The organism is Nonomuraea sp. NPDC004580, assembly GCF_040609855.1.
GTDB lineage: Bacteria > Actinomycetota > Actinomycetes > Streptosporangiales > Streptosporangiaceae > Nonomuraea > Nonomuraea salmonea.
The window spans coordinates 1-50893 of the sequence record NZ_JBEXLH010000014.1; the positions used below are offsets into that span (position 1 = coordinate 1).

General features: G+C 69.5%; 80 protein-coding genes, 1 tRNA gene and 1 pseudogene (1 of these 82 cut by a window edge). 67 read left to right on the plus strand and 15 right to left on the minus strand.

Annotated features, from left to right (window positions below; translation table 11 throughout):
• Positions 1–308: pseudogene (locus tag ABZW11_RS16900) on the plus strand (hypothetical protein); the annotation flags it as partial.
• Positions 309–406: 98 nt separating this feature from the next.
• Here ABZW11_RS16900 and ABZW11_RS16905 read toward each other — a convergent pair.
• Together ABZW11_RS16905 and ABZW11_RS16910 are read right to left on the minus strand one after the other, a co-directional pair.
• A complete protein-coding gene (locus ABZW11_RS16905; protein ID WP_355417717.1) occupies positions 407–643 on the minus strand; it encodes a hypothetical protein in 237 nt (78 codons plus the stop codon).
• Entirely contained in the window at positions 640–867 is a 228-nt protein-coding gene (locus ABZW11_RS16910; protein ID WP_345400556.1) for a DUF6158 family protein, read from the minus strand. The genes ABZW11_RS16905 and ABZW11_RS16910 overlap by 4 nt, the downstream gene beginning before the upstream one ends.
• Before the next feature lie 96 nt (positions 868–963).
• Here ABZW11_RS16910 and ABZW11_RS16915 point away from each other — a divergent pair, with 96 nt between their 5' ends.
• Both ABZW11_RS16915 and ABZW11_RS16920 read left to right on the plus strand, forming a co-directional pair.
• Positions 964–1896 (plus strand): LysR family transcriptional regulator, encoded by a 933-nt coding sequence (locus ABZW11_RS16915; protein ID WP_355417720.1) that lies wholly within the window; start codon positions 964–966, stop codon positions 1894–1896.
• A gap of 285 nt (positions 1897–2181) precedes the next feature.
• Positions 2182–2258 (plus strand) — tRNA-Ile (locus ABZW11_RS16920).
• A gap of 28 nt (positions 2259–2286) precedes the next feature.
• Here the strand turns inward: ABZW11_RS16920 and ABZW11_RS16925 are convergent.
• The 3 genes from ABZW11_RS16925 to ABZW11_RS16935 all read right to left on the minus strand — a co-directional run bounded on the left by ABZW11_RS16925 (position 2287) and on the right by ABZW11_RS16935 (position 5015).
• Positions 2287–3897 carry a site-specific integrase gene (locus tag ABZW11_RS16925; protein ID WP_355417723.1) on the minus strand — a complete coding sequence of 537 codons (1611 nt, stop codon included), beginning with the start codon at positions 3895–3897 and terminating at the stop codon, positions 2287–2289.
• A gap of 78 nt (positions 3898–3975) precedes the next feature.
• A complete protein-coding gene (locus ABZW11_RS16930) occupies positions 3976–4299 on the minus strand; it encodes a hypothetical protein (RefSeq protein ID WP_355417726.1) in 324 nt (107 codons plus the stop codon).
• A 179-nt stretch (positions 4300–4478) separates the two neighbouring features.
• The gene (locus ABZW11_RS16935; RefSeq protein ID WP_355417729.1) at positions 4479–5015 is read right to left on the minus strand and encodes a hypothetical protein; all 537 of its coding nucleotides are present in this window, start codon (positions 5013–5015) and stop codon (positions 4479–4481) included.
• Positions 5016–5219: 204 nt separating this feature from the next.
• On the opposite strand from ABZW11_RS16935, the gene ABZW11_RS16940 reads away from it, so the two are divergent.
• The 63 genes from ABZW11_RS16940 (at position 5220) to ABZW11_RS17250 (ending at position 47943) form a co-directional block, all read left to right on the plus strand.
• Complete coding sequence (locus tag ABZW11_RS16940) at positions 5220–5477, plus strand: helix-turn-helix domain-containing protein (RefSeq protein ID WP_355417732.1); 258 nt, start codon at positions 5220–5222, stop codon at positions 5475–5477.
• 12 nt (positions 5478–5489) lie between these two features.
• Positions 5490–5759, plus strand: a complete 270-nt coding sequence (locus ABZW11_RS16945; RefSeq protein WP_355417735.1) for a hypothetical protein — start codon at positions 5490–5492, stop codon at positions 5757–5759.
• A gap of 83 nt (positions 5760–5842) precedes the next feature.
• Entirely contained in the window at positions 5843–6457 is a 615-nt protein-coding gene (locus ABZW11_RS16950) for a hypothetical protein (RefSeq protein WP_355417738.1), read from the plus strand.
• Complete coding sequence (locus ABZW11_RS16955; RefSeq protein ID WP_355417741.1) at positions 6457–6921, plus strand: hypothetical protein; 465 nt, start codon at positions 6457–6459, stop codon at positions 6919–6921. Before ABZW11_RS16950 ends, ABZW11_RS16955 begins: the two co-directional genes overlap by 1 nt.
• Entirely contained in the window at positions 6918–7187 is a 270-nt protein-coding gene (locus ABZW11_RS16960; RefSeq protein ID WP_355417744.1) for a hypothetical protein, read from the plus strand. Before ABZW11_RS16955 ends, ABZW11_RS16960 begins: the two co-directional genes overlap by 4 nt.
• Positions 7184–7579 (plus strand): hypothetical protein, encoded by a 396-nt coding sequence (locus tag ABZW11_RS16965; protein ID WP_355417747.1) that lies wholly within the window; start codon positions 7184–7186, stop codon positions 7577–7579. The genes ABZW11_RS16960 and ABZW11_RS16965 overlap by 4 nt, the downstream gene beginning before the upstream one ends.
• A gap of 181 nt (positions 7580–7760) precedes the next feature.
• Complete coding sequence (locus ABZW11_RS16970) at positions 7761–8180, plus strand: hypothetical protein (RefSeq protein ID WP_355417750.1); 420 nt, start codon at positions 7761–7763, stop codon at positions 8178–8180.
• Entirely contained in the window at positions 8177–9043 is an 867-nt protein-coding gene (locus ABZW11_RS16975) for a PD-(D/E)XK nuclease-like domain-containing protein (protein WP_355417753.1), read from the plus strand. The genes ABZW11_RS16970 and ABZW11_RS16975 overlap by 4 nt, the downstream gene beginning before the upstream one ends.
• Positions 9040–9951: a hypothetical protein gene (locus tag ABZW11_RS16980; RefSeq protein ID WP_355417756.1), complete on the plus strand. Its 912-nt coding sequence runs from the start codon at positions 9040–9042 to the stop codon at positions 9949–9951. The genes ABZW11_RS16975 and ABZW11_RS16980 overlap by 4 nt, the downstream gene beginning before the upstream one ends.
• On the plus strand, positions 9951–10412 hold the full coding sequence (locus ABZW11_RS16985; RefSeq protein WP_355417759.1) for a hypothetical protein: 462 nt from the start codon (positions 9951–9953) through the stop codon (positions 10410–10412). The genes ABZW11_RS16980 and ABZW11_RS16985 overlap by 1 nt, the downstream gene beginning before the upstream one ends.
• Complete coding sequence (locus tag ABZW11_RS16990; protein WP_355417762.1) at positions 10409–11245, plus strand: exonuclease domain-containing protein; 837 nt, start codon at positions 10409–10411, stop codon at positions 11243–11245. Before ABZW11_RS16985 ends, ABZW11_RS16990 begins: the two co-directional genes overlap by 4 nt.
• A complete protein-coding gene (locus tag ABZW11_RS16995) occupies positions 11242–11580 on the plus strand; it encodes a hypothetical protein (protein WP_355417765.1) in 339 nt (112 codons plus the stop codon). Before ABZW11_RS16990 ends, ABZW11_RS16995 begins: the two co-directional genes overlap by 4 nt.
• Positions 11577–11795, plus strand: a complete 219-nt coding sequence (locus ABZW11_RS17000) for a hypothetical protein (RefSeq protein ID WP_355417768.1) — start codon at positions 11577–11579, stop codon at positions 11793–11795. The genes ABZW11_RS16995 and ABZW11_RS17000 overlap by 4 nt, the downstream gene beginning before the upstream one ends.
• Positions 11792–12139, plus strand: a complete 348-nt coding sequence (locus ABZW11_RS17005; protein ID WP_355417771.1) for a VVA0879 family protein — start codon at positions 11792–11794, stop codon at positions 12137–12139. The genes ABZW11_RS17000 and ABZW11_RS17005 overlap by 4 nt, the downstream gene beginning before the upstream one ends.
• A complete protein-coding gene (locus tag ABZW11_RS17010; protein WP_355417774.1) occupies positions 12132–12509 on the plus strand; it encodes a hypothetical protein in 378 nt (125 codons plus the stop codon). The genes ABZW11_RS17005 and ABZW11_RS17010 overlap by 8 nt, the downstream gene beginning before the upstream one ends.
• Complete coding sequence (locus ABZW11_RS17015) at positions 12502–12687, plus strand: hypothetical protein (RefSeq protein ID WP_355417777.1); 186 nt, start codon at positions 12502–12504, stop codon at positions 12685–12687. The genes ABZW11_RS17010 and ABZW11_RS17015 overlap by 8 nt, the downstream gene beginning before the upstream one ends.
• Entirely contained in the window at positions 12687–13028 is a 342-nt protein-coding gene (locus tag ABZW11_RS17020) for a hypothetical protein (protein WP_355417780.1), read from the plus strand. The genes ABZW11_RS17015 and ABZW11_RS17020 overlap by 1 nt, the downstream gene beginning before the upstream one ends.
• On the plus strand, positions 13025–13606 hold the full coding sequence (locus ABZW11_RS17025) for a hypothetical protein (RefSeq protein ID WP_355417783.1): 582 nt from the start codon (positions 13025–13027) through the stop codon (positions 13604–13606). Before ABZW11_RS17020 ends, ABZW11_RS17025 begins: the two co-directional genes overlap by 4 nt.
• Positions 13603–14700, plus strand: a complete 1098-nt coding sequence (locus ABZW11_RS17030; protein ID WP_355417786.1) for a DNA cytosine methyltransferase — start codon at positions 13603–13605, stop codon at positions 14698–14700. Before ABZW11_RS17025 ends, ABZW11_RS17030 begins: the two co-directional genes overlap by 4 nt.
• The gene (locus ABZW11_RS17035; protein WP_355417789.1) at positions 14697–15113 is read left to right on the plus strand and encodes a WhiB family transcriptional regulator; all 417 of its coding nucleotides are present in this window, start codon (positions 14697–14699) and stop codon (positions 15111–15113) included. Before ABZW11_RS17030 ends, ABZW11_RS17035 begins: the two co-directional genes overlap by 4 nt.
• Positions 15110–15427 carry a hypothetical protein gene (locus tag ABZW11_RS17040; protein WP_355417792.1) on the plus strand — a complete coding sequence of 106 codons (318 nt, stop codon included), beginning with the start codon at positions 15110–15112 and terminating at the stop codon, positions 15425–15427. Before ABZW11_RS17035 ends, ABZW11_RS17040 begins: the two co-directional genes overlap by 4 nt.
• Before the next feature lies 1 nt (position 15428).
• Positions 15429–15779, plus strand: coding sequence for a hypothetical protein (locus tag ABZW11_RS17045; RefSeq protein ID WP_355417795.1), 351 nt, complete (start codon positions 15429–15431; stop codon positions 15777–15779).
• Positions 15776–16867, plus strand: coding sequence for a DNA polymerase III subunit beta (dnaN, locus tag ABZW11_RS17050; protein WP_355417797.1), 1092 nt, complete (start codon positions 15776–15778; stop codon positions 16865–16867). Before ABZW11_RS17045 ends, dnaN begins: the two co-directional genes overlap by 4 nt.
• A complete protein-coding gene (locus ABZW11_RS17055) occupies positions 16864–17070 on the plus strand; it encodes a hypothetical protein (RefSeq protein WP_355417800.1) in 207 nt (68 codons plus the stop codon). Before dnaN ends, ABZW11_RS17055 begins: the two co-directional genes overlap by 4 nt.
• The gene (locus ABZW11_RS17060; RefSeq protein WP_355417803.1) at positions 17067–19571 is read left to right on the plus strand and encodes a DNA methyltransferase; all 2505 of its coding nucleotides are present in this window, start codon (positions 17067–17069) and stop codon (positions 19569–19571) included. The genes ABZW11_RS17055 and ABZW11_RS17060 overlap by 4 nt, the downstream gene beginning before the upstream one ends.
• Entirely contained in the window at positions 19568–19873 is a 306-nt protein-coding gene (locus ABZW11_RS17065; protein WP_355417806.1) for a MerR family transcriptional regulator, read from the plus strand. Before ABZW11_RS17060 ends, ABZW11_RS17065 begins: the two co-directional genes overlap by 4 nt.
• 274 nt (positions 19874–20147) lie before the next feature.
• Positions 20148–21647 (plus strand): AAA family ATPase, encoded by a 1500-nt coding sequence (locus ABZW11_RS17070; RefSeq protein ID WP_355417809.1) that lies wholly within the window; start codon positions 20148–20150, stop codon positions 21645–21647.
• Between the two features lie 277 nt (positions 21648–21924).
• A complete protein-coding gene (locus ABZW11_RS17075) occupies positions 21925–22362 on the plus strand; it encodes a hypothetical protein (RefSeq protein ID WP_355417812.1) in 438 nt (145 codons plus the stop codon).
• 54 nt (positions 22363–22416) lie between these two features.
• Positions 22417–22617: a helix-turn-helix domain-containing protein gene (locus tag ABZW11_RS17080; protein ID WP_355417815.1), complete on the plus strand. Its 201-nt coding sequence runs from the start codon at positions 22417–22419 to the stop codon at positions 22615–22617.
• Positions 22614–22769, plus strand: a complete 156-nt coding sequence (locus tag ABZW11_RS17085) for a hypothetical protein (protein WP_355417818.1) — start codon at positions 22614–22616, stop codon at positions 22767–22769. Before ABZW11_RS17080 ends, ABZW11_RS17085 begins: the two co-directional genes overlap by 4 nt.
• A complete protein-coding gene (locus tag ABZW11_RS17090) occupies positions 22766–23311 on the plus strand; it encodes a 3'-5' exoribonuclease (protein ID WP_355417821.1) in 546 nt (181 codons plus the stop codon). The genes ABZW11_RS17085 and ABZW11_RS17090 overlap by 4 nt, the downstream gene beginning before the upstream one ends.
• Positions 23308–23826 carry a hypothetical protein gene (locus tag ABZW11_RS17095; protein WP_355417824.1) on the plus strand — a complete coding sequence of 173 codons (519 nt, stop codon included), beginning with the start codon at positions 23308–23310 and terminating at the stop codon, positions 23824–23826. Before ABZW11_RS17090 ends, ABZW11_RS17095 begins: the two co-directional genes overlap by 4 nt.
• A 142-nt stretch (positions 23827–23968) precedes the next feature.
• Positions 23969–24430 (plus strand): hypothetical protein, encoded by a 462-nt coding sequence (locus tag ABZW11_RS17100; RefSeq protein WP_355417827.1) that lies wholly within the window; start codon positions 23969–23971, stop codon positions 24428–24430.
• A 7-nt stretch (positions 24431–24437) separates the two neighbouring features.
• Positions 24438–24620, plus strand: a complete 183-nt coding sequence (locus ABZW11_RS17105) for a hypothetical protein (RefSeq protein WP_355417830.1) — start codon at positions 24438–24440, stop codon at positions 24618–24620.
• The gene (locus ABZW11_RS17110; protein WP_355417833.1) at positions 24617–25939 is read left to right on the plus strand and encodes a phage terminase large subunit; all 1323 of its coding nucleotides are present in this window, start codon (positions 24617–24619) and stop codon (positions 25937–25939) included. The genes ABZW11_RS17105 and ABZW11_RS17110 overlap by 4 nt, the downstream gene beginning before the upstream one ends.
• A gap of 205 nt (positions 25940–26144) precedes the next feature.
• Positions 26145–26531 (plus strand): hypothetical protein, encoded by a 387-nt coding sequence (locus tag ABZW11_RS17115; RefSeq protein WP_355417836.1) that lies wholly within the window; start codon positions 26145–26147, stop codon positions 26529–26531.
• Positions 26532–26622: 91 nt separating this feature from the next.
• A complete protein-coding gene (locus ABZW11_RS17120) occupies positions 26623–26898 on the plus strand; it encodes a hypothetical protein (RefSeq protein ID WP_355417838.1) in 276 nt (91 codons plus the stop codon).
• Between the two features lie 122 nt (positions 26899–27020).
• The gene (locus tag ABZW11_RS17125; RefSeq protein WP_355417841.1) at positions 27021–28904 is read left to right on the plus strand and encodes a phage portal protein; all 1884 of its coding nucleotides are present in this window, start codon (positions 27021–27023) and stop codon (positions 28902–28904) included.
• The gene (locus tag ABZW11_RS17130) at positions 28901–30124 is read left to right on the plus strand and encodes a head maturation protease, ClpP-related (protein WP_355417844.1); all 1224 of its coding nucleotides are present in this window, start codon (positions 28901–28903) and stop codon (positions 30122–30124) included. The genes ABZW11_RS17125 and ABZW11_RS17130 overlap by 4 nt, the downstream gene beginning before the upstream one ends.
• Positions 30121–31584 (plus strand): phage major capsid protein, encoded by a 1464-nt coding sequence (locus tag ABZW11_RS17135; protein ID WP_355417847.1) that lies wholly within the window; start codon positions 30121–30123, stop codon positions 31582–31584. The genes ABZW11_RS17130 and ABZW11_RS17135 overlap by 4 nt, the downstream gene beginning before the upstream one ends.
• Before the next feature lie 78 nt (positions 31585–31662).
• The gene (locus ABZW11_RS17140) at positions 31663–32088 is read left to right on the plus strand and encodes a hypothetical protein (protein WP_355417850.1); all 426 of its coding nucleotides are present in this window, start codon (positions 31663–31665) and stop codon (positions 32086–32088) included.
• Positions 32089–32102: 14 nt separating this feature from the next.
• Complete coding sequence (locus ABZW11_RS17145; RefSeq protein ID WP_355417853.1) at positions 32103–32564, plus strand: hypothetical protein; 462 nt, start codon at positions 32103–32105, stop codon at positions 32562–32564.
• A 1-nt stretch (position 32565) separates the two neighbouring features.
• Positions 32566–32838: a hypothetical protein gene (locus ABZW11_RS17150; RefSeq protein WP_355417856.1), complete on the plus strand. Its 273-nt coding sequence runs from the start codon at positions 32566–32568 to the stop codon at positions 32836–32838.
• 89 nt (positions 32839–32927) lie between these two features.
• On the plus strand, positions 32928–33368 hold the full coding sequence (locus ABZW11_RS17155) for a hypothetical protein (RefSeq protein ID WP_355417859.1): 441 nt from the start codon (positions 32928–32930) through the stop codon (positions 33366–33368).
• A 93-nt stretch (positions 33369–33461) separates the two neighbouring features.
• Positions 33462–34535 (plus strand): hypothetical protein, encoded by a 1074-nt coding sequence (locus ABZW11_RS17160; protein ID WP_355417862.1) that lies wholly within the window; start codon positions 33462–33464, stop codon positions 34533–34535.
• 189 nt (positions 34536–34724) lie between these two features.
• Positions 34725–35117 carry a hypothetical protein gene (locus tag ABZW11_RS17165; protein ID WP_355417865.1) on the plus strand — a complete coding sequence of 131 codons (393 nt, stop codon included), beginning with the start codon at positions 34725–34727 and terminating at the stop codon, positions 35115–35117.
• Positions 35114–35572, plus strand: coding sequence for a hypothetical protein (locus tag ABZW11_RS17170; protein ID WP_355417867.1), 459 nt, complete (start codon positions 35114–35116; stop codon positions 35570–35572). Before ABZW11_RS17165 ends, ABZW11_RS17170 begins: the two co-directional genes overlap by 4 nt.
• Positions 35572–36327: a hypothetical protein gene (locus ABZW11_RS17175; RefSeq protein ID WP_355417870.1), complete on the plus strand. Its 756-nt coding sequence runs from the start codon at positions 35572–35574 to the stop codon at positions 36325–36327. The genes ABZW11_RS17170 and ABZW11_RS17175 overlap by 1 nt, the downstream gene beginning before the upstream one ends.
• Complete coding sequence (locus tag ABZW11_RS17180; RefSeq protein WP_355417873.1) at positions 36327–36647, plus strand: hypothetical protein; 321 nt, start codon at positions 36327–36329, stop codon at positions 36645–36647. The genes ABZW11_RS17175 and ABZW11_RS17180 overlap by 1 nt, the downstream gene beginning before the upstream one ends.
• A complete protein-coding gene (locus ABZW11_RS17185) occupies positions 36644–37075 on the plus strand; it encodes a hypothetical protein (RefSeq protein WP_355417876.1) in 432 nt (143 codons plus the stop codon). Before ABZW11_RS17180 ends, ABZW11_RS17185 begins: the two co-directional genes overlap by 4 nt.
• A 3-nt stretch (positions 37076–37078) precedes the next feature.
• On the plus strand, positions 37079–37504 hold the full coding sequence (locus tag ABZW11_RS17190; RefSeq protein ID WP_355417879.1) for a hypothetical protein: 426 nt from the start codon (positions 37079–37081) through the stop codon (positions 37502–37504).
• Positions 37489–37920, plus strand: a complete 432-nt coding sequence (locus ABZW11_RS17195; RefSeq protein WP_355417882.1) for a hypothetical protein — start codon at positions 37489–37491, stop codon at positions 37918–37920. Before ABZW11_RS17190 ends, ABZW11_RS17195 begins: the two co-directional genes overlap by 16 nt.
• Before the next feature lie 186 nt (positions 37921–38106).
• Positions 38107–38256: an Arc family DNA-binding protein gene (locus ABZW11_RS17200; RefSeq protein ID WP_355417885.1), complete on the plus strand. Its 150-nt coding sequence runs from the start codon at positions 38107–38109 to the stop codon at positions 38254–38256.
• Positions 38257–38368: 112 nt separating this feature from the next.
• The gene (locus ABZW11_RS17205) at positions 38369–38686 is read left to right on the plus strand and encodes an endonuclease VII domain-containing protein (RefSeq protein ID WP_355417888.1); all 318 of its coding nucleotides are present in this window, start codon (positions 38369–38371) and stop codon (positions 38684–38686) included.
• Complete coding sequence (locus tag ABZW11_RS17210) at positions 38683–39129, plus strand: endonuclease VII domain-containing protein (RefSeq protein ID WP_355417891.1); 447 nt, start codon at positions 38683–38685, stop codon at positions 39127–39129. Before ABZW11_RS17205 ends, ABZW11_RS17210 begins: the two co-directional genes overlap by 4 nt.
• Positions 39126–41645: a hypothetical protein gene (locus ABZW11_RS17215; protein ID WP_355417894.1), complete on the plus strand. Its 2520-nt coding sequence runs from the start codon at positions 39126–39128 to the stop codon at positions 41643–41645. Before ABZW11_RS17210 ends, ABZW11_RS17215 begins: the two co-directional genes overlap by 4 nt.
• Entirely contained in the window at positions 41645–44380 is a 2736-nt protein-coding gene (locus ABZW11_RS17220) for a hypothetical protein (protein WP_355417897.1), read from the plus strand. Before ABZW11_RS17215 ends, ABZW11_RS17220 begins: the two co-directional genes overlap by 1 nt.
• A 12-nt stretch (positions 44381–44392) precedes the next feature.
• The gene (locus tag ABZW11_RS17225) at positions 44393–45322 is read left to right on the plus strand and encodes a hypothetical protein (protein WP_355417900.1); all 930 of its coding nucleotides are present in this window, start codon (positions 44393–44395) and stop codon (positions 45320–45322) included.
• Positions 45319–45768, plus strand: coding sequence for a hypothetical protein (locus ABZW11_RS17230; RefSeq protein WP_355417903.1), 450 nt, complete (start codon positions 45319–45321; stop codon positions 45766–45768). Before ABZW11_RS17225 ends, ABZW11_RS17230 begins: the two co-directional genes overlap by 4 nt.
• Positions 45765–46091 carry a hypothetical protein gene (locus ABZW11_RS17235; protein ID WP_355417906.1) on the plus strand — a complete coding sequence of 109 codons (327 nt, stop codon included), beginning with the start codon at positions 45765–45767 and terminating at the stop codon, positions 46089–46091. Before ABZW11_RS17230 ends, ABZW11_RS17235 begins: the two co-directional genes overlap by 4 nt.
• Entirely contained in the window at positions 46091–46879 is a 789-nt protein-coding gene (locus ABZW11_RS17240) for a peptidoglycan recognition family protein (RefSeq protein ID WP_355417909.1), read from the plus strand. Before ABZW11_RS17235 ends, ABZW11_RS17240 begins: the two co-directional genes overlap by 1 nt.
• A 56-nt stretch (positions 46880–46935) precedes the next feature.
• Entirely contained in the window at positions 46936–47496 is a 561-nt protein-coding gene (locus tag ABZW11_RS17245; protein ID WP_355417912.1) for a hypothetical protein, read from the plus strand.
• A gap of 72 nt (positions 47497–47568) precedes the next feature.
• Positions 47569–47943, plus strand: a complete 375-nt coding sequence (locus tag ABZW11_RS17250; protein WP_355417915.1) for a hypothetical protein — start codon at positions 47569–47571, stop codon at positions 47941–47943.
• An 88-nt stretch (positions 47944–48031) separates the two neighbouring features.
• Here the strand turns inward: ABZW11_RS17250 and ABZW11_RS17255 are convergent, their stop codons facing one another.
• Together ABZW11_RS17255 and ABZW11_RS17260 are read right to left on the minus strand one after the other, a co-directional pair.
• Complete coding sequence (locus ABZW11_RS17255; protein ID WP_355417918.1) at positions 48032–48460, minus strand: hypothetical protein; 429 nt, start codon at positions 48458–48460, stop codon at positions 48032–48034.
• A 72-nt stretch (positions 48461–48532) separates the two neighbouring features.
• Complete coding sequence (locus tag ABZW11_RS17260; protein ID WP_355417921.1) at positions 48533–48688, minus strand: hypothetical protein; 156 nt, start codon at positions 48686–48688, stop codon at positions 48533–48535.
• A 120-nt stretch (positions 48689–48808) separates the two neighbouring features.
• Here ABZW11_RS17260 and ABZW11_RS17265 point away from each other — a divergent pair, with 120 nt between their 5' ends.
• Positions 48809–49048: a hypothetical protein gene (locus ABZW11_RS17265; RefSeq protein WP_355417924.1), complete on the plus strand. Its 240-nt coding sequence runs from the start codon at positions 48809–48811 to the stop codon at positions 49046–49048.
• Between the two features lie 85 nt (positions 49049–49133).
• Here ABZW11_RS17265 and ABZW11_RS17270 read toward each other — a convergent pair whose 3' ends face one another.
• The 8 genes from ABZW11_RS17270 to ABZW11_RS17305 all read right to left on the minus strand — a co-directional run.
• Entirely contained in the window at positions 49134–49373 is a 240-nt protein-coding gene (locus ABZW11_RS17270) for a hypothetical protein (protein ID WP_355417928.1), read from the minus strand.
• The gene (locus tag ABZW11_RS17275; RefSeq protein ID WP_355417930.1) at positions 49370–49513 is read right to left on the minus strand and encodes a hypothetical protein; all 144 of its coding nucleotides are present in this window, start codon (positions 49511–49513) and stop codon (positions 49370–49372) included. Before ABZW11_RS17275 ends, ABZW11_RS17270 begins: the two co-directional genes overlap by 4 nt.
• Before the next feature lies 1 nt (position 49514).
• Complete coding sequence (locus ABZW11_RS17280; RefSeq protein WP_355417932.1) at positions 49515–49685, minus strand: hypothetical protein; 171 nt, start codon at positions 49683–49685, stop codon at positions 49515–49517.
• On the minus strand, positions 49682–49879 hold the full coding sequence (locus tag ABZW11_RS17285; protein ID WP_355417935.1) for a hypothetical protein: 198 nt from the start codon (positions 49877–49879) through the stop codon (positions 49682–49684). Before ABZW11_RS17285 ends, ABZW11_RS17280 begins: the two co-directional genes overlap by 4 nt.
• Before the next feature lie 5 nt (positions 49880–49884).
• Positions 49885–50046, minus strand: coding sequence for a hypothetical protein (locus ABZW11_RS17290; protein WP_355417938.1), 162 nt, complete (start codon positions 50044–50046; stop codon positions 49885–49887).
• A gap of 81 nt (positions 50047–50127) precedes the next feature.
• Positions 50128–50313: a hypothetical protein gene (locus ABZW11_RS17295; protein ID WP_355417941.1), complete on the minus strand. Its 186-nt coding sequence runs from the start codon at positions 50311–50313 to the stop codon at positions 50128–50130.
• A gap of 78 nt (positions 50314–50391) precedes the next feature.
• Positions 50392–50664: an HU family DNA-binding protein gene (locus ABZW11_RS17300; protein ID WP_355417944.1), complete on the minus strand. Its 273-nt coding sequence runs from the start codon at positions 50662–50664 to the stop codon at positions 50392–50394.
• A gap of 84 nt (positions 50665–50748) precedes the next feature.
• Positions 50749–50893, minus strand: the 3' portion of a protein-coding gene (locus tag ABZW11_RS17305; RefSeq protein WP_355417947.1) for a hypothetical protein. It continues 29 nt past the right edge of the window; 145 of the gene's 174 nt are visible here — the last part of the coding sequence; the start codon falls outside the window, past its right edge; it ends in the stop codon at positions 50749–50751.

Below are 50893 nucleotides of genomic sequence, written 5' to 3' on the forward strand. Positions count from 1 at the left end.
GCTGGGACGGCGACGAGGCCCTGGAGTGGGCGCGGCGGCGGGTGGATCAGGGGGACGCGCGGCTGTTCCGGGCGCTCGGCTTCGCCGCCGCCGAGGCCGCCGCGCTCGGCCGTCCCGCCCTGGAGGTCATGGCGGCCTGGTGGGGCGCGGTGCCCCTGGCCGAGGTGGCCGCCTGGTGCGCGGCCGGGCTCACGCCGGAGGAGGCGTCCGCCCAGCGGGCGGCGGGCGTCACGGCGGAGCAAGCGGGCGTGCTCAGGGCACTGGCCTCATTCGGCGCGGAAGGGGCACTCCCGCCGCCCGGCACATGAGGGGCGCTGCCATCGCCCGGCACCAACCCGCCTTGTACCAGGGCGCCGTCACCGCTTGAAGCCCGCCGCCGCCGTCTGGGGCATCCAGCCGAGCCCCGTCAGTACTCGACCTCGAACGTGTGCGGCCCCAGCCCGTACCCGTCGCCGTGCGGCACCACGTACCCGTGCTCGATCAGCGTGGAGAGGCTCTCCCGCACCTCCTCCTCGCCCAGCCCGCACGCGCGCGTCAGCCCGTCGAGCCGGGCGGCGCCGGACGTGACGGCCTGGGCGGCGACGGCCTCGTAAACGTGGAAGTCCACGTCCGACAGGGCCTGCACATCGTGGCCTTCAGTCATGACCGCTGCCTCGCTCCCTCCCTCAGCCTGGCGGGGTCGACCTCGCGATCGGGGAAGCGGCGCAGGTACTCGGCCTCCAGCTCGCTGGTGCGGGAGGTGTGGTGGGCGAGGGCGTCGTCCGATCCGTGGAAGAACGTGTCGCTTCTGGTGGCGTGCAGCTGGCGCAGCTCGCGTACGACGTCTTCGTCGCTGAGCTGGGCGGGGTCTATTCCCATGGTCGTCATGCGCTCCCCCTACCCCAGGAACCCTCGACCAATATCTGTCACAATTCCTGACATAGAGGCATTGTCTGTAAGAGACCGCCGCTTTACCTTCCCGTTATGGACCTCGAGCTACGGCACCTCAGGATCGTCCGCGCGGTCGCGGACGCGGGAAGTGTGAGCAAAGCCGCGTCCCTGCTCGGGCTGGCACAACCGGCCCTGACCGCGCAGCTCAAGCGCATCGAGAGGGTGCTCGGCGGCGCCCTCTTCGAGCGTGACCGCCACGGCGCCAGGCCCACCCGCCTCGGCGAACTCGTGCTCGCCCGCGCGCGTGTGCTTCTCCCCGCAGCCAAAGAACTGCAGGACGAAGCCGTACGTTTCGCCCAGGCCCCCTCCCCCGGTTTCCGCATCGGCGCCACCAACGGGCCGATACTGGGCGGGCTGGTCGACCGGCTCGCCGCCGAGCGGAAGGTCAGCACGTACACGTCGTGGTCGACGTACGAGCTGAACAGCATGGTCGAGCTCGGCCGCCTCGACTACGTGCTCACCGGCGCCTGCGGCGACTCCGGCACCCCCACCGGCACGCTCGTCTGGGAGACCATCAGCCTCGACCCCGTCTTCTGCCTGGTCTCCGCCGATCACCCGGTCGCGCGGGAGAAGGAGGTGCAGCTGGCCGACCTCGCCGAGGAACAGTGGGCGGTCACGCCGGGCGACGGCTGCTTCGCCGACTGCTTCGCGATGGCATGCGCGCGGGCCGGGTTCACGCCGGGAACGATCTACGAGACCGACGTACCGACCTGCACCCACCTCGCCCAGGTCGGCCGGGCCGTCGTCCTGTGCCAGGCCACCCACCAGCCCGCCCAGGGGCTCGTCATGGTGCCGCTGGCCGGCGCGCCGCTGCGCTGGCGGCAACTCCTCGGCCGCCACCCCACCGCCCCAGAAGCCGCCTGGGTGATCGCGCAGGCCAAACAGGCCCATCTGGACGCCGTACGCCGCAGCCCGGTCTACTCGGACTGGCTGGTCCGCAACCCCGGCTACGGCACCGCCCCCTAACCCCGCCCACGTCAGGGAGCCGCGCCCCCTGACCACTCAGAACCCCAGCCCTCCAGAACTCCCACCCGCCCCCTCCCGACCGGCCCCGCCCGGCAGTACGCCGACGGAGAATATGATCGTTCCGCACTCCACCAATCCCGGCAGACATGGAATGATGTCGGGGGAATCCGTTCTCCCCGCCTGGCCCGGCACCACGACCGGATCCGATGCTCTAGCCTTGGTTAACGCCTAGGCCACGGCAAGATCCTTCCGGTCGCCGCGCCAGACACGACACAACTTCATCCAGGGGCGGTAGCTCAGCCGGTCAGAGCATCGGACTCATAATCCGTGGGTCGTGGGTTCAAGTCCCACCCGCCCTACCACGCCGACCAGCGGCGGAACCCACCGCCGCTACTCGGCAGGAGGCACCGGACGCAGCCCGGGACCCGAACGGGAACCCGGATTCCCGGACCCCTCACCAGCGGGAACCGCGCGGCGCGGCACCAACGCCACGCTCGCCTCCGCAGCCTCCCGCGCCAACTCCGGCAGCACGGCCGTGTAAATGTCGCTCGTGATCGACAACGACGAATGCCGCAGCATCGCCGACACATACTTCATGTCTGTCCCCGCCGCCAGGGACAGCGTCGCCGCGCCGTGCCGCAGATCATGGAACCGGATCGGCGGCAGACCGGCCGCGAACGCGAGCCGCTCGAAGTGCTCGCTCACCCAGTCCGGAGTCAGCTCGCCCCCATCCTCCCGCGTGAAAATCCGCCCCGTGTCCTTCCACGCCCCAGACCACGCCAGACGCTCCTCACGCTGCCGCTGACGGTGCGCACGCAGCACCGCCACCGTGCCCGCGTCCAGAGCCACCTGAGCCTTGCTGGCGCGCGTCTTCGGCGCCCCCTCCCGCACCTGCCGACCGACGTACGACAGCTGCTTCGCCGTCGCCAACGTCCCCTCCTCCAAATCCCCATCCACCCACCGCGCGCCACACGCCTCACCACGGCGCAAACCACGGAACGCGACCAGGTGGAACAGCGCGTACAGCCTGTCCGTGAGCGCGTGGTCGAGGAACGCGCCCAGCTGCGCCGGCGTCCACACCATCACCGGCGACGGCCGCGGCGTCGCCATCCAGACCCTGAACTTCTCCAACGGCTTCCTCGGCTGCACCGGCGCCTCACGCTCCGCCTTCAGCCTCGCCTCGTACGCCGCCGTGAACGCCTCCACCCGCGGCTTCGTCCACACCAGGCCTTCCGGCCGCTCACCCGCATCCAGCTTCACCAACGCCGCCGCGTTGAAACCCACCAAGCGCTCCCGCTCCGCGTCCGCGAGCACCGTACGGATCGTCGCCCGGATCCGCTGCTTCGTCACCGGACCCGTCGGCCGCCTCCCCCGTACGGACGCCCGCACCTTCGGATCCTCGGACTCACGCGCCGCGAGCAGCTGCGCGTTCTTCTCGTCGATCCTGGTGAAGACAGCCTCGACGGTCGGCACCATCAGCCGGTCAAGCCGCACCGGATCGAGCACCTCCCCGAAGTGCGTGTCGTGGTGCGAGATGTAGGACAGCAACGTGCTCTCCCGGATGTCCTTCAACCGGCGGCGGCGCGCCACCCACGACGCCCAATACTCCCCGAACAGCATGCTCTGGAGCGGCTGGCCGGCCCGGTACTTGCGGTGCAACTCCTCGAACTCCGGCCACGCCGCCCGCCCCCGATGCGCCGCCTTCACCATGGCCACGATCTCCATCCGCGCCGCGTGCCCCTCCGGCCCAGGTTCGGGGATGTCGAGCAGCCGGCCGATCGCCTCATAACGCGCGACGACGTCGGCCTCCGACGCGAAGCCGCCCAGCTTCAGACTTGCCCGCTTACCGTCGGGCCCGGCCGGTAGCTCCTCCTTGCCGTACCAGACGCCGTGCCTGGGATTCCACGCCCCATCCTTCCGCCGCAGCTTCGGGCATTTCGCGCCGAGATCTTTACCGTCCTGATCAACACAACGGCACCGCTTATAGGGATTCCCGATCACGACCATTCCCTCAATTCACCGCGAGACGAAAGAAAAGGGGGCGGCGCAGACGCCACCCCCCATTCTTGATCGGACGCCTCAACGGCGCCACATATACGGCGGCGTATCCTGCCGCCCCGCCGGTTCGCCCGCCAGCGGATGCCGGGCCTGACCGCCGGGAGCGTTCCAGCGCTGCAACGCCGCCTCCATGCGGCCCATCTCCCTACCGACGTCGATGCCCAGCTTGTACGTCGTCTCCGCCGCCACCGGGATCGACGGACGCTTCGCCCGATCGATCAGCCACGCGATGCTGAGCACCGTCGCCGCCAGCGCGAACAGCGCGAACACCCTGTGCACCAGGAACGGATACTCCTCCGCCCACTCGACGAAAGGGGCGGCGACCGTCACCGCGGCCGCCGCCACCCAACCACCACCCGCTCCGAACGCTATGAATGTCCGCTTAATCCTAGTCAATGTCCCCTCCGACCAGGTTGACGCCGTTGTCCCCCGAGTGTCTTGCCACACTACGGCCGAAAATGGCAGATGAACAGTGGGAAAACCCCGGGTAAGCGGGACATAACGCGCCTGATACGTGAAGACCTCTACCTGCTTCTTTCTCCCAGAATTTCCAGAGCGGTACGAATCTGGACAATCTGACCGCCCACAGAGGACACAACCGCCTCCATAAGGGACCTCTCCAGAGAGGATTTCTGACCCGCAGTCAAACCAGGTGCGGCCCGAATATCGTCGATCCCCTTCAGGATCATCCGCAGCACCTGCTCCGGCGTCGACTCCACATCCAACGACGACGCCGCCACCGCAGGCTCAGCAGCCGCCCGCTGACGCAGATGCGACTCCAGCAGCCGCGCCGCCCGCGCCGCGTTCTCGCGACCCTCACGCTCGCCCAGCTCGGCGAGCTCCTCAGCGGAGATACCCACCACCTGGGCCATGATGGCCAGCTTGTCGGGCGGGCCGTCATAGCGGCCGTTCTCGATACTCCGCCACCCTTCGGCGCTCATCTTGACGCCGGCAGCGGTAGCAGCCGCCGCAGCGGCAGCGGCCCCCATCGGGGGCAGGCGATCCCTACGCCGCGCCTTGATCAGCGCAGCCTCCGGCGGAACGACCGGTTCGGTAGCCACGGATCTACCTCTCCCACGTGTCCGAGATGCACTTTTCTGCACACCTACGCACACACCCTATCCCACCCGTGCACACCTAACAACGAGTCAAACCCCCATGTAACGAAGTGGCGTCACCCCATCACCCAGCGCTCAAGTAAAAAGTGTGCACGGGTGTGCGTATCTGTCTTGCGCTGTGCACAGGTGTGCGTACATGATTGCGGCATGGCAACCACCACCGCCCCACCCACACACTGCGTGTGCGGAGGCTGCATCTGCGGCGGAGACCCAGACGACCCCGCACTGTTCTACGACCTATCCGAGGTCATGAACATGCTCGGCGTCAGCCGCAGCAGCGCCTACAAGCTCATCCGCACCGGCCGGCTCAAGTCCAAGCTGATCCTCGGCCAGCGCAAGGTCTACCGCAGCAGCTTCCGCCGCTACGTCACCGAGCTCGACGAACTGACCCCCACCGAGAACTGACGGGGGGACAGCATGACCGACACCGCGAAGCGCCGCCCCCACATGAGCGAGGACGAACTCCGCGCCCTGCCGGTGGGCATCCCGCTCGTCGAAGCCGCCAGAGCCTTCGGAATGGGCCGCACCAAAGCCCACGAACTCGTACGCAAAGGCGCCTTCCCCACCGAGGAAGCCCCCTGCCGGGTCCTGCGCTGCGGCGGCGCCTGGATCGTCCCCAAGCCCGCGCTCCTCGAAGCGCTCGGCTACCCGACCCCCGAAATCCCGCTCGACCCCGCCACGCCCTAACCAGGCGGCGGCGCGGGACCCGCACCGACGCAACCGGCCGGGCCCCGCTCGACCATCAATCCCACTCTCGAAAGGACGAGGTCGTGACACCGATTCTCGCACCCGCCACCACCACGAACACCAGCACCGCCGACCAGATCATCGAGGCGCTCGCCAGCTACCACGACGAGCACGCCATGGCGCTCGGCGGCGACCACCAGCGCACCATGCTCCTCGCCGCCCTCATCGTCCGCCTCTTCGACACCCCCGCCAGCCAGGCCATCGACCTCGCCCGCAACGACGCCTTCGACGACCGCGTCCGCGCCGCAAGCGACGCCCTCACCGAAGCCCTCGACCGCGCCAGGCGCACGCGCCTGGCGTTGGAGAGCTGGACGCCTCGGGTGGGCGACCGCGTCACCCACACCGGCACCGACGGCACCTGGATCATCACCGCCTTCGAGGACGACGACACCGCCTGGATCGCCCGCCCCGACGCACCCACCAGCCCCACCATCGGCCGCGCCACCGACGGCCTCACCAACCTCACCGGCTGGGACACCCGTCCCGACCACGAGCTGCTCGCCGTCGTCGACCAACTCCGCCCCGCCCAGTCGGAGCAGACCAGCGAGGGCGAGAGCCCCGCCGCCCACTACGCCAGGACCGGGCACCTCCCGGGCTTCGGCTGCTGCATCACCATCGCGCCGGAGGTGACGGTCTGATGACCACCACCACCATCGCCACCCACACCGTCGGCATCGAGCCCATCACAAACGACACCCGCCCGCACGTCCCCACCACCGCGACCCGCGCGGTCGTCGAACGCTACGACGGACGGCTCGTCAAGGTCGTGGCCACTGACGCCGACCAGCTCCACGGCACCCTGCACGAGTACGCGCAGGCCGCCGCCCACGCGTACGGCGCCAACCTGGCCGGCACCCGCCACGACGGCAGCTCGGACGAGGTGCTGCGCCGGATGGCCCGCCTCGTCCACGGCCCCTACAACGCCAGCCTGCCCGAGGCGCTCCACCTCGCCACCCGCAACCCGGCGACCGCCCGGCAAGCCGTCCAGCGGCTCGCCGACACCCTCGGACGCCACCCCCGCGACCTGCCCCTGTGGGGCGTCACCCGGCCACGCGCCCAGGTCGCCGCCGCCCTCCGCATCGCCGCAGGAGCGACCCGATGAGCGACTTCGACACCATCCCCGTCCCCGGCGACCGGCTCCGCGCAGGAGACCGCGGCCACCTCATCGCCATCGACGGCATGACCGCCACCATCACCAGCCGCATCAAGCTGGACAACGGCGAACACGTCATCCGCTGGCAGCAGATCGACCACACCGACGGCCAGCAGCCCGCCACCGGCATCATCTACCTGCCCGACGGCGCCACCGTCGAGTGCGTACGCCGCGCCGACTGGCTGAACCGCCGGGACAGCGAGGCCGCCGCATGACCACCTACCGCCTCGACACCAGCGGCCCGCACAGCGACGACTACACCCGGCACGTCGCCAGCGTCTTCGCCGGCACCGTGCGGATCCTCAACCACGCCACCCGCGACCAGGACGGCGTCACCGAACCCGCCACCGTGCACGCCATCCTCGGCGAGCTGCACGACGGCATCGCCCGCCTCGACCAGCTCCTGCAGCAGCTCGACCAGCGGCTCGTCAGGTTCGCTCAGGCGGGGCAGCTCGCTGACTCCAACGGCGACGCCTTCACCAACGTCAACACGGCGCTCCGCCAGCTCACCGGCCTGCGCACGGACGCGGCCGTCATGTCGGAACGACTCGCCCGAGCGTTCCGAGCCACCTCCGGCCTCTACCTGCGCGACGAAAGCGAGTCGTGATGCGACCCGAGAACACCCGCGTCTGGCGCAAAACCCAGCGCGCCGAACAGAAGGGCGTCCCGACCGGCCGCCGCGCCACCCACAAGGCCGAGACGCAGAAGCCCGCACGCCCCTTCGAAGCATGGCGGAACCGCCGCGCCGGACTCCCACTCTGGCCCGTCAACACCACGGACGGTGCCTGATGACCGGCCCCGAGCACTACCGCGACGCCGAAGAACTGCTCGACACGGCGGTGGAAACTCACGACGGCCAGGCGGCCGACACGAACATCGCAAGCGCGCAGGTACACGCGACGCTCGCCTTGGCCGCCGCCACTGCACTCCAGGCCGCGCTGCCGCTGATCGGCGACGACCAGCAGGTCACCGAGTGGGGGCATGCGATCGGCGCCACCGGCGACACCAACCAGGGCGCACGCATCTCCAGCGCCCTCGAACTCGTCGATGTCCTGCTGCAGCAGTCCCTCATGGTCCCGGCGGCAGCCGACCAACTGCGGGCGGTGCTCACCGGGCACCGGCCCGCCCAGTCCAGCGTCAGCGTGCGCGGCGGCGACCCCATCGGCACCGAAGCCGAAGCCCTCTACCGCGAGGAGAAGCGGACGTGACCGACCTCCTCGACGCACCCGTCATCGACGGGCCCGGCGTCTACGACATCCCCGAAGACGCCTACCACGCCGACCCCGTCCCCGGCGGCAGCCTCTCCAGCAGTGGCGCACGCCGCCTGCTGCCGCCGTCCTGCCCCGCCATCTTCCGCCACGAACAACTCAACCCGCCCGGCCCCAAGAAGGCGTTCGACCTCGGCAGCGCCGCGCACAGGCTGGTGCTCGGGTCTGGCCCGGAGCTCGTACGGATCGACGCCGACGAGTGGCGCACCAAGGAAGTCAAAGAGCAGGTCGCCGCAGTACGGGCGGGTGGCGGCATCCCGCTCAAGCCCGCCGAGTACCGGCAGGTGCACGACATGGCCGCCGCCCTCCGGCGGCACCCCGTCGCCGCCGCACTCTTCGACCCCGCCCACGGCCAACCCGAACAAACCCTCATCTGGCAGGACGACGACACCGGCATCTCGTGCCGCGCCCGCCTCGACTGGCAGCCCGATGCCAAGCCCGGCCGCCGGCTCATCGTCCCCGACTACAAAACCTGCCGCTCCGCCAGCCCGCGCGCCATCGCCAAAGCCGTCCACGAGCACGGCTACCACCAGCAAACCGAATGGTACCTACGCGGCGCCCAAGCCCTCGACCTGGCCGACGGCGACGCCGCGTTCGTCTTCGTCTTCCAAGAGAAAGACCCCCCGTATCTGGTCACCGTCGTCCAGCTCGACGACGAAGCCCTCCACGTGGCCCGCGAACGCAACCGCCGCGCCATGGAGACCTACGCCGCCTGCGTCGAAGCCGACCACTGGCCCGGCTACAGCGACGACATCGAACTCATCACCCTGCCCGCCTGGGCCACCCGCGAGGAGAACCTGTGACCGAGATCGCCATCCCCAACGGGCAGCACGCCGACGTCGTCCCCACCGGTGCGCAGACGAGCGCCCTCGTCCTGTGGGCGTACGAGGCACGCCAGGCAGAGCAGATCGCCACCTCGCTCGCCCGCACGAGCTTCGTGCCCGCCAGCCTGCGAGGCAAGCCCGACGACCTCACCGCCGCCATCCTCGCCGGGCAGGAACTCGGCCTGCAGCCCATGGCGACGCTGCGCAGCATCGACGTCATCCAGGGCACGCCCGCCCTCCGCGCGCACGCCATGCGCGGCCTCGTCCAATCCCACGGCCACTCCGTGCAGGTGGTCGAGTCCACGCCCGACCGGTGCGTGATGCGCGGCCGCCGCGCCGGCGAGAAGGACTGGCAGCAGGTCGAGTGGACGATCGAACGGGCCGCCCAGCTCGGGCTTACTGGCAAAGACCAGTGGAAGAAGCAGCCGCAAACCATGCTGGTGGCCCGCGCGACGGGCGAGATCTGCCGCCTCATCGCCGCCGACGTCCTCTACGCCATGCCGTACGCGGCTGAGGAGCTCGACGGCGAATCGCCCGGCGGTGGCGGCGGTCCTGCGCGGGTCACCGTCGAGGAAATCGTCACCGCCCGGCAAGGGCCCGCCGAGCAGCCCACGCCCCCGGCCGCGCCGGAACCCGAGCAGCCGCGCATGATCACGGCCGCCCAGATGAAGAAGATGGCGGCGGGCATGCGCACCGCAGGACTCACCGACCGCGACACCGCGCTCGCGTTCGTCAACGAGATCCTGCAGCGACCCGCCGACAACCCGGTCGCCTCCCGCAACGAACTCACCCTCGACGAAGCCTCGCGAGTCATCGACGCGCTGGAGCGCGAAGCCGCCCAAGCCGAAGACCCCGTGGACGCCGACGTCATCGAGGACGGCGAGTGATGCGGGCACGAGACATCCCAGCCCGCGACCGGCTGCTCGCCAAACTCGTACCGCAGCCGAACGGCTGCTGGCACTGGACAGGCTTCGTTGAGCGGAACGGCTACGGGCGAGTCGGGTACAAGGGGCGTCGCGGCACCCCACTCCATCAGGCCGTCTACGACTGCTTCATCGGCCCCGTCCCTGAAGGCATGGAGATAGACCACGCCTGCCACTCCCGCTCGAAGGACTGCCGCGGCGGGCCCACCTGCCTGCACCGCCGCTGCGGCAATCCGGACCACCTGGAAGCCGTGACCCAGGCGGAGAACGCGAGACGGGCTGCTGCTCTGGTCACCCACTGCCCCCGCGGACACGAGTACACCGCCGAGAACACGTACGTCCGCGGCGGGCGCCGGTTCTGTCGGCGCTGCAATCTGGCTGCAACCAGGGCGCTCAAGGCCCGCAAGAAGGCGGGGCGATCATGAGCTGGCATCTCGCGAGGCTGTGTGCCCTCGACACGGAAACCACATCACCCAACCCCGAAGATGCCCGGATCGTCGAGGCGTACTGCGGATACGTCGGTGGTGGGGAACCGCCTCTCGACCGGCCGCCGCTTCTGATCAACCCAGGCGTGGAGATCCCCGCTGAGGCGACCGCCATCCACGGATACGACACCGCCTACGTGCGCGAACACGGCGTGCCCGCCAAGGACGGCGTACAGCGCGTCGTCGCCGCCGTGGTCGAGGCATGGCAGGCCGGAATTCCCGTGGTCGGACACAATGTCCGGTTTGACCTTACGGTGATCGACCGCGAGGCCATCCGCCACGGCTTCGGCAGCCTGCTCGACCTGTGCGGCGGCTCGTACGGCCCGGTCGTCGACACGTTCGTGATCTCCAAGCACCTCGACAAGTGGCGCCGCCGGGTGAGCGCCGAGCAGGGCGCCCACGTCCTCAAAACCTGCGCCGCCGTCTTCGGCATCCCGTGGAACGACGAGGACGCGCACGGCGCCCGCTACGACGCGTTGATCGCCGACCGCGTCGCCTGGCGCATGGGAGCCATCGCCGCCATGCCGCGCGACGCCCGGCCGCGCATCCAATCCGGCCGCGGCGACGACCGGGCGCTCTTCGACGCCCTCGCCGTCGACCTGCCCACCCTCTTCGCCAACCAGAAGCGGTGGGCCGCCGAACAGGCCGCCTCCTACCAGGAGTGGCTCCGCAGCCCGAAGGCCGGCGACAAGCAGGACGCGAAGGCCGTCATCAGCGGGGCGTGGCCGGTCGAACCCGCGCCCGCCAAACAGCCCGAAGGAGCGCTGACGTGACCGACACGACCACCGACCAGCAGCACGACCTCCCGGCCGCACCCACCGGCGACCCCGTCATCATCAACATCCTGCGCGACCTGCACGCCGGGGCGATGGCCGACGCCGACCGGCTCGCCGGAATCGGCGGCCACGAGCGGGAGAAGGCCGCCGAGCATCTGCGGGCCGCCGACGCCGCCGACCAAGCCGCCATGGCCGCCCGCGCCTACGCCGAAAGGTGGCGGCGCCACCTCGACATGGAGCTCGCCGGACGGCCCGACCTGGCCGGCGTCGTCGAGCCGCCGACCGAGCCGACCGTGCCGGTGCGGCGCGCACCGTACGGGCCGATGTCGTGAACTGGCCGGCCGTCGTCGCGCTCCTCGCGGTGGCCCTGACCGCCGAATACGTGTGGCTGCGCCCGACGGCCAGAGCCGCCCTCCACCGGGCCCTCTACCAGCCGCTGAGGCGGCGGGCACGCTCCGCCAGCCGCACCCTGGCCGCCCTCCACCGGGCGGCCTCCTTCCGGCCCTACAGAGGCCACCACACGCCACCACGAAGGACACAACCATGACCGTCATGACCAACGCCGACTGGCGCGCAGAAGGCACCCGCCGCTTCGGCGACGACATCCAGCAGTGGCAGTTCGAGTGCGCATCCTGCGGCAACATCGCCACTCCCGCCGACTTCAAGACCCTCGGAGCCGACGGACGCCGCGCACCCTTCGACTGCATCGGCCGAGTCCTCAAGGAAATCGAGCCCGAGCGGAAGATCGACGGCAACAGCCAGCCGTGCAACTGGACGACCGGCGGGCTCTTCCGCCTCTCCAGCCTTTGGGAGGTCGAGGCCAAGAACGGCCAGCCGTCCCTGGTGTTCCCGTTCGCCGACGCCCCGGTGGCGGTGACTTGGCATGCGTGAGTCAACCGCCGACCCTGCCATCCCGGCCGTCCTCGACCGCGCCGCCGACGTGATCGAACACAACGGCATCGCCCGCAACGACTACTACACCGAGCATCCCCACAAGAACCCGCGCACCTGCCCCGTCTGCGCGCTCGGCGCCATCGCCATCGCAGCCGGCTTCGACCCCTCCGCATGGGAAATGGCCGACTACCAGGGCGGCGAGTTCGCCCCCGCCGTGGCAGCAGCAGACGCCCTGATCGACTTTCTCGGCCTCGACCCCGACAAGGACTACGACGAGACGATCGGCTTCTGGTCCGACTCGCTCCCGCCCGAGACCGTCGTATCGGAGCTGCGCGCCGCCGCACGAGTAGTGGCCAGCCGTGGCTGACGTCTACGCCGCCGCCCGCCGCGGCGACCCATGGCTCATCGCCCTCATCGCCGGCATCGCCCTCGCCGTCCTGACCGCCGCCATCACCGTGTCGGCCGCCATCCGGCCCATCCCGGCCGACCACCCCACACCCGCGCCACAACCACAGCCCGCACCGACCGCACCACAGGAGACGTGATGGACACCGCCACCCAGACCAACACCACGACGCCCGCCGGCGAACTGAAGACCGCCGCCATCCGGCTCCGCTGCGACCACCGCTTCCCCGTCCAGCCGCCGCACGGCAGCCTCGCCCGCCCCGGGTCGTGCAGCCACTGCGGCATGCCGTGGGCAAACGCCGCGGCACTACCCCCGGACGCCCTCCGCGAGCCCCTCGCCGCCCTCCTCGAAGAGATCGCCGACCAGTACGACGCCCCACCCTGCGACGACCAGGCCGGGGCCTGCAACGGGTGTGAACGGCGCGACGACTTCGTTGCCGCCCAGCTCGTCGCCCAGGTCATCAACGGTGGCACCCAATGACCGCCACCGCCACCACCGCCCCCACCACGGGGGCGGCGGCCCCGCCCCGCGTGGTCGGCCTCGACATCAGCCTCACCGGCACCGGCATCGCCTGCTCCGCCGGCTGGTGCGACGCCATCGGCCTGCCCGGCATCACCAGCCTGCCTCTCGCCCGCCGAGACGCCGCCCTCGACCAGCTCGCCTACGACATCACCCAGCACATCGGACCCACCACCGGCCTCGTCGTCATCGAAGCGCCCGCCTACTCCCGCAGCGGCGGCGGAGCCCACGAACGCTCCGGACTCTGGTGGCGCGTCGTCCACCGCCTCCTGCGCTGGGACATCCCCGTCGTCGAAGTCAACCCCGGCCACCGCAGCACCTACGCCACCGGCAAAGGCAACGCCTCCAAGACCGCCGTCGTGGACGCCGTCGCCCGACGCTGGCCCGCCTGGCAAACCCACGGCGACGACAACGCCGCCGACGCCGTCGTCCTCATGGCCATGGGCCTCGACGCCCTCGGCCACCCGCTCGTCGACCTGCCCAAGGCACAGCGCGACGCCCTCACCAAGATCACATGGCCTGAGGTGGTGACGCGTTGATCCTCAACCTCTTCGCCGGCCCCGGCGGGCTCGACATGGGCGCCCGCATCCTCAACATCACCACGCCCACCCGCGGCTACGACCTCGACCACGACGCATGCGCCACCGCAACCGCCGCCGGATTCCACCGAACCCAAGCCAGCGTCACCGACCTCAACCCCGAACACTTCCCCACCACCACCGGCGTCCTCCCCACCCCGCCCTGCCCGCCATTCAGCCGCGGCGGACTCGGCAAAGGCATCAACGACATGCCCACCATCCGACACGCACTGACCCTGCTCGGCGACAACGTCGCAGGCATGGTGCCCGATCACGCCTACCAGGAGGCGCTGGCCGACCTACACGACCCACGCTCAGCGCTGCTAATCGAGACGTTGCGCTTCGCGTTCCGCCTCCCTCATGTGCAGTGGATGGTCGCCGAACAAGTGCCCGCAGTAGCGCCCATCTGGCAAGAGATCGGCGCCGAACTCGCCATGACCACCGACTGGACACACCTAGCAGTGCTCACCGTGGCCGCCCAAGACCTCGGCGTGGCCAGCGGACGAACCCGCACCTTCCTGATCGCAACCCGCCACCACCAGCCAGACCTGACCGGCCTACCAATGCGCAGCCTGTGGACCACCGGCCGGTTCGCGGCACCCCGCCACGAGCTTCCGCCAACACCCGCCCACTTCCCGACCACCACCATGGCCGCCGCACTCGGCTGGCCCGCCGGCGAACGGGTCAACACCCGCGGCAACCGGCGCACGTCCGGCGGCAACGAGTTCTCCGCCGACGCCACCGCATGGTGCCTCACCAGCAAGGCCCGGTCGTGGAAACGGGTCTCCGACGGAGTGCATCTCACCGCCGCCCAGGCGGGGCTCCTGACCGGTTTCCCGGCCGACTACCCATGGCAGGGCTCCCGCACGAAGCAGTTCCTTCAAGCCGCTGACGTCGTCTCGCCGCCCGTCGCCGCCGCGGTGCTCGGCGCCACGCTCGGCATCGACTGGCAGCAGCCCGTACGCGACTACCTCGCCAGCATCTACCCGGCCAACGCCAACCAGGCACCGGCAATGTCGCAGCCGACTCTGTTCGAACTGGAACGCACCGCATGAGCCCCACCCCGCGCACCGTCGAACGCGCCCGAACCGTCGCCCGCCTCCAACGCGCCGGCTACACGCAAGACGTCATCGCCTACCACCTCGGCGTCACCTCCCGCACAGTGGCCCGCCTCCACATCACCTCCAAAACCCTGCCACCCGAGGAGGAGCCGATGGCCAGCATCCGCACCTGGAGCGACCGCGCCGCCTGCCGCACCGCCGACCCCGAACTGTTCTTCCCCCTCACCTACAACGACGCCAAACAGATCAAACGCGCCAAGAGCTTCTGCCACGCCTGCCCCGCACTCCAGGACTGCCTCAACTACGCCCTCGACAACCCCGACCGAACCACCGACGGCATCTGGGGCGGCACCACCCCCGAAGAACGCCGCCGCATCCGACTCGCCGAAAGGACCACCGCCGCATGAACGACACCACCACCAGCGCGTTCGAGGAGTGGGTCATCCTCGAAATCCTCGGCCACCGCCGACTCGCCGGCCGCCTCACCGAAGCGTCCATCGCGGGCGGCAGCTTCCTGCGCATCGACATCCCCGCCGCCGACGGCCAGCCCGCCATCACCCAGTACTACGCGCCGTCCTCGGTGTACGCGATCACGCCGACCACCGAAGCCATCGCCCGCCGCGCCGCCGCCCTCTCCCGGCCCGCACCCGTCTCCCGCTGGGAACTCGCCGCCGCCGACACGCCGTCCACGCCCGAGCTGTACGACGACGAGGAGCTCTGACATGACCACCAGCACGATCAACGACTGGATCCGGCCCTGGTACCCCGCCGGACTCGTCGGCCACGCCGACATCAACTGCCCACGCCTCCGCGACCAGATCCCCAACCCCGTCGAAGGACCCGGCTGGCTCGACCCCTACGCCGAACCCCGCCAAGGCACCCGCGTCTGCCTCGAATGCGTGCCCGGCTGGAAAGCCGAGTGCGCCGTCTGCGACGCCTCCATGACCGACGAATGGGGCGACGACGCCGACGGCCCCTTCAACGAAGCCCACGCCCAGCAGTGGAAACAGCAGCACCGCTGCGAACCCATCGTCCGCGTCACCCCGCCCACCACCCGGAAGGCCACCCGATGAAGCTCACCATCGACCCCAAGCTCCTCGCCGACACCGTCGCCTGGACCGCCCGCGCCCTCCCCGCACGCCCCATCGTCCCCGTCCTGTCCGGGCTCCTCCTCCAAGCCGACAACGACCAGCTCGTGGTGAGCGCCTTCGACTACGACACCAGCGCCGTCGCCCGCATCACCTGCGACGTCGCCGAACCCGGCCGCATCGTCATCCCCGGCCGCCTCCTCGCCGAAGTCGCGAAGGCCCTGCCGGACAGGCTCCTCGTAGACCTCACCGCCACCGACACCGAAGCCACCATCAGGTCCGGGCGCAGCGACTTCACGCTCAGGCTGCTGCCCGCCGACGACTACCCCAAGCTGCCCGAACCGCCCGCCCCCGCCGGACAGATCGACGCCGCCGCCCTCGCCGCCGCCGTCAACCAAGTCGCACCCGCCACCAGCAACGACGACACCCTCCCCATGCTCACCGGCATCCGCCTCGACACCAACGCCGACCAGCTCACCCTCGCCGCCACCGACCGCTACCGCATCGCCGTCACCGACACCACCTGGCAGCCAGACAGCGACAACATCAGCGCCCTCATCCCCGGCAAGCACCTCGCCGACATCGTCAAAGGCCTCGACCACGGCCCCGTCACCATCGGCCTCGACCCCGGCATGGCCAGCCTCTCCACCGCCGACCGCACCACCACCATCCGGCTCATCGACGAACAGTTCATCGACTACCGCGCCCGCGTCGCCATGGACACCACCATCACCGCCACCATCGACGCCCAAGCGCTCGCCGCCGCAGTCAAACGCGTCGCGCTCGTCGCCGACCGCAAGACCGGCACCGCCGTACGCCTCGCGTTCACCAACAGCGAGGTCACCGTCCGGGCCGGCGGAGACGACATCGGCCGCGGCAACGAAGCCCTCGACTGCGAGCTGGCTGGCGAACCCATCGAGATCGCATTCCAATCCAGCTTCCTGCTCGACGCGCTCGGCGCCATCCCCGGCACCGCCACCATCGGCATGACCAAGCCCACCATGCCCGCCCTCTTCAGCTCCGAGGACAGCAGCCACCGGCAGGTCGTCATGGCGCTCCGGCTCACCACATGACCCGCACCTACCAGCTGCGCGGCGAACCGGTCGAACTCATCTGCCTGTTCGCGCTCCCCTCCAAGCGCAACCCGCCCACACCCTGCCCGCCCTGGCTCACCTGGGCGGCCCCGCCGCCCGGGGCGCCCCGCAACGCCGCCATCCGCCACCCCGACGGCACCGTCACCGTCCGCCCATTCCGAGGACTCCGGAGGACCGCATGACCAGCTACACCGACTTCCTCGCCGCCAAAGCCACCCTCGCCACCAACACCGGCCTCGACTGCGACCCCTCCGAAGTCCACCCCCTCCTCAAACCCCACCAGCGCGACACCGTCGTCTGGGCCGTCCGCGGCGGCCGGCGCGCCGTCTTCGCCTCCTTCGGCCTCGGCAAGACCCTCATCCAGCTCGAAATCGTCCGCCTCGTGCTCGCCAAACTCGGCCGCGGCCGCGCCCTCATCGTCTGCCCCCTCGGCGTCCGCCAAGAATTCACCCGAGACGCCGCCCTCATCGGACTCGCGCCCACGTTCATCCGCCGCGAAAGCGAGGCCCCGGCCGACGGCATCTACCTCACCAACTACGAGACCATCCGCGACGGCAAACTCGACCCGCGGCAGTTCGACGTCGTCAGCCTCGACGAAGCCGCCATCCTGCGCGGCTTCGGCGGCACCAAGACGTTCCGCGAATTCATGCGCCTGTACGAAGGCAGCGACAACTACCGGTTCGTCGCCACCGCCACCCCCAGCCCCAACGAGTACATCGAGCTGCTCTCCTACGCCGCGTTCCTCGACGTCATGGACGTTGGGCAGGCCAAGACCCGCTTCTTCAAGCGCAACAGCGAGAAAGCCGACAAGCTCACCCTCCTCCCCCACATGGAACGCCAGTTCTGGCTGTGGGTCGCCTCATGGGCGATGTTCCTGCAGAAGCCCTCCGACCTCGGCCACCCCGACGACGGCTACCAGCTGCCGCCGCTCGACATCCGCTGGCAGGAGATCCCCTCCGAGACGCCGGCCGAAGGCGTCATCGACCGCAGCGGCCGCGCCGCCCTCTTCGCCAACGCCGCCATCGGCGTCCAAGACGCCGCCCGCGAGAAGCGCAACAGCCTCGACGCCCGCGTCGCCAAAATGCGCGACCTGGTGCACGAGGCGCCCGACGACCACTTCCTGCTGTGGCACGACCTCGAGGCCGAACGGCACGCCATCACCGCCGCCCTGCCCGACGCGACCGCCGTGTGGGGATCCCAGGACCTCGAGGAGCGCGAACGCCGCATCCTCGCCTTCTCCGACGGCGACATCCGGCTGCTCGCCACCAAACCCGTCATCGCCGGGTCCGGCTGCAACTTCCAGCGGCACTGCCACCGCGCCGTCTTCCTCGGCATCGGCTTCAAATTCGCCGACTTCATCCAGGCCGTCCACCGCATCCACCGGTTCCTGCAGAACGAGCCCGTCCGCATCGACCTCATCTACACCGAAGCCGAACGCGACATCCGCAAGCAGCTCGAACGCAAGTGGGCCCAGCACGACGAGCTCGTCGCCAACATGGGCCGGATCATCCGCGAGTACGGCCTCTCCCACGAAGCCATGTCGAACAGCCTGCGCCGCTCCATCGGAGTCGAACGCCGCGAAGTCGCCGGCGAACGATACAAGGTCGTCAACAACGACACCGTGCTCGAAACCCAGCAGATCGAAGCCGACAGCGTCGGCCTGATCGTCACATCCATCCCGTTCGCCACCCAATACGAGTACACGCCCTCCTACAACGACTTCGGCCACACCGAGGACAACGAGCACTTCTGGCAGCAGATGGACTACCTCACCCCCGAACTGCTGCGAGTCCTGCAGCCCGGCCGGGTCGCCGCCATCCACGTCAAAGACCGCGTCGTGCCCGGCGGCATGACCGGGCTCGGCTTCCAAACCGTCCAGCCGTTCCACGCCGAAGCCATCACCCACTACACCCGGCACGGCTTCGCCTTCCTCGGCATGAAAACGATCGTCACCGACGTCGTACGCGAGAACAACCAGACCTACCGGCTCGGCTGGACCGAACAATGCAAGGACGGCACCAAGATGGGCGCCGGCCTGCCCGAATACCTGCTGCTGTTCCGCAAGCCGCCCACCGACGCCTCCAACGGCTACGCCGACACGCCCGTCGTCAAAGACAAGGCCACCTACACGCGGGCCCGCTGGCAGATCGACGCCCACGGGTTCACCCGCTCCAACGGCAACCGGCCCCTCACCCCCGCCGACTTCGCGGGCCTCGCCGCCGACGAAGTGTTCAAGCTGTTCCGCGACCACAACCTCACCAACGTCTACGACTACGAGCAGCACGTCGCCATCGGCGAAGCGCTCGAGGCTCAGCGGCGGCTGCCCAGCGGCTTCATGCTGCTACAGCCGCCGTCCTGGCACCCCGACGTGTGGACCGACGTCGCCCGGATGCGGACCCTCAACATGATGCAGGAGCGCAAGGGCCAGCAGTACCACCTGTGCCCGCTCCAGTTCGACATCGTCGACCGGCTCATCGTCCAGTTCTCGATGGAGGACGAGACCGTTTTCGACCCGTTCGGCGGGCTCATGACGGTCCCGTACTGCGCGGTGAAGCTGCGCCGGCGAGGCCTCGCGGTGGAGCTGAACCCCGACTACTTCCGCGACGGCGTCGCCTACGTGCAGGCGGCGGAGCAGGAGATGGCGATGCCGACGCTGTTCGACCTGATCGAGGTGGCGTCGTGATGCTCACCCTGCAGCAGGTGCTCGACCGCGGCCTCGACGTACGCACCCTGGAGTACTGGATCGCCCGGCGGCTCCTCCGGCCCGTCGCCTACGGCCACGGCGTACCCCGCCAATGGCCCCCAGACGAACTCCACGTCGCCGACCTCATGCGGCGACTCACAGCCGCCGGCTTCACCGCCGAAGCCGCCGCCCGCGTGGCCCGCAACCACCTCGAAGGGCGCCCGCTCGTGCCGCTCGGCGACGGGCTCGCGCTCGCCATCGACACCGACCTGCCCGCCGAGACAGGTGAGCGATGTGGATAAGCCGCTGCTCCACCTGCCGCCGGCCAGCCACATTGATCATCACCGGCCGCATTCCCGGACGGACCTGCTACAGCGCCCTCACCTGCGACACCTGCGCGCCACGACACCGGCAGAAAGCCTACGAGACCGGCGGCCCCATCACCGAAGAACCCCACCGGCAGCGCACCCAAGACCAGCTCTTCTAAGCCGCACACGCACCCGCTGGCGACCACCAGCCCCACCCCACACCTGACCACCAACCCGAGCACCACCAGCGCCACCGAGGGGGACCCGGTTGAACGCCACCCAGCAGGACCCTCACGACACCCTGTGGGACCTCGAAGCCGAGCAGGCGATCCTCGGCACCTGCATGACCACGCTCTACATCGTCCCGCGCATCCGCGAGACCATCCCCGAACCGCGGGCGTTCTACCGGGCCCAACACCAGGTCATCTACGCCGCCATCCTCGACCTAGCCGACCAAGACGCCCCCACCGACCCCGTAGCCGTCAAGGACTACCTCACCCGCAACAAAACCATCGGCCAAGCCGGCGGACCCCTTTACCTGCACGACCTCATGCAAAGAGGCCTCTACGCAGGCGACCCCGCCTACCACGCCAGCATCATCATGCGGCACTGGCGCAACCGCACCGGCATCGCCGACCTCCACCGCGCCATCCGCGAAATCCAAACCCAAGACCCCGACGACAGCCCCGACCGGCTCCGCGCCCTCGGCGAACAACTCATCAAATCCGCCGACGAACTCGCCCTCGGCGCCAGCCCGGACGGCGAGCAGCAAGACCGGTTCCCCGCCGTCGACTGGCTCGACGCGTTCACCACCGACTTCACCGACATCGACTGGCTGCCCGGCCGGTTCCTCGAACGCGGCCAGCAGGCCGCCATCGTCGGCGACGGCAAAGTCGGAAAATCCATCTTCACCCTGCACTGGATCTGGCGGGCCATCACCGGCTCCAGCGTCCTCGGCGACATCCGCCGCGAACCCGTCAACGTCCTCTACTTCGACCGCGAGAACTCGCTGCGCGACATCGTCACCCGGTTGACCGCGTTCGGCGCCACCGCCGAAGACCTCGAAGTGCTGCACGAACGGCTCGACTACCGGCTGTTCCCCCGCTTCTCCGGCGCGCTCAACGCGTCCGAGACGGCGGCGGCCGAGATGCTCGCCATCGTGGACGAGCGGCCGCGCGACGTCGTCATCCTCGACACCGTCTCCCGATACATCACCGGCAAGGAGAACGACTCCGACACGTGGCTCGACCTGTACCGGCGCGTCCACGAGCCGCTCAAGGCGCGCGGCATCGCGTCGATCCGGTTGGACCACTTCGGCAAGGACATCGAGAAGGGCTCCCGCGGCTCCAGCGCGAAGACGCAGGACGTCGACCACGTGTGGGAGCTGACCGCCTACGACGAGACGCGCACGTTCACCGAGAACACCGAGACGGTGATCACCCGGTTGAAGATGTTGCGCACCCACACGCGGACCGGGTTGGGCGACGACGTGTTCCACATCACGCGGCGGGGCGAGAAGGAGCGGGGCGGCGGCTGGCTGCCGGGCCGGACCAGGCATGAGCTGACGGACGCGACGGTGGCCGACGCGCACCGGTCGAAGATCCAAAGCTATGTGGATGAGCTGGTGTTCCGGGGTGTTCCGTCGGGGCTCGGCCGGGATCAGCTGAAGAAGTGGGCGGAGCAGAACGGTGTTCCGTTGCCGGGTAAGACGGCGGCTCTGGCGGAGGTTGTGGCGGCTCTCAAGGTGGCGTTGAAGGGGGTCAGATGACCACCCCGAACCCTGTCCGGTTTTACCGGGTTTGCCCTGTTCCCTCCCTCCGACCCCTCAACCTGTTCCCCCAACTGTTCCCAACTGTTCCCGTCAACCACAAAACCCCAGGTCAGAGCTGTTCCCTCGACTGTTCCTTTTGTTCCCAGGCTGACCTGTTCCCTGTTCCCTCCCCTTATAGGGAGGGAACAGGGAACAGCCCCGGGAACAGACGGCCCCAAACGATCACCCCCACACCCCCCACCCCAAGATCCAAAACCCTGCCCGGGAGCACCCCATGACCAGCCGCCACCGCACCACCGTCCTCGACACCCAACCCGCCCTCTTCGACGACACCCCGCCCAAGACCCTCCCCACCCCCTCGAAGCCCGCCCAGCCCGCCCCCAAGAAGAAGCGCACCCGCAACCACCAACTCGCCCTCACCCGCCCCTGGACAGCCCCGATGCCGTGCGCCGCCCTCTGCCTCGTCTGCCGCCGCCCCGAAGAAATCGGCGCCTGCCCCGAAGGCTGCTCCATCGTCTGCGGCCCGCCCGACCGCCGCGGCCCCGTCGAAGTCTGCGTGCTCACCCTCACCCTCCCGGCCCGCCTCATCGCCGGCCGCGCCGCCGTCGCCTGCCCCCACTGCGACGCCACCCACTGGCACGCTCCAACACCCGGCCGCGCCTACCGGATCGGCCCGTGCGGCCAGCCGTACATCGTCGACACCCCGCCCTGACCTGCTGTTCCCCGCCTGTTCCCGACCTGTTCCCCTGTTCCCGAGGAGGATCCCGTGAACGAACCGACCACCCCCGACCGCTACTGGACGATCGCCGAAGTCGCCGACCACCTGCGCGTCTCCCGCATGACCGTCTACCGGCTCGCCGACTCGGGGGCGTTCCCCGGCACGATCCGGGTCGGCCGCGCCTACCGGATCCCCGGCAGCGGACTGCAGGCGTACCTCGCCGCCAGCACCATCGAGGCCACCCCGTGACCGTCGCCCCGCCGTCCGGCTGCGCCCACTGCGGCATCGAGCAGCGCCACCACTTCCAGCGCTGGACCGACGCGGCCGGCTGGCACAGCTACACGCCGCCCACCCAGCAGCAGATCAAAGACCGCATGCGAGCCCGAAGGAGCACCACGTGAAGATCTTCTACGACACCGAGTTCATCGAAGACGGCAAGACGATCGACCTGATCAGCATCGGCATGGTCGCCGAAGACGGCCGCGAGCTCTACGCGGTGTCCTGCGAATTCTCGTTCTCCGCTCTCCAGCGCAACGACTGGCTGATGGCGAATGTCGCCCCGTCCCTGCCCATCAAGCCTGCGCTCGACGGCGGCCCCTGGGATCGCGAGCACCCCGACTACCGGCACGTCCACCCCCGCGCAGAGATCGCCCGCAAGGTGGAGCGCTTCATCCGCGCCACCCCCGACCCCGAGCTGTGGGCGTGGTATGCCGCCTACGACCACGTCGCCCTCTGCCAGCTCTTCGGCCGGATGATCGACCTGCCCGACGGGGTTCCGATGTGGACCAACGACCTCAAGCAGGAAGCCGAACGCCTCGGCAACCCGCGGATGCCTCGGCAGGCTGAAGGCGAGCACAACGCGCTCGCCGACGCCCGCCACAACCAGCTCATGCACGACTTTCTGATCGTCGAGCGGCGCCGCGCCGATGGGGGCGCCCGATGAGCCCGACCCCTGATCAGCGAGGCGACTTCGCGCCCTCCGAGATCCCCGCCGACGTCGTCATCCAGGACGCATTGGCCCCGTACTTCGGCGGGTTCGAGCAGGCCGAGCCTGCCGCCAAGGCCGTCTACGCCGCCCTGACCGTCACCTACCGGCGTGCCGTCGTGGACGCTGAACAGCTCGCCGGGGATGAGGACGAGCTGCGGCAACTGCGCGCCGAAGTGGCCTGGCTGCGCGCCGGCGAAGCCTCTGAGCCGCCCGCGCCCCACGTCACGCTCACCCCGGCCGAGTGGCTGTGGAAGCTTCATGACGCCACGCCGGAGAAGCGGCTCCACGTGATCGAAGTCCTTCTCGGTGAGGTGGATCGTGGTTCCCGGTGCTTCCGGATGAACCATGAGGGCGTCATTGAGGACCTGCGCGCCGAGTTGGCCCGCGCCCAAAGAAATCGACGCCCTGAAATCGACGGAGAGCCACGAATGCACCCCGCCCTATCCCAGGACACCCGAGACGCACCCTAAGGCGCTCCACGGCCCGCACAGCGCCGCGCACAGCCAAGCCAGCCGCCTACCTGCGCGTAGGTACGCACACCTGAGCGCACAATCGAAGGAGACAGCGTGATCTCCCAGCGCCCTGACACCGTTGACTCAAGAGGAGATTGACATGGGCCGCTCACCCGAACAGCAGGAAGCCAGCGCACGCCAGGCCGCCGAGGTCATGCGCCTGCGCCGTCAGGGTGTGACCTTCGAGGCCATCGGCAGGCAGCTCGGTGTGAGCCGGCAGCGCGCCCACAAGATCTACACGGATGCGCTGAAAGCCATCCCCGCCCAGGAGGTGAACGAGTATCGGGCGGAGCAGGCGGAACGCCTGGACGAGATGCTGCGGCGGGCGTACGAGGTGTTGGAGCGGAAGCACATCACTGTGTCGAACGGGAAGGTGATCTATCTGGACGACGAGCCGATGGAGGATGACGCTCCGACGCTGATGGCGATCAAGACCGTGTTGGCGATCGAGGAGCGGCGGGCGAAGCTGCTCGGGCTGGACACGCCGGTGAAGCAGCAGATCGGCGGCGAGGTGCAGGTGACGTACTCGTTCGAGGGCGTGAACATGGACGGTCTGCGGTGAACGAGCGGTGAACGAGCGGTGGGTGTGGGTTTCGATGCCGCACGCGACGTTCGCAGTGGTCGTCCGGGACGGCAGGGTCTCGGACGCTGCGCCGATCGCGCGGTGGGCGGTCGGGAAACCTGAGCGGCAGGTGGCCGACTATTTCCGCAGGAAGGGCGCCACGTTCGCGCCGTTGGGTGGCGTCACGTGACCAGCGTGCTGCGCCACCACTACCGTCCGCGTGGCGCGGCGGCGGAGGTGTTCGCGTGCCGCGCGCCGGAGGTGCTGCTGTCCGGCCCGGCCGGCACCGGTAAGTCGCGGGCGGCGTTGGAGAAGCTGCACGCGATGATGCTGGCCAATCCTGGCGCGCGGGGGCTGATCGTGCGCAAGACGCTCGTCTCGCTGGGCAGCACGGGCCTGGTGACGTGGCGGGAGAAGGTCGTCCCCGAGTCGATCGCCGCCGGGCATGTCACCTGGTATGGCGGCAGCCAGCAGGAGGCGGCGGCCTACCGGTACAGCAACGGCTCGACGGTGGTTGTGGGCGGCCTGGACAAGCCGCAGAAGGTGATGAGCTCAGAGTATGACGTGATCTTCGTGCAGGAGGCTATCGAGCTGACCGTCGACGACTGGGAGGCGCTCACCACCCGGCTCCGGAACGGGCGGATCTCGTTCCAGCAGTTGATCGCTGACTGCAATCCGTGGACGCCGTCTCACTGGCTGAAGCAGCGCGCGGACCGCGGCGACACGCTGATGCTCCACTCGCGGCACGAGGACAATCCGGTCCTGTTCAACCCGGACGGCACGCTGACCGAGGTCGGCGCTGACTACATCGGCAAGCTGGACCGGCTCACGGGTGTCCGGCACGCCCGGTTGCGGCACGGCAAGTGGGTGGCGGCGGAGGGTCTGATCTACGAGGAGTGGGATCCGGCCGTCCACATGGTGGACCGGTTCCCGATCCCTGAGTCGTGGTCGCGGTGGTGGGCGGTGGACTTCGGGTTCACGAACCCGTTCGTGTGGCAGGACTGGGCGGAGGATCCGGACGGCCGGCTGTACCTCGTACGCGAGATCTACCGGACGCGGACGCTGGTCGAGGATCACGCGAAGCACATCCTGTGCCTCGTCGCCCCGGGCGGGAAGTGGACGGAGCCGCGGCCGCGCGCCATCATCTGCGATCACGACGCGGAGGACCGGGCCACCCTCGAAAGGCATCTGGGCTTGTCAACGAAGGCGGCGGCGAAGACGGTGTCCGACGGCATCCAGGCGGTGCAGGCGCGGCTTCGGCCCGCGGGTGACGGGAAGCCGCGGCTGTTCGTGTTGCGGGATGCGTTGGTGGGGCGGGATGCCGAGTTGGAGGACGCGAAGAAGCCGTGTTCGACGGTGGAGGAGGTCACCGGGTACGTGTGGGATTCGTCGCCTGGGAAGCCGCCGAAGGAGACGCCGGTCAAGCAGGACGATCATGGCATGGATGCGCTCAGGTACATGGTGGCGCAGCGTGATCTTGGGGCGATGCCGCGTATTAGGATCTTGTGAGTGTGACGTTGGGTGGCTGCATGGTCATGCATGACGCCTGCATAACCGGCCCGTTGCGTCCCGTCTTGTCCGTTTCGGCGGCGGCTTCCGATGCTGCGATCACAGCGAAAACGCTCTGACCTGCGGAAACGCAAAACCGTATACCCAACAGTGCATACATTCTGTCTGGTTACCAGCCGGTAGCAAATGAGAGGGATCGCACACAGTGACCACCGACATCGCACTCGACCACGCCCACCAGCTCTTCTACGGCGACCTCGCCATGTGCGGCTGCGGCACCCCCGAAGCTGCCTATGAGTTGGTGCGCGACCTCCTGGCTCTCATCGCCGACCACGAGCGCGACTGGGCGCCGCTCGCCAAGACGCTGATCGGCAACCCAGGCGCCTACCACCTCACCATGTCCGCCCTTGACGAGGCCGGCCTGCTTGAGCACGGGTCGAGCATCGACAGCGCGTGGCTCACCGATAAGGGCCGCTGGTACGCCTCTGCGCTGCGCACGATTGAGTCATGGGACGGCCTGGAGGGCTACGGATACCCCCATGGCATGGAAAGCTGCACGGAAGCCTGCTGGCAGATTGCCACTGATCTGTAAATATTCCCGCCAATGGGCATCGCTGGCGTAAATCTTCCCGCTGCCCTTACCATCCGGAACATGGGACACCGGATCACCCCAGGCTCCGCCCGTGACTAGCGTCGCGGAAGTCTTCCGCGCCGAGCGCACCAACGCCCGTGCTGCTCGTGCTGCTCGCGCGCCCCGGGTCCCCTACACCGTGCGTGCCGCCCTCTGGCTGGCCCGTCGCCTCCCCTCCTGGGCCGCGATCCGCACCCTCCTGCTCTCCGTCGCCGGCTTCGGGCTTCTGACCGCCGCCGCCTGGACACTCCACATGGCCGCAGGCCTGGCCGTTGGCGGCATCTCGCTGCTCGTGCTCGAAGCCCTGTCCGGTGGCGAGCGCCGGTGAGAAGCCCGCTCGGCGCGCTCGCAGCCGTCGTCAACAAGGCGCCCGTCTCGTACGCGCCGCGCAGCAGCCGCCTGAGCATCCCGTTCCTTCACCGCAGCGGCGCGGAAGAGCAGATGCGGGCGATGGGCAGCGTCGGCACCCTGTTCGCGATCGTGCACCGCACCAGCAACGCGACATCGCAGGTGGACTGGAAGCTCTACCGCACCGCTGCGTCCGGCCTCGACGAGGACCGGCAGGAGGTCACCCGGCACGCCGCCCTCGACATCTGGAACCGCCCGAACCCGTGGATGCCGCGGCAGGAGTTCGTCGAGGTCGAGCAGCAGCACGTCGACCTGACCGGTGAGGGCTGGTGGGTGGTCGCCCGCAACCCGCGCATGCGCAGCATCCCTCTGGAGTTGTGGCCGGTGCGTCCGGACCGGATCTTCCCGGTGCCGGACCCGCAGGAGTTTATTCGCGGTTACATCTACCTGGGGCCGGACGGCGAGCAGGTGCCGTTGCGTGTGGACGAGGTCATCCAGTTGCGGATGCCGAACCCGTTGGATCCGTACCGAGGGATGGGCCCGGTCCAGTCGATCCTCACCGAGCTCGATTCGACGAAGTACAGCGCGGAGTGGAACCGGAATTTCTTCCGTAACAGCGCGCTGCCCAGCGGCATCATCGAGGCGCCGAACAACCTGTCCGACCCCGAGTTCGACGACCTCCGAGACCGGTGGGAGGAGCAGCACCGGGGCGTTGCTGCTGCGCATCGGGTCGCCATCCTCGAAGGCGGCTTGAAGTGGGTGGACAGGCGCTACAGCCAGAAGGACATGCAGTTCGTCGAGATGCGCGAGGTCAGCCGGGAGACGATCCGGGAGGCGTTCGGCTTCCCTAAGGCGATGCTCGGCGCGACCGACGACGTGAACAGGGCGAACGCTGAGGCGGCTGAGGTGATGTTCGCCCGCTACCTGGTCGTGCCGCGCCTGGAGCGGATCAAGGCGGCGCTCAACAACGACTTCCTGCCGCTGTTCGGCGAGGCCGGGAAGGGCCTGGAGTTCGACTACTGCAATCCGGTGCCCGACGACCGCGAAGCCGACAACGCCGAGCGCGTGAGCAAGGCGGACGCGGCGTCGAAGCTCACCACCGCAGGGTTCGAGCCGGCCGGTGTGCTGGCCGCGGTCGGCCTGCCTGAGATTCCGTTCGTGGGACCGCAGGCCACCCCACCGGCCGCGGTTCCCGCCGTGGTGCCCGCCGCCCGTGTTCGGCCCCCCAGCGCGGCGCGGCGGGCCCACATCCTCAACCAGGACGAGGCGCCTCGCGAGGATTGGCAGGAGCGGCTGGAGCAGCTCCTCGCCGACTGGGAGGGCGTCTCCGCGGACCAGCGCGCTGAGCTCTTGGAGCAGATCGAGGCGGCCGTTGTCGGGGCGGCTCCCGTAGATCTTGCCGCGCTGTCGGCCTCCAGCGGTGTTGCTGCGGGACTGCTGGAGGCCGCTCTGTTCGCCCAGGCGGCGGCTGCGGGCGAGCGGGTGGTGGAGGCCGCGGCCGAGCAGGGCGTGACGATCGAGCCGGCGGCGGTGGCGGGTGTGCTTGCCGCTGACCTTGCTGCTGCCGCTGTGGTGACGGCTGCGGGCCTGGCTGCTGGCCTTGCGGTGGCTGCGGGGCGTGAGGCGCTCAGGGTGTGGGCGCCGGGCATGTCAGCCGCCGAGGTGGTGGAGCGGGTGCGCTCGTTCCTGGAAGGCCTGTCGGATGCGTCGCTGCGTACGGAGCTGGGTGGCGCGTTGTGGGCTGCTGAGGGTGAGGGCAAGTTCGCCACCCTGGAGCAGGCCGAAGAGGACGGCAACGGGGCGACGTACTACGTGGCGACGGAGGAGCGGGACCGCAACACGTGCGTGCAGTGCGCGGACGTGGATGGCGAGCGCTTCGACACGTTGCGGGATGCTCGCGAGTCCTACCCGCACGGCGGCTACTTCGCGTGCTTGGGGACGATCCGGTGTCGCGGCACCGTGGAACCTGTTTGGGGTGAGTCATGACTGATCGGCGGAAGCTGCGGGCGCGGGTGCGGCAGGGCACCACCTGGTACAAGATCACCAATCAGGCCGGGGTTGATGGCCCTGCAGATGTGGCCATATACGACGAGATCGGCTACTGGGGTATCACGGCGTCGGATTTCCTCGCCGAGCTGAAGGAGATCACTGCGAGCGAGATCAACCTGCGGCTCAACTCCCCCGGCGGCGAGATCTTCGACGGCATCGCGATCTACAACACGCTGCGCGCGCACGCCGCCCGGGTGACGGTGCACGTCGACTCGCTCGCCGCGAGCATCGCCAGCGTGATCGCGATGGCCGGGGACCGGATCGTGATGCTGTCCCACTCCCAGATGATGATCCACGACGCGATGACGGTGGCGGTCGGCAACGCGGCCGAGCTGCGCGAGATGGCCGACATGCTGGACCGCCAGTCCGACAACATCGCCGGGATTTATGCAGAGCGTGCGGGCGGGACGGTGAAGCAGTGGCGGGCCCGGATGACGGCGGAGACCTGGTATTCGGCTGCGGAGGCGGTGGAGGCTGGGCTGGCGGACGAGCTGGTGAAGCCTGCCCGGCAGGAGGAGCAGGATCTCGCGGCGCGCTGGGATTTGAGCGTGTTCGCGTACGCGGGCCGTGAGCATGCGCCTGCCCCGGATCTGGGCCGCGCGCCCGAGCCTGCTCCCCAAGCTCCCCCGGCGCCTGAGTCTGCCGTGGAGCCCGCCCCTGGGCCGGTCGCGTTCGCTGACTCGGAGCCCGCCGCCGCGCCTGCCCCTGCGGTGGTGGGCCGGTTCGAGTGGGACGCCGACCACTTCAAGGCGGCCATGAGCGCGCTGGCCGGTGACGCGGCCCCGGTGCCCGTCCCCGAACCGGAGCCCGACCCTGAGCCGGTCGCGGAGCTGGACGCCGAGCCGGAGCCTGAACCGGAGCCTGGCCCTGGCGATGTGCTGCGCGAGGTGGTGGCCACCCTGTCGGCCGACGCCCCCGCTGTGCCTGCCCCGGCCGCAGTCGAGCCCGAGCCGGAGCCTGCCCCCGAGCCGCTGCCTGCGCCTGAGCCTGCCCCGGATCCGTGGGCGGGTTTCGCGGAGGTGTTCCGGGCCGGCGTCGAGCTGGCCGCGACGGACGCGCCCGCCCCCACTGTTCCTGCCCCGGCGGTCGAGCCGGAGCCTGACCCGTACGACCCGTGTGTTGTGTCACGCGCTCTCAAGGAGGCGATCAAGCAGTGAGAAGGACTCCTACCTGGGGGCAGCGTCAGCGGCTCCAGGTCCTCGGGTTCACCCCCGCCGATGTCGGCAAGATGTTCAACCGGTCTGCTCCTCCGCAGCCGGTGCCGCCGAAGACGATCGAGATTCCGAAGACGGCGGCTGAGCTGGAGGTGATGCTCGGCGACGCCGACAAGATGAAGAACGTTTTCGCGGATAAGGCGGCGTTCGGCGAGTTCATCTCGAACTACGCCAAGACCGTGCTCGACCGCGACCAGAGCATCGCCACGCAGGTGCGTGAGGAAACCCAGCGGGTGCTCGCGGACTATCTGCGGGAGAATCAGCCGGATCTGATCGGGCGGGTGAATCTGGACCCTGGCCTGGGGGTGCCGTCGATCGCGAAGCAGAAGAACGCGATCCACAACAGCAAGGCGATGGGCGCGAAGATCGACAAGGAGTTCGCGAACAGCGCCGAGTACTTCCAGGCGATCTGGCACAACGCGCAGCGGGACGCCAACCTGCAGGCGAAGTTGGGCCGTATCCGGAACGCCTTCTCCTCCACGGTCCCGTCGGAGGGCGGTTTCCTGATCCCGGAGACGCTGCGTTCGGAGCTGCTGTCCGTGAGCCTGGAGACGGCGATCGTCCGGCCGCGCGCCCGCGTCATCCCGATGGAGTCGCTGCGGGTGCCGTTCCCGGCGATCGACTCCACCAGCAACGTCAGCTCTGTCTTCGGCGGCGTGGTCGCCTACTGGACGGAGGAGGGCGCGGCGCTGCGCGAGTCGGAGGCGGCGTTCGGCCGGATCGTGCTCGACGCGAAGAAGCTGACCGCGTACACCGAGGCGCCGAACGAGATGATCTCCGATTCGGTGATCTCGTTCCAGGCGTTCATCGACACCATCTTCCCCGAGGCGCTCGGCTGGTACGAGGACGACGCGTTCATGAACGGCTCCGGCGTCGGGATGCCGCTCGGCGTGCTCAACGCCGGGAACACGGCCGCCGTGTCGGTGGCGAAGGAGTCGGGCCAGCCGGCTGACAGCATCGTGTGGGAGAACATCGTCAAGATGTACGCCCGCATGCTGCCCTCCAGCCTGGGCCGGGCGGTGTGGATTGCCAGCATCGACACGTTCCCCGAGCTCGCGACGATGGCCCTGTCCGTCGGCACGGGCGGTTCGGCGATCTGGCTGAACAACGGCGTCGAGGGCCCGCCCATGACGATCCTCGGCAGGCCCGTCATCTTCACGGAGAAGGCGCCGAAGCTCGGGGATCTGGGCGACATCAACTTCGTCGACTTCGGCATGTACCTGATCGGCGACCGGCAGGTCATGTCGGCGATGTCCAGCCCGCACTACAAGTTCGGCAATGACATGACCGCCTACAGGATCATCGAACGCGTGGACGGCAGGCCGTGGCTCCAGAGCGCGATCACGCCGAAGAACAACGGCGCCACCCTGTCCCCGTTCGTGAAGCTCGCCGAGCGCGCGTAACCAGCCACCCTGGGCCGGGCATTCACACCCCCGGCCCGGGGTCCGGATCGGCATTCAACCCCCGAAAGGAAGGCAATCATGGAAGCGCTTGGACGAGTGCTCAACGCCATCGCCGTCGGCGACAACGTCTATGTGCCGTTGAAGGACGCGGGCGGGGTCACGTTCCTCTGCTACCTGGCTGGCGCGGCCGGCGACACCTACACGCTCACCGAGGCGACCAGCGCGGCCGGCGGCGGCGCGCAGGTGCTCGCGACGATCACCCGCTACTGGACGAGCAACGGGGTCGGCGGCGCGTGGACGCTGCACACGCAGGCGGCCGGTAGCACGGTCGTCACCGCTGCGGCGACCAACGAGAACGGGATGGTCGTCGAGGTGGACGTGGAGGAGCTGTCGGACGGCTACACGCACGTCAAGCTCGCGTCGACCGGTTCCGGGCTGGTGACGCCGATCCTTCGGGATCTGAAGGTGCAGCGCAGCCCGGCCAACCTGCCCGCGCTGGTGTAAGGGAAGGCTCCGAGATGACGACGATGATTCAGGGCGACCAGCTGCGGGCGATCGCGCTCGGGCGGGGCCCGGTCAGCAAGGCAGTGCCGACGCTGTCGGCGACGACGTTCCAGCTGTTCACCGTCTCGGGCGGGCAGGTGCTGATCACGGCCCTGTGGGGTGTGGTGACCACGGCCATCGCGGCGACGGGCGGCACGCTGGCGTTGCAGGTGGATCCGACGACGGGCGACACCGCGACGGTGGTGACGGCGACCGACCTCGGCACCAACGATGCGGCGGCCGGCACGGTGATCGGGGTGCGGGATCAGGGCGACGGGACGACGGACTTCGCCGAGTCGGGGTTCGCGCTGCGGGACCTGGTGGTGCCGATCGGCGACGTCGAGCTGGTCGGCGCGTCCGGCGTGGATGGCGGCATCACCATCTACTGCACGTGGATCCCGTTGACGGACGGCGCGACGTTGGTGGCGGCGGCCTGACATGACGCTGCTGGTGTGCTCCGACTGCTCCACCCGGTATGCGGTGGGGCTGGAGTGCTGCCCGCATTGCGGCAGTGCCTGCCGAGCCGAGGACGGCGAGTACGGGCTGGTGCCGTTCCTGGACGTCGCGTGCGGCGCCCCGGAGTGTGAGGCGTTCGGGCGGGTGCGGCGGGTGTATCTGCGTCGTCCGGTGCCGGGCGTGGTGGAGATGCCGGGCCCGCTGGTGTGCGAGCCGTGCGGGTCGGCGATGAGCGCGCTGGACGGGGGCGTGTAGCCGTGTGGTGGGAGTGTCCGACGTGCCGGACCGCGTACCGGCTGCGGTTGTTCCGCTGTCCCCGCTGCCACAGGAGTGAGGAGGAGATCATGCCGAAGATCACTCGTTGGGGTGGGGCGAGTAGCGCGCCGGTGGTGCCTGAGCAGGCCGCGGGCGGCGTCGTCCAGCACGCGCCGCTGGTCGGCGAGGATGGCCCGCCGCCAGCGTTCCTGCCCGAGCGTGAGCACCCGGGCACGGGCGTGCCAATGGAGGGCATCGAGGTGCCGGCGGACGGCGCCTGGTCGCCCGAACTCGTCGGCGACGGGACGGGCGAGCCCCTGCCGCTCGCCGACGAGAGTCAGGGAGAGGAGGAGCCATCTCCTGGGAGCAGCTCCGAGACATCGCCCGAGAAGCCGCCGACCTCGCCGCAGACGAGCGAGACCGCGCCCCGGAAGCCTGCCCGAACGACGGGGAGCCGCTCGAAGCGGGCCCGCGGGGCGAGCTCCACTGCCGGTTCGACGGATGGATCTGGCGGGGCTGACGCCACATAGAGACTCCCCGGGCGTCCTGTCCACGGAAACCGGGGCGCCCGGGGCCACAAATGGCCGTGGAGGCTGCGAGCGGGTGAGGGGAGGTGGAGGTTGGTGGAGCCCTGGTACGCGTCGAGGGAGACGGTGAAGGCCGCCCTGGACGCGAAGGAGACCGCGCGTAGTAACGCGCAGGTGGATCGCGCCCTTGAGGCGGCGTCGCGGGAGATTGAGGGCTGTCTGCACCGCGTCTTCTACCCGGTGCTCGCTACCCGATCCTTCGACTGGCCCTCCCCCAATCGGTCGCGGTCGTGGCGGCTTTGGTTGGACGGCAACGAGGTCGCCGAGCTGGTCGAGCTGGTCGCGGGCGGCGTCACGATCCCGTCCGGCCACCTGCTGCTGTATCCGAGCAGCGGCCCGCCGTACAGCCGGATCGAAGTGAGCCTCGACACCAGCTCGACGTTCTCCAGCGGCGACTCGCATCAGCAGGCGATCGAGTTGACCGCCGTCTACGCCGGCTGCGCGCTGCGTGAAGCGGACGCCGGTGTGCTCGCGGGCGCGGTGGCCACGGTTGGCGCGACGACGGTGGACGTGTCGGATGGTGCCGCGGTCGGGGTCGGGGATCTGATCCGGGTCGGCGATGAGCGGATGGTGGTGGTCGGCCGGCAGATGCTCGACACCGGCCAGGATCTGGCTGCTGACCTGGCGGCGTCGGCGGGCGCGGTGAGCGTGGCCGTGGCCGACGGCAGCGGTTTCAGCGTGGACGAGGTGATCCTGGTCGGCGCAGAGCGGATGCTGGTCGTGGATGTCGCCGGCAACACGCTCGTCGTGAAGCGGGCGTGGGACGGCAGTGTGCTGGCCTCGCACTCCTCGGGCGCCGACATCTACGCGCCGCGCAGGCTGGTGGTGGAGCGGGGCGCGGCGGGCACGACTGCGGCCACCCACCTGTCGGGTGCTGCGGTTGCCCGTCATGTGCCGCCGGGCCCGGTGTCGGCGTTGTGCGTCGGTTTGGCGTTGGCTCAGGTGCTGGGTGAGCAGTCCGGCTATGCCCGGCCGGAGGGTCGGAGCGGCGGCTCAAGCACGGTGTCGGAGGGCAGGCGGCGGACGCAGGAGTTCGGGGTTGGTCTGGCCGCGTTGTGGGATGCGGTGTACGCGTCGTGCGGGCGGAAGGGCCGGGTGAGGGCGGTATGAGCGAGTGCACGAGCTGGCGCCTCGCGGCCGAGTTGCGGGAGTTGCCGCCGGCCCCGGAAGGTTGGCGGCGGGTCGCGACAACGGGCGTGGTGTCGTTCTCGTGCTCGTGCGGCGTGGACGCGCGCGGTCCTCGGGCCAGGGTTGCTGAGTTGGCTGGGCCTCATCTGACGCGGGCGGGGGGTGTGTCTCGTGCTTGAAGTGCACGCCACCATCAACGTGGATGGCCCGGTGCTCGACGGGCGGGCGCCCCGCATCCTCGACGACATCACCGAGGCTGTGGTGGACGATGTGGCCGCGCAAGGGTTCGCTGACATCGGGTTCACCCTGATCCGGGTGTTGAAGCATCCGACTGGCTACTACCAGTCGCAGATCCGGAACCGTTCGCTGGGTGCGCACACGCGGGTGCTGTACGACAACCGGGTGATCTACGGCAACTGGTTGGAGGGCACCGGCAGCCGGAACACGCCCGTGACCAGGTTCGAGGGGTATTTCACGTTCCGGCGGGTGACGTTTGCGCTGCGTAGGAAGGCGAAGCCCATCGCCGAGATGACGCTCAAGCGGTATCTGGGGAGGCTTCAGTGAGCCTCGATACGGGCGCGGTACTCGACGCCATCGCCAGCCACGCTATGACCTTGGGGCTGTTCGAGACGGTCAACATGCACGAGGTGGTGTCCGCTCCGGGGCACGGCTTGCACGCCGAGATCTGGGCGGCGTCGATCTCGCCGGTGCCGGTGGCGTCGGGCCTGCAGCGTACGAGCGCGGTGGTGGTGTGGACGGTCCGCATCCGGGGCAGCGCCGACGCCCAGCCGAGAGACATGATCGACCCGCACATGATGGCCGCCGTAGACGCCCTGATCGGCGCCTACAGCGGCGACTTCGACTTGGGCGGGCTGGTGCGGAACGTCGACCTGCTCGGGCAGGCCAGCACCGGTCTGGGGGCGCGGGCGGGCTATCTGGAGCAGGACCGCAAGACGTTCCGGATCTACGACATCACCCTCCCGATGGTGATCAACGACGTGTGGGAGCAGGTGCCGTGATGGCCAAGCAAGCAGGCATGGGCGACGCGTTCTGGCTGGACGGCTACGACCTGTCCGGCGATGTCGGCGCGCTGGGCCGCATCGGCGGCGGCCTGGCCGGCACGCAGGACGTGACCGGCATCAACAAGTACGGGATGGAGCGGCGGGGCCTGGCGCGTGATGGCGCGCTGGAGTGGACCAGCTTCTTTAACCCTGGCACCGCCGCTGCGCACGAGGTGCTGTCCACGCTGCCGCTCACCAACCGGATCGCCACCTACGGGCGCGGCACCTCGCTCGGGTCGCCGGCCGCGTGCCTCGTCGGCAAGCAGATCAACTACGACCCGAGCAGGGCGGCTGATGGGTCGCTGACCATCTCAGTGCAGGCGCTCGCCGACGGTTACGGGCTGGAGTGGGGCCGTCAGCTCACCGCCGGAGTGCGCACAGACACCGAGGCCGCCGACGGCGACTCCGTGGACTTCGGCGCGGCCGGGGCGTTCGGGCTGCAGGCGTGGCTGCACGTGACAGAGTTCGACGGGACCGACGTCACGATCGGGCTGGAGCAGTCGAGCGACGACGGCGACGCCGACAGCTTCGCGGCCGTGACGGGCGGCGAGTTCACGGAGGTGACGGCGGGCCCGGTCTCGGAGCGCATCCAGACCGCGCGAGACCAGGCCGTCGAGCAGTACCTGCGGGTGGCCACCTCAACGACGGGCGGGTTCACCAGCGTCAGCTTCGTTGTAGTCGTCACCGTCAATCCGATCTCGGTGGTGTTCTGATGGCGACCTTCACGGGGTGCACGACCAGCACGGTCGCCCTCTATATGGCCGGCGACGACGAGACCGTCGTCGCCGTCCCCGTCGAGGCGTGGGACGAGCAGGGCTCCGCGTACGTGGCCGGCGTCAAGGGGCTGATCCTCGCGGACACGAGGCCGGGTTTCCTCCGGCTGGAGCAGGCGTCAGCGCCGCTCCCGGCGCCGGGCCGGCCGGTGAAGGAGCCGGTCAAGGTGGGGCCGCCGCCTGAGAAGCCTCGCGGCCCGCGTGACCCTGCGGACCCTCGCGGGCCGCGCCCGACCCCGCCGAGAGGGAGGCAGCAGTGAGACCGCTGAACAGGATCACCCCGTCCGCGCCGGTGACGGCGTTCCAGACATACCGGATCATCTCGCCGCCCGATCGGAGCGTGCGTAGCGCGTGCGAGGAGGTCGGCTGCGCCGCCTGGCTGCACGGCTGGGAAACGAAGGTGGACGAGCACACGCCGCTCGGGCAGGCGCAGGCCGCCTACATCCGGCAGCAGTCGGGCCGGACGTTCCGCGAACTCCGGGCCGTCGAGGGGCTGACAGTGTTCCGCTTCACCAGCAGGCAGCGGTGTTTCGCCGAGCACCGCACCCGCCCAGAGATCTACAGCGTGCGCGGCGGCGACTGGCGGCAAGACCTCGGCGTGCTCCGCCACCACCAGCGCGGCGCGGACTGGGTCGAGGACTTCGCCACCCATCAGGATCGGCTCGCCGACCAGCAGAGAAAGGGATAAGTCGTGGCAAAAGAGACAGGTCTCGCGTGGTCCGCGCTGTCGATCGACGACAGCGGCGGCACGCTGAGGGACATCAGGAACGACGTCACCAACTTCGAGTTCGCGACGCCGCGCGCCGTGCAGGACGTGACCGGCGTGGACAAGTCGGCGATGGAGCGGCTGCTGCTGCTCGCGGACATGTCGCTGTCCCTCAACGGGGTGTTCAACGACGCCAGCAACGCCTCGCACGACGTGTTCAAGACCGTTCCCAGCAGCAGCGTGGCCAGGCAGGTCACGCTGACTGTGTCCGGGCAGACGCTCGGCACGACGCCGCAGGTGGAGTTGCTGTTCACCGACTACGCCTTGACCAGGGCGGCTGATGGAAGCCTTACGTTCCAGGCACCCGGTGTGCTCGCCAACGGCGTCGTCCCCACATGGACGTCCGCGTGACCGGGTACGTGCGCCCGCGCACGCTCAAGCTCACATGGGCCGACGGCGAGTTCGCCGGCCTGGAAGTACGCGCCAAGCGGTGCAGCCTGGAGATGTTCCTCAAGCTCGCCCCGGTCATAGAGGGCGGAATCGACACGTCCACGGAGGAGGGCCGCGCCGAGTTCGTAGAGCGATTCCGCGAGTTCGGCGGCTACCTCGTGAGCTGGAACGTCGAGGACGAGGACGGCCAGGCGGTGCCGTGCACGCCGGACGAGTTCGTGGCCATGGACCCGGCGTTCGCTCGGGAAATTCTCGACCAGTGGGCTGAGGCGATCGCTGGGGTCGCCGCCCCTTTGGAGCAGCCATCGCCCGCTGGCGAGCCGTCCCTGGTGGCCTCACTGCCGATGGAACCCCTGTCGTCGAGCCTCGCGAGCTGAGCGAGGCGCGCTGGCTGCTGGCCCAGTGCGAACGCTTCGGCTGCCTGCCGTCGGCGCTGCTGGCGGAGGATGCGGGGCTGCTGCGGTTGCTGCGGTTGGAGGAGATGGCCGGACCCGGCCCGGGAGAGGGGGTGTGACCTTGGGAAACGCCAGACAGTGGTGTCGTGGCGACACTAAAATGGTGTCATGGTTCGATTCACGCTGCGCATCCCCGACGACCTGTATGAACAGGTCGCAGAATCCGCCGCCACGTCCCGCCGCTCCCTCAATGCACAGGTGCTCTGGCTCCTGGAGCAGGCACTCCAGCCCGCCCAGGAGGCCGAGCGTGGTGAGTGAGAAGACCTGCACTCTGTGCGGCAAGGCGAAGCCGCTCACCGCGTTCAGTCCGCACACGGGAGGGCGACACGGTGTGCATAGTCGCTGCAAGGTGTGCCAGTCGCAAAAGGCCATGGAGTGGCGCGACAACAATCGCGAAAAGGTCTTGGACACCTACCTTCGACGGGCCTTCGGCGTCACCCTCGATCATTACCGGGACCTTCTCGCCAAGCAGGACGGAGGGTGCGCAATCTGTGGGTGGAGCCCCGATGTTCCCCTGGAGTCGCAGCAAGGGCAGGGGCGCCACGCCCGCCTAGTCGTGGATCACTGCCACGCCACGGGAAAGGTACGGGGACTCCTCTGCGGCATGTGCAATAAGGCCATCGGACACCTCCGCGAGGACCCTGCCATCGTTCAGCTCGCCGCCGAGTACTTGGAGGCAAGGGCATGAACGAGATCACCAAGAAGTGCACGCGATGCTCGGAAGACAAGCCGCTTGCGGCGTACGGCAAGAACCCGAAGGGCATTCACGGTAGGCAGAGCCGATGCAACCCCTGCCTGGCTATTGTCGCGAGGGAAAGGCGCGGAGGGGCGCAAGGGAAAGACCTCGACACGCATCTCCAGCGGACCTTCGGGATCACGCTGGAGCAGTACACCGAGATGCTTCAGGCGCAGAATGGCGCCTGCGCGATCTGCGGCGACATCCCCATCCCACTGGACGAGTACCGCATACGGAAGCAAGGCATTTCCACGCGGCTGGCCGTCGATCACTGCCACGAGACCGGTCGGGTTCGCGGGCTGCTGTGCTCCCCCTGCAACAAGGGCATCGGCCAACTCCGCGATAGCCCGGCCCTCGTTCGAAAGGCACTCGCCTACCTCCGGGGGGCCACTTGAACGAAATCGAGATCGTCATCACCGGGAGGAACCAGTCCGGTCCCGCCTTGGCGGAAGCCCGCGCCGACGCCCGGAAAACCGGCGTCCAGATCCGGGACGATCTCACCAAGTCGGGGCGGGACGGCGGCAAGAATGCGGGCGACGGTATCCGTGACGGCATCGAGTCCGGCGCCCGGCGGGGCGGCCAGATCGTCTCCGGGTTCGCGTCCGGCACTCTGAAGACCTTCAGCCGGCTCGGCCCTCTCATGGGGGCGGCGGTCACTGCCGGGCTGGTCGGGGCTGAGGCGGCGGCGGGAGCCTCGGCCGGCGCGATCACGCTGGCGTTGGGCGGCGCGGTGACCACGGTCGGCATGGTGTCCGCGGCCCAGTCGATGCGGGTGCGGCGTGAGTGGTCGGAGACGGGCCGCGTCCTGAAAACCGAGCTGGCGGACGCCGCGCAGCCGATGGAACGCTCCGCCATCAAGGCGGCGGCGGTCACGCGGCGGACGTTCGGCCAGCTCAAGCCGTACCTGGCGACGTTCTTCGACAACAGCCAGCCTTCGGTCGACCGGTTCATCAAGTCGATCGGCAGCGGCGTCGCCTCCCTGGGTGACTCGCTGGGGCCGCTGGAGCGCGGTTACAGCGCGGTGCTGGACGCGATCTCCGGCCGGACCCCGGCGATCTTCGCCAACCTGAACGACTCGATTACCGAGCTGGCGATCACTGCCGAGATGAGCGCCGACGACATCGCCGCCGCCCTTGAAGGTGTGTCGGCTGTGGTCAGCGGCATCTCGTCGAGCGTCCGCTTCCTGGCTGAGGATTTCGACGCGGGTAGCGACCACTGGTCCACGTTCTTCGACGAGCTGGGCCGCGGCACCATGATTTGGGACGCGTGGAGCAAGGGTGAGGCGGCGTCGGAGGCGGTGCACCGCAAGTACGCTGACGCTGCCGCCGCGGCGACGGCCGCCAACGATGGGCTGGGTGATTCGGCGCGCGGGGCGGCGGCTGGGATGCGGGACTTGGCGGCCGAGTTCGAGGCCCTCACCGGACCCGCGCTCGACGCCGCCGAAGCGCAGATCCGCGTCGAGGAGGCGATCGACCGGGCGACGGAGTCCATCCGGGAGAACGGCCGCACGCTGAACGTCAACACCGAGAAGGGCCGCGCCAACAAGGAAGCGCTCATCGACATCGCGCGGGCGGCGCAAGAGCACATTGCGGCGATGCAGGCGGAGGGCGCGTCGGCGGACGCCATCACCGCCAAGTACGGGGCGTACCGTGGCCAGCTGGTGGCGGCGGCCCGGCAGGCGGGGCGGACCAAGGAGCAGGCGGAGCGGCTGGCGGACGCGTGGCTGGCGATGCCGGAGTCGGTGGTGACGCACGCGCGCGGCAACCTGTCCGACCTCGAACGGAAGATTTCGGCTGCGAAGGCGAAGCTGAAGGATCCCAATTTGACGCACCCGCAGCGGACGGCGATCCGGGCGGAGATCTCCGATTTGCAGCGGAAGGTGGCGCAGGCGAAGGCGTCGCTGGCCAGCATCAAGAGCCGGTCGGTGTCGGTGTTCGTCAACCAGATCTACCGTTCGTCGGGCATCGGGGTGGGCACGGTGCTGGCGCCTCAGCGGGCGCACGGCGGCATCACCGGCGGCCTCGGCGGGGTGAAGCGGTTCGCTGATGGCGGCGTGTCCGGCGCCGGGTCCAGCCTCGCCATGGTGGGCGAGCAAGGCCCCGAGCTGGTGCGCTTGCCGGTGGGTTCGACGGTGACGCCGGCCGGGCAGACCAGGGCCCGCATGGGTATGGGCGGCGGGTTCGGCAGCATCTCGATGGCGTTCCGGCAGGCGCAGACCAGCGGGTTCGGCGACGGCGGTGCGGGCGGGCTGCGCGAGTCGCTGCGCGAGCTCGTGTCGTTCCGGGATGCGCTCGAAAAGCTCAGCTCCAGCCTCATCGGCCAGACCCGCGCCGTCAGCGCCTACGAGGCCGCCTGGGACGCCGCAGGGAGGTCGCTGAAGGAGAACGGCAAGAGGTTGTCGCTCACCACCGAGAAGGGGCGCGAGAACCGCGGCGCGCTGATGGACTTGGCGGAGGCTGCGCGCGAGGTCATCATCGCCATGCACGAGCAGGGCCGCAGCCGCTCGACCATGCTTTCGACGATGAAGGAGCAGCGCTCCGAGTTCATCAGCATGGCCCGCCGGATGGGCTTGTCGAAGAAGGACGCCGGGGCGATGGCCGACCGGATGGGCCTCACCACCGCCGGCGTACGCAGCGCCCTCGCCGCCTCCTCCGGCAAAGCGGCGGGCGGCCCGGCGGGCGGCTGGACGATGGTGGGCGAGCGCGGCGCCGAACTCGTGCGGCTCCCCTTCGGTAGCCAGGTGACGCCGGCCGGGCAGACGGCGGCCATGATGGCGGCTGCCGCTCCGGCTCCGGTCGTGCTAGAGCTCCGCTCCTCGGGGTCGGCGGTGGACGACATGCTGTTGAAGATCCTGCGGAACGCGGTCCGGGTGCGCGGCGGGAATGTGCAGCTTGTGCTGGGGAGGGCATGATGGCGTTCCCGCAGGATGTGTTGCCGCTGGTGGTGGAGCTGTACTTGGACGGGGCGTGGGTGGACGTCACCTCGCACGTCTACCGGCGGGACATGGTGCAGATCCGTCGCGGCCGGGCGGATGAGGCCGGGCAGGTCGACCACAGCTCGTGCACGCTCACCCTCAACAACAGGTCGGGCGACTACAGCCCGCGCAACCCGGTCGGCGCCTACTACGGGCAGCTTGGCCGCAACACCCCGATCAGGGTGGCGGTCGAGGACGGCGACGCCTATCTGGTGCTGCCGGGCGGCGACGGCGACAAGATGACCTGCCCGGACGCGAGCGGCCTCGGCATCACCGGCGACCTCGACGTGCGGATCGACCTCACACTGGACGACTGGCACGCCGTCTCCGACCTGGCCTGCAAGTGGGTGGCCACCGGCAACCAGAGAAGCTGGGCGCTGTACATCAACGCGAACGTGCTGGTGCTGGAATGGTCGGCGGACGGCACCGCCACCACCCTGTCGAGATGGACGACGGTGGAGGTGCCGTTCCCAGCTTCTGGCAGGCAGGCTCTTCGCGCCACCTTGGACGTCAACAACGGCAGCAGCGGCCACACGGTGACGTTCTACCGGGCCGACACGATCGACGGCTCGTGGGAGCAGCTCGGCGACCCAGTCGTCACCGCAGGCACCACCAGCGTGTTCGACTCCACGGCCGGTATCGAGGTCGGCGACATCGCCGTCTTCGCCGGCGACGCCACGACGGGCAAGCTGCACGCCTTCGAGCTGCGCAACGGGATCGGCGGCACGGTGGTCGCCAACCCCGACCTGTCGGGCCAGACGCCCGGCGACACATCGTTCGCGGACACGGCCAGTTCGCCGAACACGTGGACGCTCGAAGGCGACACGGAGATCTCCAACCGCCGCTACCGCTTCCACGGCGAAGTGAGCAGCTGGCCGCCTCGCTGGGACATCTCCGGGCAGGACGTCTACACGCCGGTTGAGGCGGCCGGGGTGCTGCGCAGGATCAGCCGCGACGACACCGTGCTCGGCTCCGCCATCTACCGCGGCATCATCTACGCGTCCGGGATGATCGCCTACTGGCCGATGGAGGACGTCGAGGGTTCGACGTCGCTGGCGCCCGCTTTCGATCACGGGCCGCTCGCCATCATCGGCGCACCGGAGTCGGCGTCCTACGAGGGGTTTGTCGCGTCGAATGCGCTGCCGGTGCTGCGGGACGCTGAGCTGCGCGGGAACCTGCCGTTCTACACGGGCACGGGCGTGCACCAGGTGCGTTTCCTGCTGGCCGTCCCGGAGGCCGGCGACGGCAACGATCAGGGTGTCCTGACTATCTACTCGACTGGCAGCGTCCGCAGGTGGGAGGTGCACTACGGGACGGGCGGAACCCTCGGGCTGCGCGGGATCGACGCTGGGGGCACGACCTTGTTCGATACCGGCGACATCGCGTTCGCGGTGGACGGAGAGCGGCTGCTGGTGGCTGTCGAGCTGACGCAGGACGGCGCCGACATCGACTACACGCTGGTCACGGTGCCGGAGGGGGCGACGGTCGGGTCTGCGTCGTCGGGGACGCTCGCCTCCAACACGGTGGGCCGGATCGGGTCGGTGATCGTGAATCCGGGGGGCGGCCTGGACGGGACGACGGTCGGCCACCTGTCCGTGCAGAACGTCATCACCACCGTGTTCGATCTCGGGTCGCAGCTGGACGCGTGGCGGGGCGAGACTGCGGGCCGCCGGATCGAGCGGCTGTGCTCCGAGGCGGGGTTGGCGTTTCGCGGGGTGGGTGACCTGGACGCTACAGCCAGGTTGGGCGCGCAGCGTCCGGGCACGCTGATCGGGTTGTTGCGGGCGGCAGCCGACACGGACGCTGGCATGCTGTTCGAGCCGCGCGACGTGCTCGGCCTCGGCTACCGGACGCGCGAGAGCCTCTACAACCAGACCGCGCGGCTCGCCCTCGACTATGAGGCGCACGAGCTGGCCGATGCCCCCTCTCCGGTCGATGATGACCAGGCGATCGTCAACGACGTCACCGTCACCCGCGAAGGCGGTAGCAGCGCGCGGGCGGTGCAGGAGACCGGGACGCTCAGCGTGCTGGACCCGCCGGACGGTGTGGGCCGCTACCCGCAAGAGGTCACGCTGGCCGTGCAGTACGACCTGGACCTGTTCGAGCAGGCCGGCTGGCGGCTGCATCTCGGCACGGTCGATGAGGCGCGGTATCCACAGCTGTCCCTCAACCTCGCCCACGAGTCGTTCGCCGGCGACGCGGATCTGACCGACGCGGCGCGTCTGCTGGAGGTGGGCGACCGCGTCACCGTCTCCAACCCTCCGCCGTGGCTGCCGCCCGAGGAGATCTCCCAGCTCGTGCAGGGCTACGCGGAGGAGCTCGGCAACTTCGAGCAGGCGATCACCCTCAACTGCAGCCCGGCCAGCCCGTACGAGGTGGCCACCTACGACGGGACGGCCCGCTACATGCCGGTGGACACGGTGCTGAACGAGGCGCTGGACACGACGGAGACCGGGGTGGACATCACGACGCCGACCGGGCCGCTGTGGTCCACCGCTGCCAGCGGGTTCGACGTGATGATCGGCGGCGAGCGGATGACCGTGAGCGCGGTCGGCTCGGCGACCGGCACCGCGCAAACCCTGACCGTCACCAGGAGCGTCAACGGGGTCGTGAAGTCGCACGACTCCGGTACGCCGGTCGAGCTGTTCCTGCCCGCCATCTACGCGCTATGAGAGGAGGAGCCGTTGCCTGACATCCTGGTTGGTGCGCCGATCTCCGCTGGTGACCGGCCTGCGGCGGTGTGGGCGTCGGACTCCACCATCGTCAACCCGATCACCAACACCACGTACGCCGCGGCGTCGCCGGCGGTGGAGGTGACGTTCACCGCGCCGCTCTCGGGCGCCGTCCTGCTCAGCGTCGGCCTGGGCGCGTCCGGCCTGGCTGGCGGGCAGCGGGTGCTCGTCACCCCGGAAATCCGCCAGAACAACGTCAGCGGGTCGGTGGTGCTCGCCGCGAACACGACGACGGAGGTGCAGCGCGGCTGCGCTGTCCCCGGGCAGTCCACGCTCAACGCCCACCGCAGCAGGACCACCCTGCTCACCGGGCTGACGCCGGGAGGCACCTACTACGGGCGGGTGATGTACCGGGCCACCGGCGCCAGCAGCGCTCGTATCGACGTGCGGGAGATCGTCGTCATGCCGACCCCGCTCGGCTCGTCGTTCGCGGGCCGCCCGGTGCGGGCGTTCGACTATCCGCCCGCCGTCTGGTCTCAGGACACGACGGCGATCAACAACCCGTCCAACGCCAGCTACACGACCGGCAGCCCGGCCGTGGAGGTGACGTTCGTGGCGCCTACCTCGGGCCGGGTGCTGCTGATCGTCGGCGGCGGGCTCGGCAACAGCGCGGGCGCGGACCGCATCTTCCTCAGCCCGATCGTCCGCGAAACCAACTCCTCCGGCACGGTCATCCTCACCCCCTCCGTCACCAACCGCGGGTTCGGCAGCGACAACGCCAGCGTCGGCCCGCACTACGGCAGCCGCGAATCCGTGCTGGAGGGGCTCACCCCGGGCCAGGTGTATTACGCGGCCGTGCAGTACGCGGTGGCCACCGGCGACGCCGGATCGTCGGCGGCGGACATCAACTGCCGCGAGATCATCGTGGCGGCGATCCCGTGAGCGCGGCAGGCGACCTGGTGCGCACCCTGCCGCCCGCGAGCTTCGTGCACGACGACACCAGCATCTTCAACCTCACCAACAGCTCCTACGAGGCGGGAACGCCGGAGGTCGGGGTGTACTTCGTCGCCCCGCCGTCCGGCACCGTGCGGCTCACCCTGGGCGGCGGGTTCCGCGACAACACCGCGACGGACAGGATCTTCCTCGCCCCGGAGTTGTTCGAGGAGAACAGCGACGGCGAACGCATCCTCGCGCCCAGCGTGACAGCGCGCGGCTACCTGTCGATGAAGGAGGACACCCAACCCCAGTACGGGTGCCGAGTCTCCCTCATCACCGGCCTGACCGCGGGCCAGCTCTACTACCTGCGCACCATGCATCTCGCCAGCCCCGGCAGCGGCGCCCAGGCCGACATCGCGGCCCGCGACCTGATCGTGATCCCGATGCCATGACCGGGAACCCCACGCTCGACGTGTTCATCGCCGCCAGCTCGATCGCGGGCGGACTCGGCCTGCTGTTCGTGGTCGCTCGCATCGCTCGCTGGCTGTGGCGGCTGTTCCAGCGGATCGACGACTTCGTTGACGACCTGCGCGGCACGCCGGCCCGGCCTGGGGTGGCGGAGCGGCCGGGCGTGATGGAGCGGCTGGCCCGGCTGGAGCAGGAGCTGGCGACGGTGCGGCACGAGGTGACCGCCAACGACGGGTCCAGCTTGAAGGACGCCGTACGCAGGGTGGAGAGCAAACTCACCACCCATCTCGACAGTCGGGAGGACTGATGCGGATCACACCGCGCTCGGCGTTCGGGTGGCCTCCGTCCGCCGCCGACACCGCCAACCCCCGGCTGGGGCTGGTCGTCCACTATGACGGCTCCAACCAGGGCCTCGCCGGGCGGCCGCACAGCGCGTGCATCGCCTACTGGAAGAGCACCCGCACCTTCCACACGGGCAGCGCGAGAGGCTGGGCGGACATCGGCTATTCGTTCGCTGCGTGCCCTCACGGCGAGGTGTTCGAGGGCCGCGGCCTGGGCCGCTACCAGGCGGCGCAGGGCACGACGGCGGGCAACGCGAACTGGTACAGCGTCACCCTGATGTCGGGGCCGGGTGAGGATCCGACGCCCGCCCAGATCGACGCGGTCCGGCAGTTGCGCGCCTGGCTGATGTCGAAGGGTGTGGGCGGCGGTGTGCGCGGCCACCGCGACTTCGTTTCGACGTCGTGCCCGGGAGATCGGCTCTACGGGCTCATCAAAGGTGGCGTCTTCGGTAGGGCGCCCGATCAGCAGGAGGAGGGCGACGTGAGCGCGAAAGACAACTGGCAGCACGAACTCAAGGTGCCGTACGGAAGCGAGGACAACCCGGCGTGGCAGGCCGGGAACATCCTGGTCAACAACGGCGTCTGGCTGCGGAAGATCTCGGCGCAGGTGGCAGCGCAGAGCGCGACCATCACGGCGATGGCGGAGGCGCTCGCGGCCCGGGATGGCGAGATCGACGTGGAAGCGCTCGTGCAGCGGATCAACGACGCGATCAGCCAGGTCACCGTACGGCTCGACGTCCCCGACCCGGCCTGACCGCAAGACTCCCGCCCGGACCGTCTGGGCGGGCACCCGAGAAGAGGAGCAACCTCATGCTCAGACGTATCCTCGCGGCCTTAGCGGTCGCGTTCCTCGCCCTCGCCGTGGCCGGCCCGAGCACAGCCGCCGCGGCGGACGTTCCCGGCCTGCGGATCGGCACGGTCGGATACAACGCGTACGGCGCAGACGTCGCGTCTAACCGCAACTCGGAGTTCGTCGAGGTCGTGGCCGACGACACCGCCCCAGCGGAGGGCGTCAACGTCGCCGGCCTGCTCGTGCAGGACGCGTGGGCGCGCGGCCGCGACAAGACGACGGGCTGCAACACCTTCACGCTGAAGCCCGGCGTGCTGCCGGTGGAGGACGGCCAGCCGGGCGACGTGCTGCCGAAGGGCGCGACGTTGCGCGTCCACATGGGGCCCGGCGCGCCCGCTATCGACGCGGGCGGCGTCCGGCACGTGTACGCCGACATGAGCACGAGGTGCGGCTACAACGGCCACATCTTCAACAACGGGCCCGGCTCGAACCGGTGGGCCGACTGGGACCGCGCCTGGATCACCCTTGACAGCAACAGCGAGTCGAAGCCGTACAACTTCACGCGCGGCTACGTCGCCTGACCTGGGCGTCCTGCCCGGCAGGTTCCAAGAACCCGACCTCGAATGAGGCGGCACCCCCTGAAGGAGGGGCACATGAGAATCCTCGGACGTGAGCCCGCACTGTGGCTCACCCTCATCCAGACCGCCGTCGCGCTCGCCGTCGGCCTCGGCCTGGCCGTCACCGGCGAGCAGGTCGGCCTCATCAACGCCGCCGCCGCGGCGGTGCTCGCCCTGGTTGCTGCGGTGGCGGTGAGGCCGTTCCCGGTGCCGCTGCTGATGGGCGCCATCCAGGCGATGCTGGCGCTCGGGGTGGGGTTCGGCCTCGCCTTGTCGCCGGAGCAGGTCGGCCTGGTGAACGGGGCGGCGGCTGGGCTGGTCGGGTTCATTCTGCGGATGCACGTCTCCCCGGCTCCCGCGAGGGAGGGCGGGCGGGGCGTCCATTCTGGGCGGGATCTGGCCGGCTTGTAGGCGGGCGGGTACGCTGGCCGGTGACGCCTGAGACGCCAGACGCCCCGCCCTCCGTCGTGGAGGTGCGGGGCGTTGTCGTGCGGGCGGGTCAGGGGAGGTTGAGCTCCTTGACCCGGTCGCCGCACAGGCGGGAGATGTTGTCGCTCAGCCAGACGTCGCAGATGCCGCCGATCGTGGTCTCATCGCACTCGGCGGCGATGCGGGCGACCAGGGCGCAGAGCTGGTACGGGGTGTACCGCTCCTTGATGAGGTTAGAGCAGACCGCGTTTATCCGGCCGGTGGAGATGCTCTTGTACAGGGCCATGGCCACAATGCGGATCCGGAACGTGACCTCGCTGCAGTCGGGGCGCATCAGCGAGTTGAGCACCCTGGCGTACCGGGGCGTGTCGTACTGGCCCAGGATCTCCCAGCCCTCGCGGTCCTGCATGACGTACCTGCGGGTGCGGGTGCCGACTCTGATGGCCTTGGCGATCTCGCGGGCGGTCATCGTCTCGTGCGCCTCGGTCATGGCGGGCATCTCGTCCTCCGTGGTGCGTAGCTTGCTGGGGTCTGTTTGCGGGTGGGCCCCGGTTTTTCGGGGCCGGGCGGGCTACCAGGGCCAGAGGGTGGGGGCGATTTCGCGGATCCTCTTCCAGAACCGGTCCTCGCTCGCGGCGTCCATGTGGCTGCTGAAGTCGATCAGGTCCTGCACGGTGATGCCGGGGGTGACGATGAGGATCTCCGCCTTGGCCTCTGCGCTGGTCATGTGGTGCTCCTGTGTCTCGTGCCGTCGCCCTTGTGACCACTACGTTAGGCCAACCCAGTTAGGCTGTCAAGCGCGTTAGGCCAACTAGACATGGCCCAACCTGGATGGCATTATGGGGGCATGGAACCCATGACCGACGACGAGATCCGCGCCATCAAAGCCGACTACGACGCCGACCTCGACAAAGCAATGCAGCGCCGAGACGAGCGCCTCCGCGCCGCCATAGCGTCCGGCCGCAAGCAGGCCGACCTCGTACGCATCACCGAGTGGAGCCGCGAAGCCGTCCGCCAGGCGCTCAACCCCGAGGCCCGCGAGGCCGTACGGCGCGCCCGCGCCGCCAAGAAGGAAGTCACCGGCTGAGCCGAGCACCACCGGCCAGCCGTAGCCTGAACAGTAGAGAGCCCCGGCGCGTGGGGAAGCGCGGCCGGGGCTCTCACCTTTTGGGCTAGTCCCACATCAGGTCATGCACCGCGGCCGGATCCTTCTGCGCCAGGAGAGCGAGCTGCAGGTGGGTCATCCCGGCCTTCTGAGCGCCCTCCCACACCAGCTTGGGGGACGCGGCGCCCACCATGTGCTGGAGGATGTCGGCGCAATACAGCGCCATCGCGCCCGCGTCGTCGGCGTTCGCGTTGCCGACCTTCCGGGCCGCCGCCAGGGCTTGCTCGTAGGTGAGGGCGGCGCTCACGTCTCGTCTCCTTCGTCGATTTTGCTGTCCACCCACTCCTCGACCCGCTTGGCGGTCTTGGAGCCGGTCAGTTCGGCGGCGAACATGGCCGTCACCCCGACTGCGAGCAGCGCCGCGCCCTTGAGCCCGTCTGCTGCCACGTCACGCCCCCTTCTGGCGGAGCACGGCCAGCGCCTCCGCCACCGTGTCCACCCCCTGCACCGTTGTGATCAGGCCGCCTTTGGCGACGGTGACCGACGACTCGCCGTTCTTGCGGGTCACCCAGTGCTCGTACGAGGTGACGGGGTCCATCCACGGGCTCGACGACATCACGGCCGCCTCCCGTGCCGCTTGTCGAGCAGCGCGAGATACTCGGGCGTCCCGAACTCCGGGCACGTGCACGGGCTCTTCGTGCAGAGCACGCAGCGCGGGCTGCTGGTCTCGCCGGCCGCGTAGGCGTCGAAGTCGGGCGACCACTTCGCGCCCAACTGGTCGAGCAGCTCCTTGGCGGTCTTCGGCTGGCTCATGCTGTTCACCTGTCCTCTTCGGTTGCTTTGCGGACGCTGATCCGCACGCCAGCCTCCGCTGCCGCCCGCTTCAGCGCTGCGAGGTCGGCGTCGCTGTAGACGGCGTGCGGGGTGCCGCCGAACGGCCGGTCGTCGTACACCCGGACGAAGTACTTCACCTGCGGCATCGGTGCATCCCTCCTCACTGCTTCGTATGTGGATCGGTTGAGGGCGGGTGGCCCGGCCACCAGGACCGGGCCACCCGAGTTTCAGCAGGCCCGGCAGTTGCGGGCGTGGTCCTCAGCCCAGGACGCGGCCACGTCGCGCATGCGCTCGCCGCAGCCCTTGCACTCCCAGCGGCCGATGGCGTGCCTGCTCGGCCCGTCGTTGGTGCCGGTCTTGACCCACTTGACGTCCGCGCCGCCCTGGTTGCGGTACCGCAGGGTGTTGTTCATGCCGTTTCCTTTCGATCCTTCGGGTTGGGTTGGGGGGCGGGTGGCCCGGCCGCGCCAGGACCGGGCCGCCGCGAGGGGCTAAGCGGAGACGGTGTCCTTGAACGCGCGGCCGGGCTTGAACGCCGGCACGTGCTTGCTGGCGACGTGCACGGTGCCGCCCTGCGGGCTGCGGCGCTCGCCGCCCTCGCGGAAACGGCGCTCGAACACGCCGAACCCGGGCACCGTCACCTTGTCGCCCTTCGCGACCGCGTCCTGGACGACCTCGGTGGTCGCGTTGACGACCGCCGCCACGGCGGCCTTGCTCTGGCCGGTCTTGGCGGCGATGGCGTCGACGAGCTGGCTCTTGTTCATGGTGTTGCCTTTCTGGTCGATGGAGCGCTCCGCTCCGGGCGTCCGCCCCCCGCGAGAGGGAGCGGGCACCCGCAACGTCAGCGGTCAGTAGGCGGTGCAGCGGTTGGCATGCACCTGAGCCGACTCAGGGGCGACGTGACCGCGCGTCCAGCCGCAGCCGCCGCACTCTGCCGGGCCGAAGTCGTGCATGAATTCGGGGTTCTTCTTCCAGGTGACGGTGCTTCCGCCA

Bases quoted from the DNA above. Each gene is read 5' to 3' on its own strand.
- dnaN (WP_355417797.1), top strand. From the start codon at position 15,776: ATGAAGCTCACCATCGACCCCAAGCTCCTCGCCGACACCGTCGCCTGG.
- ABZW11_RS17300 (WP_355417944.1), bottom strand. From the start codon at position 50,664: ATGAACAAGAGCCAGCTCGTCGACGCCATCGCCGCCAAGACCGGCCAG.
- ABZW11_RS17045 (WP_355417795.1), top strand. From the start codon at position 15,429: ATGACCACCAGCACGATCAACGACTGGATCCGGCCCTGGTACCCCGCC.
- ABZW11_RS17010 (WP_355417774.1), top strand. From the start codon at position 12,132: ATGCGTGAGTCAACCGCCGACCCTGCCATCCCGGCCGTCCTCGACCGC.
- ABZW11_RS17220 (WP_355417897.1), top strand. From the start codon at position 41,645: ATGGCGTTCCCGCAGGATGTGTTGCCGCTGGTGGTGGAGCTGTACTTG.
- ABZW11_RS17235 (WP_355417906.1), top strand. From the start codon at position 45,765: ATGACCGGGAACCCCACGCTCGACGTGTTCATCGCCGCCAGCTCGATC.
- ABZW11_RS17035 (WP_355417789.1), top strand. From the start codon at position 14,697: ATGAGCCCCACCCCGCGCACCGTCGAACGCGCCCGAACCGTCGCCCGC.
- ABZW11_RS17005 (WP_355417771.1), top strand. From the start codon at position 11,792: ATGACCGTCATGACCAACGCCGACTGGCGCGCAGAAGGCACCCGCCGC.
- ABZW11_RS17155 (WP_355417859.1), top strand. From the start codon at position 32,928: ATGCCGAAGATCACTCGTTGGGGTGGGGCGAGTAGCGCGCCGGTGGTG.
- ABZW11_RS17040 (WP_355417792.1), top strand. From the start codon at position 15,110: ATGAACGACACCACCACCAGCGCGTTCGAGGAGTGGGTCATCCTCGAA.
- ABZW11_RS16990 (WP_355417762.1), top strand. From the start codon at position 10,409: ATGAGCTGGCATCTCGCGAGGCTGTGTGCCCTCGACACGGAAACCACA.
- ABZW11_RS17285 (WP_355417935.1), bottom strand. From the start codon at position 49,879: ATGAGCCAGCCGAAGACCGCCAAGGAGCTGCTCGACCAGTTGGGCGCG.
- ABZW11_RS17125 (WP_355417841.1), top strand. From the start codon at position 27,021: ATGGGCAGCGTCGGCACCCTGTTCGCGATCGTGCACCGCACCAGCAAC.
- ABZW11_RS17295 (WP_355417941.1), bottom strand. From the start codon at position 50,313: ATGAACAACACCCTGCGGTACCGCAACCAGGGCGGCGCGGACGTCAAG.
- ABZW11_RS17130 (WP_355417844.1), top strand. From the start codon at position 28,901: ATGACTGATCGGCGGAAGCTGCGGGCGCGGGTGCGGCAGGGCACCACC.
- ABZW11_RS17210 (WP_355417891.1), top strand. From the start codon at position 38,683: ATGAACGAGATCACCAAGAAGTGCACGCGATGCTCGGAAGACAAGCCG.
- ABZW11_RS17290 (WP_355417938.1), bottom strand. From the start codon at position 50,046: ATGCCGCAGGTGAAGTACTTCGTCCGGGTGTACGACGACCGGCCGTTC.
- ABZW11_RS16915 (WP_355417720.1), top strand. From the start codon at position 964: ATGGACCTCGAGCTACGGCACCTCAGGATCGTCCGCGCGGTCGCGGAC.
- ABZW11_RS16910 (WP_345400556.1), bottom strand. From the start codon at position 867: ATGACGACCATGGGAATAGACCCCGCCCAGCTCAGCGACGAAGACGTC.
- ABZW11_RS17055 (WP_355417800.1), top strand. From the start codon at position 16,864: ATGACCCGCACCTACCAGCTGCGCGGCGAACCGGTCGAACTCATCTGC.
- ABZW11_RS17200 (WP_355417885.1), top strand. From the start codon at position 38,107: ATGGTTCGATTCACGCTGCGCATCCCCGACGACCTGTATGAACAGGTC.
- ABZW11_RS17100 (WP_355417827.1), top strand. From the start codon at position 23,969: ATGGGCCGCTCACCCGAACAGCAGGAAGCCAGCGCACGCCAGGCCGCC.
- ABZW11_RS16955 (WP_355417741.1), top strand. From the start codon at position 6,457: ATGACCACCACCACCATCGCCACCCACACCGTCGGCATCGAGCCCATC.
- ABZW11_RS17205 (WP_355417888.1), top strand. From the start codon at position 38,369: ATGGAGTGGCGCGACAACAATCGCGAAAAGGTCTTGGACACCTACCTT.
- ABZW11_RS16960 (WP_355417744.1), top strand. From the start codon at position 6,918: ATGAGCGACTTCGACACCATCCCCGTCCCCGGCGACCGGCTCCGCGCA.
- ABZW11_RS17025 (WP_355417783.1), top strand. From the start codon at position 13,025: ATGACCGCCACCGCCACCACCGCCCCCACCACGGGGGCGGCGGCCCCG.
- ABZW11_RS17265 (WP_355417924.1), top strand. From the start codon at position 48,809: ATGGAACCCATGACCGACGACGAGATCCGCGCCATCAAAGCCGACTAC.
- ABZW11_RS17060 (WP_355417803.1), top strand. From the start codon at position 17,067: ATGACCAGCTACACCGACTTCCTCGCCGCCAAAGCCACCCTCGCCACC.
- ABZW11_RS17195 (WP_355417882.1), top strand. From the start codon at position 37,489: ATGGACGTCCGCGTGACCGGGTACGTGCGCCCGCGCACGCTCAAGCTC.
- ABZW11_RS17180 (WP_355417873.1), top strand. From the start codon at position 36,327: ATGGCGACCTTCACGGGGTGCACGACCAGCACGGTCGCCCTCTATATG.
- ABZW11_RS17095 (WP_355417824.1), top strand. From the start codon at position 23,308: ATGAGCCCGACCCCTGATCAGCGAGGCGACTTCGCGCCCTCCGAGATC.
- ABZW11_RS17145 (WP_355417853.1), top strand. From the start codon at position 32,103: ATGACGACGATGATTCAGGGCGACCAGCTGCGGGCGATCGCGCTCGGG.
- ABZW11_RS17245 (WP_355417912.1), top strand. From the start codon at position 46,936: ATGCTCAGACGTATCCTCGCGGCCTTAGCGGTCGCGTTCCTCGCCCTC.
- ABZW11_RS16940 (WP_355417732.1), top strand. From the start codon at position 5,220: ATGGCAACCACCACCGCCCCACCCACACACTGCGTGTGCGGAGGCTGC.
- ABZW11_RS16945 (WP_355417735.1), top strand. From the start codon at position 5,490: ATGACCGACACCGCGAAGCGCCGCCCCCACATGAGCGAGGACGAACTC.
- ABZW11_RS17075 (WP_355417812.1), top strand. From the start codon at position 21,925: ATGACCAGCCGCCACCGCACCACCGTCCTCGACACCCAACCCGCCCTC.
- ABZW11_RS17260 (WP_355417921.1), bottom strand. From the start codon at position 48,688: ATGACCAGCGCAGAGGCCAAGGCGGAGATCCTCATCGTCACCCCCGGC.
- ABZW11_RS16905 (WP_355417717.1), bottom strand. From the start codon at position 643: ATGACTGAAGGCCACGATGTGCAGGCCCTGTCGGACGTGGACTTCCAC.
- ABZW11_RS17150 (WP_355417856.1), top strand. From the start codon at position 32,566: ATGACGCTGCTGGTGTGCTCCGACTGCTCCACCCGGTATGCGGTGGGG.
- ABZW11_RS17175 (WP_355417870.1), top strand. From the start codon at position 35,572: ATGGCCAAGCAAGCAGGCATGGGCGACGCGTTCTGGCTGGACGGCTAC.
- ABZW11_RS17020 (WP_355417780.1), top strand. From the start codon at position 12,687: ATGGACACCGCCACCCAGACCAACACCACGACGCCCGCCGGCGAACTG.
- ABZW11_RS16970 (WP_355417750.1), top strand. From the start codon at position 7,761: ATGACCGGCCCCGAGCACTACCGCGACGCCGAAGAACTGCTCGACACG.
- ABZW11_RS16965 (WP_355417747.1), top strand. From the start codon at position 7,184: ATGACCACCTACCGCCTCGACACCAGCGGCCCGCACAGCGACGACTAC.
- ABZW11_RS17250 (WP_355417915.1), top strand. From the start codon at position 47,569: ATGAGAATCCTCGGACGTGAGCCCGCACTGTGGCTCACCCTCATCCAG.
- ABZW11_RS17140 (WP_355417850.1), top strand. From the start codon at position 31,663: ATGGAAGCGCTTGGACGAGTGCTCAACGCCATCGCCGTCGGCGACAAC.
- ABZW11_RS17255 (WP_355417918.1), bottom strand. From the start codon at position 48,460: ATGCCCGCCATGACCGAGGCGCACGAGACGATGACCGCCCGCGAGATC.
- ABZW11_RS16985 (WP_355417759.1), top strand. From the start codon at position 9,951: ATGCGGGCACGAGACATCCCAGCCCGCGACCGGCTGCTCGCCAAACTC.
- ABZW11_RS17240 (WP_355417909.1), top strand. From the start codon at position 46,091: ATGCGGATCACACCGCGCTCGGCGTTCGGGTGGCCTCCGTCCGCCGCC.